The sequence below is a fragment of the Streptomyces sp. NPDC085937 genome (assembly GCF_044540535.1).
GTDB lineage: Bacteria > Actinomycetota > Actinomycetes > Streptomycetales > Streptomycetaceae > Streptomyces.
Map to the genome: position 1 here is coordinate 119,574 of NZ_JBITSH010000004.1, position 56,551 is coordinate 176,124.

52 protein-coding genes (1 of these 52 running past the window's edge) are annotated in these 56,551 nt (G+C 73.0%); 18 read left to right on the plus strand and 34 right to left on the minus strand.

The window, feature by feature from the left end; genetic code table 11:
• Positions 1–721: 721 nt before the first annotated feature.
• Entirely contained in the window at positions 722–1,828 is a 1,107-nt protein-coding gene (locus tag ACIF8S_RS10655) for an adenylate/guanylate cyclase domain-containing protein (RefSeq protein ID WP_399998643.1), read from the plus strand.
• 9 nt (positions 1,829–1,837) lie between these two features.
• On the opposite strand, the gene ACIF8S_RS10660 is transcribed toward ACIF8S_RS10655, so the two are convergent.
• Positions 1,838–2,362 carry a hypothetical protein gene (locus tag ACIF8S_RS10660; RefSeq protein ID WP_399998645.1) on the minus strand — a complete coding sequence of 175 codons (525 nt, stop codon included), beginning with the start codon at positions 2,360–2,362 and terminating at the stop codon, positions 1,838–1,840.
• 182 nt (positions 2,363–2,544) lie between these two features.
• On the opposite strand from ACIF8S_RS10660, the gene ACIF8S_RS10665 reads away from it, so the two are divergent.
• The 3 genes from ACIF8S_RS10665 (at position 2,545) to hutH (ending at position 6,204) form a co-directional block, all read left to right on the plus strand.
• Positions 2,545–3,345 (plus strand): enoyl-CoA hydratase/isomerase family protein, encoded by an 801-nt coding sequence (locus tag ACIF8S_RS10665; protein ID WP_399998647.1) that lies wholly within the window; start codon positions 2,545–2,547, stop codon positions 3,343–3,345.
• A 55-nt stretch (positions 3,346–3,400) separates the two neighbouring features.
• Positions 3,401–4,549 carry a diguanylate cyclase domain-containing protein gene (locus ACIF8S_RS10670; protein ID WP_399998649.1) on the plus strand — a complete coding sequence of 383 codons (1,149 nt, stop codon included), beginning with the start codon at positions 3,401–3,403 and terminating at the stop codon, positions 4,547–4,549.
• 116 nt (positions 4,550–4,665) lie between these two features.
• Complete coding sequence (gene hutH / locus ACIF8S_RS10675; protein ID WP_399999012.1) at positions 4,666–6,204, plus strand: histidine ammonia-lyase; 1,539 nt, start codon at positions 4,666–4,668, stop codon at positions 6,202–6,204.
• 57 nt (positions 6,205–6,261) lie between these two features.
• On the opposite strand, the gene ACIF8S_RS10680 is transcribed toward hutH, so the two are convergent.
• A complete protein-coding gene (locus ACIF8S_RS10680) occupies positions 6,262–6,588 on the minus strand; it encodes an LAETG motif-containing sortase-dependent surface protein (RefSeq protein ID WP_399998651.1) in 327 nt (108 codons plus the stop codon).
• Positions 6,589–6,697: 109 nt separating this feature from the next.
• Here ACIF8S_RS10680 and ACIF8S_RS10685 point away from each other — a divergent pair, with 109 nt between their 5' ends.
• From ACIF8S_RS10685 to ACIF8S_RS10695, 3 genes are all read left to right on the plus strand, one after another.
• Entirely contained in the window at positions 6,698–7,066 is a 369-nt protein-coding gene (locus tag ACIF8S_RS10685; protein ID WP_399998653.1) for a hypothetical protein, read from the plus strand.
• Between the two features lie 259 nt (positions 7,067–7,325).
• On the plus strand, positions 7,326–8,579 hold the full coding sequence (locus ACIF8S_RS10690) for an Ig-like domain-containing protein (protein ID WP_399998654.1): 1,254 nt from the start codon (positions 7,326–7,328) through the stop codon (positions 8,577–8,579).
• 323 nt (positions 8,580–8,902) lie between these two features.
• Positions 8,903–12,217: a S8 family peptidase gene (locus tag ACIF8S_RS10695; RefSeq protein WP_399998655.1), complete on the plus strand. Its 3,315-nt coding sequence runs from the start codon at positions 8,903–8,905 to the stop codon at positions 12,215–12,217.
• A 112-nt stretch (positions 12,218–12,329) separates the two neighbouring features.
• Here the strand turns inward: ACIF8S_RS10695 and ACIF8S_RS10700 are convergent, their stop codons facing one another.
• Entirely contained in the window at positions 12,330–13,244 is a 915-nt protein-coding gene (locus ACIF8S_RS10700; protein WP_399998656.1) for a helix-turn-helix domain-containing protein, read from the minus strand.
• Positions 13,245–13,420: 176 nt separating this feature from the next.
• Between ACIF8S_RS10700 and ACIF8S_RS10705 the strand changes: the two genes are divergently transcribed.
• Positions 13,421–14,461, plus strand: a complete 1,041-nt coding sequence (locus ACIF8S_RS10705) for an NAD(P)-dependent alcohol dehydrogenase (protein ID WP_399998658.1) — start codon at positions 13,421–13,423, stop codon at positions 14,459–14,461.
• A gap of 350 nt (positions 14,462–14,811) precedes the next feature.
• On the opposite strand, the gene ACIF8S_RS10710 is transcribed toward ACIF8S_RS10705, so the two are convergent.
• The 3 genes from ACIF8S_RS10710 to ACIF8S_RS10720 form a co-directional block, all read right to left on the minus strand.
• Complete coding sequence (locus tag ACIF8S_RS10710; RefSeq protein ID WP_399998659.1) at positions 14,812–15,498, minus strand: SAVMC3_10250 family protein; 687 nt, start codon at positions 15,496–15,498, stop codon at positions 14,812–14,814.
• A 121-nt stretch (positions 15,499–15,619) separates the two neighbouring features.
• Complete coding sequence (locus ACIF8S_RS10715; RefSeq protein WP_399998660.1) at positions 15,620–16,783, minus strand: translation initiation factor IF-2 N-terminal domain-containing protein; 1,164 nt, start codon at positions 16,781–16,783, stop codon at positions 15,620–15,622.
• Positions 16,784–16,891: 108 nt separating this feature from the next.
• On the minus strand, positions 16,892–18,010 hold the full coding sequence (locus ACIF8S_RS10720) for a hypothetical protein (RefSeq protein ID WP_399998661.1): 1,119 nt from the start codon (positions 18,008–18,010) through the stop codon (positions 16,892–16,894).
• Positions 18,011–18,161: 151 nt separating this feature from the next.
• Between ACIF8S_RS10720 and ACIF8S_RS10725 the strand changes: the two genes are divergently transcribed.
• Positions 18,162–19,319, plus strand: a complete 1,158-nt coding sequence (locus tag ACIF8S_RS10725) for a cystathionine gamma-synthase (RefSeq protein ID WP_145827101.1) — start codon at positions 18,162–18,164, stop codon at positions 19,317–19,319.
• A gap of 34 nt (positions 19,320–19,353) precedes the next feature.
• Here ACIF8S_RS10725 and ACIF8S_RS10730 read toward each other — a convergent pair whose 3' ends face one another.
• The 3 genes from ACIF8S_RS10730 to ACIF8S_RS10740 form a co-directional block, all read right to left on the minus strand.
• Complete coding sequence (locus ACIF8S_RS10730; protein ID WP_399998662.1) at positions 19,354–19,602, minus strand: hypothetical protein; 249 nt, start codon at positions 19,600–19,602, stop codon at positions 19,354–19,356.
• A 13-nt stretch (positions 19,603–19,615) separates the two neighbouring features.
• Positions 19,616–20,113: a sigma factor-like helix-turn-helix DNA-binding protein gene (locus tag ACIF8S_RS10735; RefSeq protein ID WP_399998663.1), complete on the minus strand. Its 498-nt coding sequence runs from the start codon at positions 20,111–20,113 to the stop codon at positions 19,616–19,618.
• A 183-nt stretch (positions 20,114–20,296) separates the two neighbouring features.
• Positions 20,297–20,785, minus strand: coding sequence for a MarR family winged helix-turn-helix transcriptional regulator (locus ACIF8S_RS10740; RefSeq protein WP_399998664.1), 489 nt, complete (start codon positions 20,783–20,785; stop codon positions 20,297–20,299).
• Between the two features lie 175 nt (positions 20,786–20,960).
• Between ACIF8S_RS10740 and ilvA the strand changes: the two genes are divergently transcribed.
• From ilvA to ACIF8S_RS10755, 3 genes are all read left to right on the plus strand, one after another.
• Entirely contained in the window at positions 20,961–22,190 is a 1,230-nt protein-coding gene (ilvA, locus tag ACIF8S_RS10745) for a threonine ammonia-lyase (RefSeq protein WP_399998665.1), read from the plus strand.
• Positions 22,191–22,374: 184 nt separating this feature from the next.
• Entirely contained in the window at positions 22,375–23,463 is a 1,089-nt protein-coding gene (locus ACIF8S_RS10750; RefSeq protein WP_399998666.1) for an ATP-binding cassette domain-containing protein, read from the plus strand.
• Positions 23,460–24,305 carry an ABC transporter permease gene (locus ACIF8S_RS10755; RefSeq protein WP_145827106.1) on the plus strand — a complete coding sequence of 282 codons (846 nt, stop codon included), beginning with the start codon at positions 23,460–23,462 and terminating at the stop codon, positions 24,303–24,305. Before ACIF8S_RS10750 ends, ACIF8S_RS10755 begins: the two co-directional genes overlap by 4 nt.
• Before the next feature lie 56 nt (positions 24,306–24,361).
• Here ACIF8S_RS10755 and greA read toward each other — a convergent pair whose 3' ends face one another.
• Both greA and ACIF8S_RS10765 read right to left on the minus strand, forming a co-directional pair.
• Positions 24,362–24,859 carry a transcription elongation factor GreA gene (gene greA / locus ACIF8S_RS10760; protein ID WP_349797977.1) on the minus strand — a complete coding sequence of 166 codons (498 nt, stop codon included), beginning with the start codon at positions 24,857–24,859 and terminating at the stop codon, positions 24,362–24,364.
• Positions 24,860–25,027: 168 nt separating this feature from the next.
• Entirely contained in the window at positions 25,028–25,426 is a 399-nt protein-coding gene (locus ACIF8S_RS10765; protein WP_399998668.1) for a DUF4307 domain-containing protein, read from the minus strand.
• Between the two features lie 148 nt (positions 25,427–25,574).
• On the opposite strand from ACIF8S_RS10765, the gene mca reads away from it, so the two are divergent.
• Entirely contained in the window at positions 25,575–26,456 is an 882-nt protein-coding gene (mca, locus tag ACIF8S_RS10770; RefSeq protein ID WP_399998669.1) for a mycothiol conjugate amidase Mca, read from the plus strand.
• The gene (locus ACIF8S_RS10775) at positions 26,449–26,685 is read left to right on the plus strand and encodes a hypothetical protein (protein ID WP_399998670.1); all 237 of its coding nucleotides are present in this window, start codon (positions 26,449–26,451) and stop codon (positions 26,683–26,685) included. The genes mca and ACIF8S_RS10775 overlap by 8 nt, the downstream gene beginning before the upstream one ends.
• 161 nt (positions 26,686–26,846) lie before the next feature.
• On the opposite strand, the gene ACIF8S_RS10780 is transcribed toward ACIF8S_RS10775, so the two are convergent.
• Positions 26,847–30,047: a tetratricopeptide repeat protein gene (locus tag ACIF8S_RS10780; RefSeq protein WP_399998671.1), complete on the minus strand. Its 3,201-nt coding sequence runs from the start codon at positions 30,045–30,047 to the stop codon at positions 26,847–26,849.
• Positions 30,048–30,272: 225 nt separating this feature from the next.
• On the opposite strand from ACIF8S_RS10780, the gene ACIF8S_RS10785 reads away from it, so the two are divergent.
• Complete coding sequence (locus tag ACIF8S_RS10785) at positions 30,273–32,360, plus strand: thioredoxin domain-containing protein (protein ID WP_399998672.1); 2,088 nt, start codon at positions 30,273–30,275, stop codon at positions 32,358–32,360.
• A gap of 134 nt (positions 32,361–32,494) precedes the next feature.
• Here the strand turns inward: ACIF8S_RS10785 and ACIF8S_RS10790 are convergent, their stop codons facing one another.
• The 16 genes from ACIF8S_RS10790 to lxmK form a co-directional block, all read right to left on the minus strand.
• The gene (locus ACIF8S_RS10790) at positions 32,495–34,342 is read right to left on the minus strand and encodes an ABC transporter ATP-binding protein (protein ID WP_399998674.1); all 1,848 of its coding nucleotides are present in this window, start codon (positions 34,340–34,342) and stop codon (positions 32,495–32,497) included.
• 88 nt (positions 34,343–34,430) lie between these two features.
• Positions 34,431–34,628 carry an LxmA leader domain family RiPP gene (locus ACIF8S_RS10795; RefSeq protein ID WP_215214908.1) on the minus strand — a complete coding sequence of 66 codons (198 nt, stop codon included), beginning with the start codon at positions 34,626–34,628 and terminating at the stop codon, positions 34,431–34,433.
• Between the two features lie 289 nt (positions 34,629–34,917).
• Positions 34,918–36,204: a M16 family metallopeptidase gene (locus tag ACIF8S_RS10800; RefSeq protein ID WP_399998675.1), complete on the minus strand. Its 1,287-nt coding sequence runs from the start codon at positions 36,202–36,204 to the stop codon at positions 34,918–34,920.
• Complete coding sequence (locus tag ACIF8S_RS10805) at positions 36,201–37,475, minus strand: M16 family metallopeptidase (RefSeq protein WP_399998676.1); 1,275 nt, start codon at positions 37,473–37,475, stop codon at positions 36,201–36,203. Before ACIF8S_RS10805 ends, ACIF8S_RS10800 begins: the two co-directional genes overlap by 4 nt.
• A gap of 167 nt (positions 37,476–37,642) precedes the next feature.
• Positions 37,643–37,840, minus strand: a complete 198-nt coding sequence (locus tag ACIF8S_RS10810) for an LxmA leader domain family RiPP (protein WP_136239709.1) — start codon at positions 37,838–37,840, stop codon at positions 37,643–37,645.
• 136 nt (positions 37,841–37,976) lie between these two features.
• Positions 37,977–38,174 (minus strand): LxmA leader domain family RiPP, encoded by a 198-nt coding sequence (locus ACIF8S_RS10815; RefSeq protein WP_215048017.1) that lies wholly within the window; start codon positions 38,172–38,174, stop codon positions 37,977–37,979.
• A gap of 241 nt (positions 38,175–38,415) precedes the next feature.
• On the minus strand, positions 38,416–38,685 hold the full coding sequence (locus tag ACIF8S_RS10820; protein WP_215214903.1) for a hypothetical protein: 270 nt from the start codon (positions 38,683–38,685) through the stop codon (positions 38,416–38,418).
• 45 nt (positions 38,686–38,730) lie between these two features.
• Positions 38,731–39,474, minus strand: a complete 744-nt coding sequence (locus tag ACIF8S_RS10825; RefSeq protein WP_399998678.1) for a class I SAM-dependent methyltransferase — start codon at positions 39,472–39,474, stop codon at positions 38,731–38,733.
• A complete protein-coding gene (locus ACIF8S_RS10830; RefSeq protein WP_399998680.1) occupies positions 39,471–40,574 on the minus strand; it encodes a hypothetical protein in 1,104 nt (367 codons plus the stop codon). Before ACIF8S_RS10830 ends, ACIF8S_RS10825 begins: the two co-directional genes overlap by 4 nt.
• Positions 40,571–41,185 (minus strand): flavoprotein, encoded by a 615-nt coding sequence (locus ACIF8S_RS10835; protein WP_399998681.1) that lies wholly within the window; start codon positions 41,183–41,185, stop codon positions 40,571–40,573. Before ACIF8S_RS10835 ends, ACIF8S_RS10830 begins: the two co-directional genes overlap by 4 nt.
• Positions 41,178–42,161, minus strand: coding sequence for an LLM class flavin-dependent oxidoreductase (locus tag ACIF8S_RS10840; RefSeq protein ID WP_399998683.1), 984 nt, complete (start codon positions 42,159–42,161; stop codon positions 41,178–41,180). The genes ACIF8S_RS10835 and ACIF8S_RS10840 overlap by 8 nt, the downstream gene beginning before the upstream one ends.
• Complete coding sequence (locus ACIF8S_RS10845) at positions 42,158–43,033, minus strand: ABC transporter permease (RefSeq protein WP_399998685.1); 876 nt, start codon at positions 43,031–43,033, stop codon at positions 42,158–42,160. Before ACIF8S_RS10845 ends, ACIF8S_RS10840 begins: the two co-directional genes overlap by 4 nt.
• A 2-nt stretch (positions 43,034–43,035) precedes the next feature.
• The gene (locus ACIF8S_RS10850) at positions 43,036–43,848 is read right to left on the minus strand and encodes an ABC transporter ATP-binding protein (RefSeq protein WP_399998686.1); all 813 of its coding nucleotides are present in this window, start codon (positions 43,846–43,848) and stop codon (positions 43,036–43,038) included.
• A 150-nt stretch (positions 43,849–43,998) separates the two neighbouring features.
• On the minus strand, positions 43,999–44,337 hold the full coding sequence (locus ACIF8S_RS10855) for a helix-turn-helix domain-containing protein (protein WP_215212207.1): 339 nt from the start codon (positions 44,335–44,337) through the stop codon (positions 43,999–44,001).
• A 2-nt stretch (positions 44,338–44,339) separates the two neighbouring features.
• Positions 44,340–45,359 (minus strand): T3SS effector HopA1 family protein, encoded by a 1,020-nt coding sequence (locus ACIF8S_RS10860; protein WP_399998687.1) that lies wholly within the window; start codon positions 45,357–45,359, stop codon positions 44,340–44,342.
• The gene (gene lxmK, locus ACIF8S_RS10865) at positions 45,356–46,480 is read right to left on the minus strand and encodes a class V lanthionine synthetase subunit LxmK (RefSeq protein ID WP_399998689.1); all 1,125 of its coding nucleotides are present in this window, start codon (positions 46,478–46,480) and stop codon (positions 45,356–45,358) included. Before lxmK ends, ACIF8S_RS10860 begins: the two co-directional genes overlap by 4 nt.
• A 718-nt stretch (positions 46,481–47,198) precedes the next feature.
• Here lxmK and ACIF8S_RS10870 point away from each other — a divergent pair.
• On the plus strand, positions 47,199–47,495 hold the full coding sequence (locus ACIF8S_RS10870) for a LuxR C-terminal-related transcriptional regulator (RefSeq protein WP_399998690.1): 297 nt from the start codon (positions 47,199–47,201) through the stop codon (positions 47,493–47,495).
• Positions 47,496–47,556: 61 nt separating this feature from the next.
• On the opposite strand, the gene ACIF8S_RS10875 is transcribed toward ACIF8S_RS10870, so the two are convergent.
• From ACIF8S_RS10875 to ACIF8S_RS10885, 3 genes are all read right to left on the minus strand, one after another.
• Positions 47,557–48,288 carry a Mut7-C RNAse domain-containing protein gene (locus ACIF8S_RS10875; RefSeq protein ID WP_399998691.1) on the minus strand — a complete coding sequence of 244 codons (732 nt, stop codon included), beginning with the start codon at positions 48,286–48,288 and terminating at the stop codon, positions 47,557–47,559.
• Positions 48,289–48,321: 33 nt separating this feature from the next.
• On the minus strand, positions 48,322–48,954 hold the full coding sequence (locus tag ACIF8S_RS10880) for a TetR/AcrR family transcriptional regulator (protein WP_399998693.1): 633 nt from the start codon (positions 48,952–48,954) through the stop codon (positions 48,322–48,324).
• A gap of 232 nt (positions 48,955–49,186) precedes the next feature.
• Positions 49,187–49,900, minus strand: a complete 714-nt coding sequence (locus tag ACIF8S_RS10885; protein WP_399998694.1) for a hemolysin III family protein — start codon at positions 49,898–49,900, stop codon at positions 49,187–49,189.
• Positions 49,901–50,223: 323 nt separating this feature from the next.
• On the opposite strand from ACIF8S_RS10885, the gene ACIF8S_RS10890 reads away from it, so the two are divergent.
• On the plus strand, positions 50,224–52,044 hold the full coding sequence (locus tag ACIF8S_RS10890; RefSeq protein WP_399998695.1) for a phosphoenolpyruvate carboxykinase (GTP): 1,821 nt from the start codon (positions 50,224–50,226) through the stop codon (positions 52,042–52,044).
• Between the two features lie 285 nt (positions 52,045–52,329).
• Here ACIF8S_RS10890 and ACIF8S_RS10895 read toward each other — a convergent pair whose 3' ends face one another.
• The 3 genes from ACIF8S_RS10895 to ACIF8S_RS10905 form a co-directional block, all read right to left on the minus strand.
• Positions 52,330–53,955: a VWA domain-containing protein gene (locus ACIF8S_RS10895; protein ID WP_399998697.1), complete on the minus strand. Its 1,626-nt coding sequence runs from the start codon at positions 53,953–53,955 to the stop codon at positions 52,330–52,332.
• A gap of 11 nt (positions 53,956–53,966) precedes the next feature.
• The gene (locus ACIF8S_RS10900) at positions 53,967–55,166 is read right to left on the minus strand and encodes an AAA family ATPase (RefSeq protein WP_399998699.1); all 1,200 of its coding nucleotides are present in this window, start codon (positions 55,164–55,166) and stop codon (positions 53,967–53,969) included.
• Between the two features lie 61 nt (positions 55,167–55,227).
• The gene (locus ACIF8S_RS10905) at positions 55,228–55,833 is read right to left on the minus strand and encodes a DUF6058 family natural product biosynthesis protein (protein ID WP_399998700.1); all 606 of its coding nucleotides are present in this window, start codon (positions 55,831–55,833) and stop codon (positions 55,228–55,230) included.
• A gap of 370 nt (positions 55,834–56,203) precedes the next feature.
• On the opposite strand from ACIF8S_RS10905, the gene ACIF8S_RS10910 reads away from it, so the two are divergent.
• Positions 56,204–56,551 carry the 5' portion of an MOSC domain-containing protein gene (locus ACIF8S_RS10910; protein ID WP_399998701.1) on the plus strand. 195 nt of this gene lie beyond the right edge of the window, so the window shows 348 of its 543 coding nt (coding positions 1–348); its start codon is at positions 56,204–56,206; its stop codon lies off the right edge, out of view.

The following is a 56,551-nucleotide window of genomic DNA, read 5'->3' on the forward strand; positions in this document are numbered from 1 at the left end:
GGCGCCCCCGGGGGGGGGGGGGGCGGGGGGGGGGCCCGGGCGGGGCGGGGGGGGGGGGGGGGGGGGGGGGGGGGGGTGGCCCCCCGGGGGGGGGGGGGGGGGGGGGCGGGGGGGGGGGCGGTCGTCCTCGGTCTGGCGCGATCGGGTCGCCTGGAGAAGTGCGGGGCGCGGACGCGCCAGCCGCTGCGGGCGCCCACCCCCACCCCGTCCCCTCCCGACGGTGGGCGGCTACTTGAACGCCGTGGCGGGCCATCGCCTTCCACCCGCTGCGGCGCGTCGCCGCTGTCCGCGGGCAGTCGTGCCTCCCCCAGTGCCTTAAGGGCCTGGGAGGTGCCCCCAGGGCGATGGGGGTCCCCCCGCTCGGGCGGAGCCGAGAGTGGGGGAGGGTGGGTGCGGCGGCACCCCGTCAGCGCCGGGCCGCTCGGACTCCCGTCGGCCCTCACCGGCATCGAGTACCGGCATGAGTACCGGGTGCGCAGCATCCCAGGGCCGCTCCCGCGCCGGTTCGTGTGAGGGCACCGGGTGTGTGCACCCCGCTTGGCCGCCGTTGCCGCGCCATGGCTGAAAAGGGATCCCTGGGGCGGACCCAGGTACGTGGGTCCGGTGAGCATGTCCCGGTCCTCACCCACGGCCCAACCTGACGGAGTGAGCTGGCGCACACCTGCCGTAGAGTTGAGCCCGGTCGAGACATGGCCGTGGCAGATCGGAAGGGCAGCAACGCGTGAGCGTCGACGACTCGGGTTCCGGTGCGGACGCGCAGGGCGACGGCGAGGATCCGCTTGCTCTGCGCCTCGAGCAGCTCATCCTGGGCGCCGAGCGCCGGTACACGCCGTTCCAGGCGGCCCGCAGCGCCGGCGTCACGATGGAACTGGCCACCCGCTTCTGGCGTGCCATGGGCTTCGCCGACGTGGGACAGGCGAAGGCCCTCACGGAGGCGGACGTTCTCGCTCTGCGGCGCCTCGCCGGTCTCGTGGAGGCGGGGCTGCTGAGCGAGGCGATGGCCGTGCAGGTGGCCCGGTCCACCGGGCAGACCACCGCGCGTTTGGCCGAATGGCAGATCGATTCCTTCCTCGAGGGGCTGACCGAGCCGCCCGAGCCCGGCATGACCCGCACCGAGGTCACGTATCCGATCGTCGAGCTGCTCCTGCCCGAGCTGGAGGAGTTCCTGGTCTACGTCTGGCGGCGGCAGCTGGCCGCCTCGGCCGGGCGGGTCGTGCAGGGCGCCGACGACGAGGAGATGGTGGACCGGCGTCTCGCCGTCGCCTTCGCCGACCTCGTGGGGTTCACCCGGCTGACCCGCCGGATGGAGGAGGAGGAGCTCGGCGAGCTGGTCGAGGCGTTCGAGACCACCGCGGCCGACCTGGTCGCGGCGCGGGGCGGGCGGCTCATCAAGACGCTGGGCGACGAGGTGCTCTACGCGGCCGACGACGCCGGGACCGCCGCGGAGATCGCCATGCGGCTGATCGAGACCATGGCCAACGACAACACCATGCCGGAGCTCCGGGTCGGCATGGCCTTCGGCACGGTCACCACCCGGATGGGCGATGTGTTCGGTACGACCGTCAATCTCGCGTCCCGGCTCACCTCCATGGCGCCCCGCGACGCCGTGCTCGTGGACACCGCCTTCGCCGAGGAACTGATCCGCACCGGTGACGCACCGGCCAGCGAGGCCGCGGCGGCCGAAGCGGTGGCCGCGGCGGAGAAGGAGGGCGAGGAGCCGCCCTCGTACCGGTTCGCGCTCCAGCCGATGTGGCAGCGGCCCGTGCGTGGCCTCGGTGTGGTGGAGCCCTGGCTGCTCACCCGCCGGAACGGCTCCGAGCCCGAGTGACGCGGCGGCTCAGCCGCCCAGGCAGAGGTTGAGCAGGGGCAGGCAGAGGGACGGGGCGTCGTCGTCCTCCGGTTCCGGCTCCGGCTCCTGTGGGGGCGGGGTGGACGACGTCTGCGGCGGTGGTGGCGGCTCGGTCGTCGGCTGGGGTGGTGGCGGCTTCGGCGAGGGCGGGGGCTGGAAGGCCGGCTCCTCGGTCGGTTCGCGTGACGGGAGCGGGGTGGTGCTGCCTTCAGGGGGTGTGAGGGGGGCTGACGCCTTGCCGCCCAGGGGTTTGGGGGAGGACGGGCTCGGCTGCGGGGGTGCCGGGGTTCCCGTGCGGGTGGCCTGTGGTGGCTGGTGGGGCGAGGCGCTGGTGGGAGCGAGGGGGCGGGGGCCCGCGTACGTGCCTGCGTCCGGCGCGTCCGGCATGGCCACGCGGATGAGGGTGGCGGCGCCCGCGGCCAGGGTCAGGACGGCCGTGGCCAGCATGGCCCGGCGCCGGCGTGGCTTGCGGTGGCGTCCTCGTAGGGCGGTGCGGGTCTCGTCCGGTGTCATCGCTCTGCCTCCCCCTGCGTGCGCCCCCTACGCGCCGCGGTGTGCGCACGCTACGCGCCTCCCGGGGCCGGCGGACCTCAGTCGCGCGTATGTCACTCGAACGGGTGGACCCTTTTCCTCGGCGGCTCCTGGCTGTCATGATCGGGGCGAGCGAAGTTAACCCGCGTTAACCGGAGGGTGTCATGAGTGAGGAACGGTTCGGGGAGTTCGTGCTGGTGCGCCGGCACGAGCGGGGGCATGTCGCGGAGCTCGTCCTCGACCGGCCGAAGGCCATGAACGCCGTGTCCACGGAGATGGCCCGCTCGATCGCCGTGGCCTGTGCCGCGCTGGGCGAGGACCGGGACGTACGGGCGGTGGTGCTGACCTCGTCGCACGAGCGGGCGTTCTGCGTGGGCGCCGACCTGAAGGAGCGGAACGCGTTCAGCGACGCCGATCTCGTGCGGCAGCGGCCTGTGGCGCGGGCTGCTTATACCGGGGTGCTGCAGTTGCCTGTGCCTGCCATCGCCGCTGTGCACGGCTTCGCACTGGGGGGCGGGTGCGAGCTGGCGCTGTCGTGCGACGTGATCGTGGCCGACCGTACGGCCGTCATGGGGCTGCCCGAGGTGTCCGTCGGGGTCATTCCGGGCGGGGGCGGCACGCAGCTGCTGCCCCGGCGGGTGGGAGCGGCCCGGGCGGCCGAGCTCATCTTCACCGCGCGGCGGCTGGAGGCCGCGGAGGCGCGGGAGATCGGGCTCGTGGACGAGCTGGTCGAGGAGGGCCGGGACCGGGAGGAGGCGCTCGCCATGGCCTCGCGGATCGCCGGGAACTCGCCGGTGGGACTGCGGGCGGCCAAGCGGGCGCTGCGGCTCGGGCACGGGCTCGACCTGCCGGCCGGGCTGGAGGTCGAGGACGCCGCCTGGCGGTCGGTGGCGTTCTCCGGGGACCGGGCGGAGGGCGTCGCCGCCTTCAACGAGAAGCGGCGGCCGGAATGGCCGGGGGAGTGACGCTCGCGTCGTCCTCGATGTCTCGATAAGCAGGAAATCTCCCTAATCTGGGGGAATGGGTGAGGAGAGCCGGCTGGCGGCCGTGGTGGCGCTGGCTCAGGGCATGGCCGCCGCGCACAGTTCGCGGGAGGCGTGGCGGGCCGCCGCCGGCGGGGCCCGCCGGGCGCTGGCCGGGAGCTTCGCCGCGCTGTCCGTGTGGGAGCGGGAGCTCGGGCGGCTGCGGGTGCTGGTGAACGTCGGGGAGCTGGCCGAAGGGGAGGAGGAGTTCCCCGAGGACGAGTCGTACCCGGTGCACCAGTTCGCCGAGATCACCGAGTTCCTGCACGAGCAGTGGGCGGGCGGGGGTGAGCCCGACGCCTGGGTGGAGACCGCGCAGGGTCCCGAGGAGGGCAGCGCCGGATACTGCCACCAGCGGGTCGCGGCACTGAGGCGGCGCGGGCGCGGCTGCTGCGTGGTCGCGCCGATCGTGCTGCACGGGCGGGCGTGGGGCGAGCTGTACGTGGCCCGGCCGGTCGGCGAGCCGGTCTTCGGGCGTGGCGACGCCGACTTCGCGACGGTCCTGGCCTCCGTGGTGGCGGCGGGCATCGCGCAGACCGAGCGGCTGGAGGAGGCGCGGCGGCTGGCGTTCACGGACTCGCTGACCGGGCTGGCCAACCGGCGTGCCGTGGACTCCCGGCTGGACGAGGCGGTGGAGCGGCACCGGCGGGACGGGGCCGTCGTCAGCCTGGTGGTGTGCGACGTGAACGGGCTGAAGCGGGTCAACGACACGCTCGGGCACTCCGTGGGCGACCGGCTGCTGGAGCGGTTCGGGACCGTGCTCTCGCTGTGCGGGGCGATGCTGCCGGGGGCGCTGGCGGCGCGGCTCGGCGGGGACGAGTTCTGCCTGCTGGCGGTGGGTCCGTCGGCCGACGAGGTCGTCAAGGCGGCCGACGAGGTGTGCCGGCGGGCGGTGGAGCTGGGGATCGGGGACGGCGTCGCGTGCGGGGTGGCGTCCACGGAGGACCCCATCGGGCCGGTGCGCTCCGCCCGGCGGCTGTTCCGGCTGGCCGACGCCGCCCAGTACCGGGCGAAGGCCGAGCGGGCCGCGCACCCCGTGGTGGCCGGGCGGGAGGGGCCGGACGATCCCGTGGTGCGGCTCGCGGACGCGCCGTCGCGGGAGACGGACGGGGAGCGCCGCCGGTTCCGCGGGAGGCACGCGCCGTAGCGGTACGGGTGCGTGCCTCTCCCGAACCGGTGGGCACGCGCCGTAGCGGTAAGGGGCGCGGCCCCGATCCGGTGGTGACAGCGCGGAATTCACTGCGTAGGCTCCTGAATATGGATATGCACACTGTGGTGGTGGGGACGGCGGACGTGACCGCGTCCGACGTGCTGGCCGTGGCGCGCGACGACGCACGCGTCGACCTGTCCGCCGAGGCGGTGGCCGCCCTCGCCGCGGCCCGCGAGATCGTGGACGCCCTGGCCGCCAAGCCGGACCCCGTCTACGGGGTGAGCACCGGCTTCGGCGCCCTGGCGACCCGGCACATCAGCCCGGAACTCCGCGCTCAGCTGCAGCGCAACATCGTCCGCTCGCACGCCGCCGGCATGGGGCCGCGGGTGGAGCGCGAAGTCGTCCGCGCCCTGATGTTCCTGCGTCTGAAGACCCTCTGCTCGGGCCGCACCGGCGTCCGCCCCGAGGTCGCGCAGGCCATGGCCGACGTGCTCAACGCCGGGATCACCCCGGTGGTGCACGAGTACGGTTCCCTCGGCTGCTCCGGTGACCTCGCCCCGCTCTCGCACTGCGCGCTCACCCTGATGGGCGAGGGGGAGGCCGAGGGGCCCGACGGCGTGGTGCGGCCGGCCGGCGAACTGCTCGCCGCCCACGGCATCCGCCCCGTCGTCCTGCGGGAGAAGGAAGGGCTCGCCCTCCTCAACGGCACCGACGGCATGCTCGGCATGCTGGTCCTGGCCCTCGCCGACCTCGACCTCCTCTACAAGTCCGCCGACGTCACCGCCGCCCTCAGCATGGAGGCGCTGCTCGGCACCGACAAGGTGCTCGCCCCCGAACTGCACGCCATCCGCCCCCACCCGGGGCAGGCCGCCAGCGCCGCCAACATGCTGGCCGTGCTGGACGGTTCGGGCCTGACGGGACATCACCAGGACGACGCGCCCCGCGTCCAGGACGCCTACTCGGTGCGCTGCGCCCCGCAGGTCGCCGGCGCCGGACGGGACACCCTGGCGCACGCCCGGCTGGTCGCCGAACGCGAACTCGCCGCCGCCGTCGACAATCCGGTCGTCCTGCCCGATGGGCGGGTGGAATCCAACGGCAACTTCCACGGCGCGCCGGTCGCCTACGTCCTGGACTTCCTCGCCATCGCCGTCGCCGACCTCGCCTCCATCGCCGAGCGCCGCACCGACCGGCTGCTGGACAAGAACCGCAGCCACGGACTGCCGCCCTTCCTCGCCGACGACGCCGGTGTCGACTCCGGGCTGATGATCGCGCAGTACACGCAGGCCGCGCTGGTCGGCGAGTTGAAGCGGCTGGCCGTACCGGCGTCCGCGGACTCCATCCCGTCCTCCGCGATGCAGGAGGACCACGTCTCCATGGGCTGGTCGGCGGCGCGCAAGCTGCGCACGGCCGTCGACAACCTGACCCGGGTCGTCGCCGTCGAGCTGTACGCCGCCGCCCGGGCCGTGGAGCTGCGCGAGGGGCTCACCCCCGCCCCGGCGACGCGGGAGGTGCTGAAGGCGCTGCGGGAGGCGGGCGTGGGCGGCCCCGGCCCCGACCGGTATCTGGCCCCCGACCTCGCCGCCGCGGAGACGTTCGTACGGGACGGGCGGCTGGTGGCGGCCGTGGAGCGGGTCACCGGACCGCTGCGCTGAAACGGCGGGGCCCCGCGGACGCGTCCGCGGGGCCCCGGTACGCCGTGGGGAAGACCCTCAGAACTCCAGGCACTCCCGGCGGACGGAGTAGACGACGAAGCCGGCGCCCATGGCCAGGAAGGCCGTGCCGCCGACGATGTACGGGGTGCTGTCGAAGCTGCCCGTGTCCGCGAGGCGGACCTCCTGGGCGGTGCTCTCCAGTGACGCCGACGTGGCCGCCGACACCCCTCTCGCCTGCTCGGTGACCTGCGGGGACGGGCTCGCCGACGGAGCGTTGTCCGCCGGGGTGTCCGAGGTGGCGTTCGCGGACGGGACGAACCACAGGGCGCACAGCAGCGTGCCCGCGGCGGTGGCGGTCAGCAACGGACGGAGCGCGGATGACACGGAATATCGATCCCCTTGTGGCGCTGGCGAATTGGCCGTGTGGGGTGATGGTAGTGAACGGCGCGGGTCACGGGAAAGTCACGGGCGCCGGTCCCCGTACGCTCCGGGCATGAGCACTCCAGAGACATCACGGTTTGTCCGGCTTCGCGTGGAGCTGGTCCTCGAGATCGACGACGCGGAGGCGGTCACCGGCGCCGCGCTGCGGGGAATCGCGGACGACGAGGACCTGCCGGACGCGGAACGGGCGCACGCGGAAAGGACTGTGACAGAGGACACAGCGGAAGCCCTGGCTCATCTCGTGGACCCGTTCGGGCTGGTCGAAGGGATGGCCGGGGTGGAACTGCACCAGGCCTCCTGGAGCAGTGAGCGGATCGACTACGACCCGGACTCGCCGGAATGGGACGTCGACGACGAGGATGAGGACGAGTTCCACGACGAGTCCTACGACGACGAGGACCGGGCGGGCCGAAGCGGCTGACGCGACTTGGGGAAATACTGACGCGACTTGGCGAAATGTTGACCCCGGGAGGCAACCGCCACCCGGGATCGGCACGTCTCAATCGGCGCACTGACCGGCGTTCCCGCCGTCCGCACCGGCGGACGTGGTGAGTCCCACACGCGTGGGCTTCGGGGAACCGGATCACCCGGTCGTAGCGTTGAAGTTTGTGGACGAGGCGCCTCGGCTCCCGCCGGGGCCTCGTGGGGTTGGGATTCTGGCAACGATGGAGAAGCGTGTGATGACGGACGGTAAGCGGCGGCGCAGGGGTCTGGCGGCCGCGTCCGCTCTGCTCGGCGGAGTGCTGGTGCTCTCGGCGTGTTCCGGAGGGGACGACAAGGCCTCGGGCGCCGACGGCAAGGACACCTCGCAGGCCCAGGTCGACGAGGCGGCGGCCCAGAAGTCCTCCGAGGCGCAGATCAAGATCACGCCGAAGGACGGCTCGGCCAACGCCTCCATCAACAACTCGGCCACCGTGACCGTCGACAAGGGCACGCTCACCGAGGTCACGATGACCACCGCCGACGGCACCGCCGTCTCCGGTGAGATATCGGCCGACAAGAAGAGCTGGAAGCCCAGCGGCCAGCTCGAGCGCGCCACCACCTACAAGCTGACCGCCACCGCCCAGGACGCCGAGGGCCTCGTCGCCCACGAGAACGCCTCCTTCACCACGGTCTCCCAGGCCAACAGCTTCATCGGCAACTTCACCCCGGACGACGGCACCACGGTCGGCGTCGGCATGCCCGTGTCGATCAACTTCGACAAGGCGATCACCAACAAGGCCGCCGTGCAGAAGGGGATCACCGTCTCCTCCACCAGCGGCCAGGAGGTCGCCTGCCACTGGTTCAACGCCAACCGCATGGACTGCCGTCCCGAGCAGTACTGGCAGGAGGGCTCCACCGTCACCCTGAAGCTGGCGCTCGACGGGGTCGAGGGCGCCGAGGGCGTCTACGGCGTCCAGCAGAAGACGGTCACCTTCAAGATCGGCCGTAACCAGGTCTCCTACGTCGACGCCAAGACCAAGCAGATGAAGGTCACGCAGAACGGCAAGGTCGTCCGCACCATCCCGATCTCCGCCGGCGCGCCCGAGAACACGACGTACGAGGGCCAGATGGTGATCTCCGAGAAGTTCAAGGAGACCCGGATGAACGGCGCCACGGTCGGCTTCACCGACGACGACGGCAAGGGCGAGTACGACATCAAGGACGTGCCGCACGCCATGCGTCTGTCGACCTCCGGCACCTTCATCCACGGCAACTACTGGGGCGCCAAGTCCATCTTCGGCAGCGTCAACACCAGCCACGGCTGCGTGGGTCTGGCCGACGCCAAGGGAGCGAACGACCCGAGCACCCCGGGCGCCTGGTTCTACAACAACTCGATCGTCGGTGACGTGGTCGTCGTGCAGAACACCGGCGACAAGACCATCGCCCCGGACAACGGCCTCAACGGCTGGAACATGAGCTGGGAGCAGTGGAAGGCGGGCTCCGAGGCCTGATCCACCCTCCCTCGGCGGAACACCCCACACCACGACGGCCGATGCCCTCGTCCCCTCCTCCGGGAGCGGCGACGGGGGCATCGGCCGTTCTCGCGACACCCGTCCCGATGTCCCCAACCACGCGATCGCGTAACGGAGTTCCGGCGGTGACATCACAGTCGCCCGGCGACTTCGCGACCTCCGCCGATCGCCCTTGAGCCGCTTGATCACCCCTCGGCATACTCCGAGCACCGGGGGGTGCGCGCAGGCGTACGAGACCACCCCCGGCCGGGTGATGCTTCCGCCACCCGGCGACTTCGCTAGGGGGAACCTTGCGCAGACAAGTGAAAAGGGCGTGCGCCGCCACGATCGCCACGGCGACCGCCGTCGCGCTCGCGGCGGGCATGGCCGGCCCGGCGTCGGCCCACGGGGAGGGCACGGCCGGCTCGTCGACGAGTGCGGCCGCGCCGAAGGGCAAGCACCGGATCACCCTCGTCACGGGTGACCGGGTCGCGGTGGACGCCAAGGGCCGCGTGGTGGGCCTGGAACGGGCCGAGGGCCGGGAGCACATACCCGTCCAGGTGCGCCGTACCGACGGCCACACGCTGGTGATCCCGGCGGACGCCGCCCGGCTGGTCGCCACCGGCAAGCTGGACCAAAGGCTGTTCGACGTCACCGAGTTGAACAAGGCGGCGACCCGCGACGCGCACAAGCGCGGTCTGAAGGTCATCGTCGGCTACCAGGGCGGCGCGCGGGCCGCCAAGGCCGAGGTCCGCGACGCGGGCACGGTCCGCCGGAGCCTCACGTCGCTGAACGCCGACGCGGTGCAGGCGCCGCACGAGGACACCACCGAACTGTGGGACGCGGTCACCGACGGGGACCGTACCGCCTCCGGGATCGCCCACGTCTGGCTCGACGGGGTCCGTAAGGCGTCCCTGGACACGTCGGTCGGACAGATCGGCACCCCGAAGGCGTGGGCGGCCGGCTTCGACGGCAAGGGCGTCAAGATCGCCGTCCTGGACACCGGCGTGGACGCCGATCATCCGGACCTCAAGGGCCAGGTGACCGCGGCCAAGAACTTCACCACCGCCCCGACCGCCGGGGACGTGGTCGGCCACGGCACCCATGTCGCGTCCATCGCGGCGGGCACGGGCGCCCGGTCCAAGGGCCTGTACAAGGGGGTCGCGCCCGGCGCGAAGATCCTCAACGGCAAGGTCCTCGACGACGGCGGCTTCGGTGACGACTCCGAGATCCTCGCCGGCATGGAGTGGGCGGCCGCGCAGGGCGCCGACATCGTCAACATGAGCCTCGGCGGCATGGACACCCCGGAGGTCGACCCGCTGGAGGCCGCGGTCGACAAGCTGTCCGCCGAGAAGGGCATCCTGTTCGCCGTCGCGGCCGGCAACGAGGGCCCGCAGTCGATCGGTTCGCCCGGCAGCGCGGACGCCGCCCTCACCGTCGGCGCCGTCGACGACAAGGACAAGCTCGCCGAGTTCTCCTCCACCGGCCCGCGTGTCGGCGACGGAGCCGTCAAGCCGGACGTCACCGCCCCGGGCGTGGACATCACGGCCGCCTCGGCGAAGGGCAACGAGATCGCCAAGGAGGTCGGCGAGAAGCCGGCCGGGTACATGACCATCTCCGGCACGTCGATGGCCACCCCGCACGTCGCGGGCGCCGCGGCGATCCTGAAGCAGCAGCACCCCGAGTGGACCTCGGCGGAGCTGAAGGGCGCGCTCACCGGCTCCACCAAGGGCGGCACGTACACCCCCTTCGAGCAGGGTTCGGGCCGCATCCAGGTGGACAAGGCGATCACGCAGACCGTCATCGCCGAGCCGGTGTCGCTGAGCTTCGGTGTGCAGCAGTGGCCGCACACCGACGACAAGCCGGTCACCCGTCAGGTCACCTACCGCAACCTCGGCACCGAGGACGTCACGCTGAAGCTGACGTCCACCGCCACCGACCCCAGGGGCAAGGCCGCGCCGGCCGGGTTCTTCACCCTCGGCGCCACCACCGTGACCGTCCCGGCGGGCGGCACGGCCTCCGTCGACGTCATCGCCGACACCCGGCTCGGCGGCACCGTCGACGGCGCCTACTCGGCGTACGTCGTGGCCACCGGCGGCGGCCAGAGCGTGCGCACCGCGGCCGCGGTGGAGCGCGAGGTCGAGTCCTACGACCTCACGCTGAAGTTCCTCGACCGCGCGGGCAAGCCGGCCTCGAACTACACGACCTTCCTGGCGGGCCTGTCCGGTCCGGCCGAGGGCCGCGGCTACATGCCGTACGAGGCGGACGGCGCGGTCACCGTCCGCGTGCCCCGGGGCGGTTACGTCCTGGACGCCAGCGTGCTCGTCGGTTCCGACCCGGAGAAGTGGCGGGGCGCCGACTGGATCGCGCAGCCGAAGCTGGACGTCACGAAGAACACCACCGTCACGGTGGACGCCCGCAAGGCCAAGCCGGTCGACGTCACCCTGCCGGTCAAGGGCGCCCGGCCCGAGTTCGCCTCGGCCGACTACACCCTGGAGACCGAGGACGGCTCGTCCGGGTTCGGCTGGTGGCTGGACTCGTTCGCCGGCTTCCGCTCCGCCCACCTCGGCCCGCAGGTCACCGACGGCACGCTGCTCCAGCAGTGGGACGCCCACTACAGCAAGGGCGGCAAGGAGCAGTACAGCACCGTCACCGGCGGCAAGGTGAAGAAGCTGGCCACCGGCTTCACCAGGAACTACCGGGCGAAGGACTTCGCCACGGTCAAGGTCGCCATGGGCGCGGCGGCGAAGGGCAAGGAGGGCTCCGTCAGCGCGTTCGGCCGGCTGCCCGGCAGCGAGGGCGCGTCCGGCTTCGGACAGGCGCAGAAGCTGCCCGCCACCCGCACCCTGCACCTGTCCACGGTGAACGGCGTCAAGTGGGACCTCGACTTCGAGCAGCAGGGCGGCCACGACGCGGACGGCTGGCCCCTTCACGAGGCCGGCTACCTGATCGGCGCGAGCAAGGCCTACAAGGGAGGCAAAACCTACAAGGAGACCGTCAACACGGCCGTCTTCGGTCCCCGTCTCGCCGCGGGCTACGGCGTCTTCCGCGAGGGCGACACCCTCTACGGCATGATCCCGCTGTTCGCCGACGGCAAGGGCCACGCGGGTTCGACGGACTTCACGTCCGCCGTCACGACCCTCCACCGCAACGGCAAGAAGGTCGGCTCGCTCAAGGACCCGCTGTCCGGATACGAGAGCTTCAAGGTCCCCTCCGGTGACGCCGCGTACCGGCTGACCGCCTCGGTGAAGCGCAGCGCCAAGCTCGCCGCCGTGTCCACCCGCGTCGACGCGAGCTGGACCTTCCGCTCCAAGAAGGTCTCCGGCACCAGGCAGCTGCCCGTCTCCTCGGCCCGGTTCGTCGCGGCCACGGGGCTGGACAGCAAGGTCGCGGCCGGCAAGAAGGCCACCTTCCCGGTCGTCGTGGAGGGCGCCGCCAAGGGCAAGAACCTCAAGTCCCTCGCGGTGTACGTCTCCTACAACGGCGGCAAGACCTGGAAGAAGACCACGGTCGCGAAGGGGAGGATCACCGTCAAGAACCCCTCGAAGGGCAAGGCGATCTCCTTCCGCGCCAGGATCACGGACAAGAAGGGCAACGCGTCCACGATCACGGTCCACAACGCCTACTTCGGCAAGTAGGCCTGACCCCGGCGCCGTCACGGCGCACGGGTCACGGACGGCCCGCGGGAAGCGAGGTGGTCCCGGACGGCCCGCGGGAAGCGACACGCTTCCCGCGGGCCGTTCCCGTCCCTCAGCCGGCCGCCGTCCGCCTCTCCGACGGCAGCGCGTCCGCGTTCCAGCTGCCCAGCAGGCGCAGCGCCTCGGCCGACGCCGACCCCGCCTCCGCGAAGTACGTGACCAGCGACTGTTCCGCCTCGCCGGCCGGGCGGAACGACTCCCACAGCAGCGTCAGTTCACCGACCAGAGGGTGCCGCAGGCGCTTGACGCCGTGGCTCTTCTCCTTGACGTCGTGCCGGGCCCACAGTCTGCGGAACTCCTCGCTCTTCACCGACAGTTCGCCGACCAGCGAGGCCAGCAAGGGGTCGTCGGGCCGCCGGCCCGCGTCCATGCGCAGGTAGGCGACCATGTCGCAGGCCTTCTGGTCCCACTCCACGAACAGGTCCCGGTAGCCCGGGTCGAGGAAGACCAGCCGGGCCCAGTTCCGCTCCTGCGCCGGCAGCCGGCTCCAGTCCCCGAAGAGCGCGGCGGCCATCGGGTTCCAGGCGAGGATCTCCGAGCGCCGCCCCACCACGTACGCCGGAACCGTCTCCATGGCGTCCAGCAGCTGCCGCAACGCCGGGCGGGCCTGCCGGCTGCGGGGCGCCGGCCGCCTGCGGTGCCGGCCGGGCCACGCGAGGTTCGCCAGGTGCGCCTGCTCGGCGTCGTTCAGCCGCAGCGCGCGGGCGATCGCGTCCAGCACCTCCACCGAGACGTTCCGCCCGTTGCCTTGCTCCAGGCGCGTGTAGTACGCCACGGACACCCCGGCGAGCTGGGCCAGCTCCTCCCGGCGCAGGCCCGGCACCCTGCGGTGCCGCCCGACGTCCGGCAGGCCCACGTCCTCCGGCTTCAGGCGGGCCCGGCGGGTGCGCAGGAACTCGCTCAGCTCGGCACGGGGGTCCAGGCCGCCGCCCGGGGCGGCGGCCGGTTCGCCGGTCTGCTCGTCCATGTGTCCATGGTGCCCGTTCGTACGCACGCCAGCCTGTCCCCGCCAGTGGTACGCACAGCGTGCGTACACAACCAGGAAGTCTGGGTACGCGCCGTCCGTTGTCGCAGGCTGGACCCTGTGCGGACCCGGACGGAGCAGGAACCGGGCGCACACCCCTCGAGGAGGAGAAACTTCGTATGACCACTGTCGCCGCCTACGCCGCGCCCGCCGCGAAGGCGCCCCTGGAGCGCACGACCATCGAACGGCGCGCGGTGCGCGAGCACGACGTGCTGATCGACATCAAGTTCGCCGGGATCTGCCACTCGGACATCCACCAGGTCCGCGAGGGCTGGGGCGAGGCGATCTTCCCGATGGTGCCCGGCCATGAGATAGCGGGCGTCGTGTCCGAGGTCGGCCCCGGCGTGACCCGGTTCAAGGTCGGCGACCGGGTGGGCGTCGGCTGCATGGTCGACTCCTGCCGCGAGTGCGAGATGTGCCTGGCCGGCAAGGAGCAGTACTGCCTCCAGGGCCAGACCCCGACGTACAACGGTGTCGGCCGGGACGGCGAGCCCACCTACGGCGGCTACTCCGAGAAGGTCGTCGTCGACGAGAACTTCGTCGTGCGCATCCCGGACGGCCTCTCCCTCGACGTCGCCGCGCCGCTGCTGTGCGCCGGGATCACCCTGTACTCCCCGCTGAAGCGCTTCGGCGCCGGACCGGGCCGCAAGGTCGCGATCGTCGGCATGGGCGGCCTCGGCCACATGGGCGTCAAGCTCGCGCACGCGATGGGCGCCGAGGTGACGGTGCTGTCGCAGTCCCTGCGCAAGAAGGACGACGGGCTGCGGCTGGGCGCCGACCACTACCACGCCACCAGCGACCCGAAGACCTTCGAGGAACTGCGGGGTTCCTTCGACCTGATCGTGTCGACCGTGTCCGCCCCGCTGGACTTCGGCGCGTACCTGTCGCTGCTCAAGCCCGAGGGCACCCTGGCGAACGTCGGCGCCCCCGAGGAGCCGGTGTCCCTCAACCTGTTCTCGCTGATCGGCGGCGGCCGGTCGCTGGCCGGCTCGATGATCGGCGGCATCCCCGAGACCCAGGAGACGCTGGACTTCTGCGCCGAGCACGGCATCGGCGCGGAGATCGAACTGATCGCCGCGTCCGAGATCAACGAGGCCTACGAGCGCGTCGAGAACAGCGACGTCCGCTACCGCTTCGTGATCGACACGGCGACGATCTGAGCGGCGCGCCGCCGCGAGGCGGCCCGACGCGGCGGTCCGCCCCACGCTCGACGCGCGGGCCGGACCGCCGCCGAAGTTCCCCTCGTCGCCGGCGAACCGCGTGACGGCACTGCGCGGCCGTCCCGCGCCACGGACGACGGGGGCGGCCGGCATCCCCGGCCTCCCTGGGCGCCGGGTGGACGTCGCCCGGGCAGGGCGTGCGCCGATGTGACGGCGCGGCTCACCGGCCTGGCGTCGCGTGTGCGGTGTCGGCGGGAGGTGTACGTCCGTGGCCCGGCGTCGTGGGGTACGGGGCCCGCGGGCCCGGGCGGGCGAGGCGCCCAGGGACACCTCGCCCGGCCCCCCGGGGGTCAGGCGGGGTCGTCGTACTCGACGTAGAGGGGGCTGGCGACGAGCAGGCCCGCGCCGTCGGTGGCGGTGAACCCGGTGGTGACGCGGGCGTAACCCCGCATCGACGCCGCCATCTCCGGATGCGTCTGCGCGTCGATGCGGGCCATCAGGCCGCGCAGCGCGGTGACGAGCGAGGGGCGCCGTCCGTCCGGTCCGGCGCCGAGGTCGTCGGAGAGGGCGGCGAGCAGCGCCCCGGGCGCGCTGGCGTCGGAGCCGAGGAGGTCGCGCACCAGGGCGCCGGACTCCATGGTCTTGTCGGTGACGCGCGGCAGCGGTCCCGCGATCAGGTGCTCGCGGGAGCCGTGCAGCAGCAGCCGGACGGGCCGGTTCGCCGCGGGGGCGTCCGCGAAGAACACCATGGACGGGTCCGCGCCCTCGAGCACGAAGTAGTTCAGCGGGGCCTCGAAGGCGATCCACTGCCCCGGCCGAGTCCCCGACTCCGTGTACCAGCGCGCCGACTCCTGCACCCGGCGCACCACCCGCTGCAGATGCCTGCCCCACAGGTCGGACGCGGGACCGGGCGACGGGTCGACCTCCATCCCGCCGAACGGCGTGGAGACGCTGACCCGCTGCCGGGGCCAGGCGGACCGCAGTCCGGGCAGAAACTGCGAGAGTTTCCGGTCGGACAGGTAGATGACTTCCTGCACTCTTGCTCCGTTCGTCGGAAGCCGACGGGGGGTGTCACGTCGTGGGGCGTCGCGGCGGGGGTGCCGCCACGGGGAGGTCACGGCGGGCCGGTCACACGTCCCGCATTCACACGTCCCGCATTCACACGTCCTGCAGGCCGAGGAACTCGAAGGCCGCCGGCGGCAGCAGCTCCGACGGCCGGTACATCCCGTCCGGGCCCGGTTCCATGTCCCGCGCGAGACGGTCCAGCAGCTCGTCCAGCTCCGGGCGCCCGGCGGGGTCCCGGCGCAGGCACGGCGCCACGACGTCCACGAACGCCTCCGGTACGCCGCTGAGGTCGGGCGCCTCGGTCTGCATGCGGATCATCGTGCGGACGGGATCACCGCCCGGGTAGGGGCTGTGCCCGGACGCGGCGAAGACCAGCACGGCGCCCAGCGCGTACACGTCGCTGGCCGGCGTCACCTTCCGGGCGTCCATGGCCTGCTCGGGCGACATGTAGGCGGGGGTGCCGAGGGTGGCGTGGGCGACCGTCAGCTTGCTGGCCGCGGCGGCGGCCGCCAGGGCCAGCCCGAAGTCGATCACGCGCAGGCCGTCGACGCCCACCAGCACGTTGGACGGTTTGAGGTCCCGGTGCACGATCGCCGCGGCGTGCACCGACCGGAGCGCCTCGACCAGCTGGGCGGCCGCCCAGCGCAGCGCCTTCAGGGGCAGCGGCCCGCACGCGTCCACGAGGTCCCTCAGGGAGGGCGCCGAGACGTACGCCGTGGCCAGCCAGGGGATGTCCCCGCCGGTGTCCGCGTCCACGACGGGGGGCGCGTAGAAACCGTTCACGCCCCGCGCCGCGGCGACCTCCCGCTGGAAGCGCCTGCGGAACTCCAGGTCGTCGGCCAGCTCCTCCTTGACGACCTTGACGGCGAGCAGCCGGCCGGCAGGGGACTGGCCGAGGAACACCCGGCCCATCGACCCGCTGCCGATCCGCCGCAGCACGGTGTACGGCCCCACCCGGCGCGGGTCGAAGGGCTGCAGCGGCTTCCAGCGGGACGTGGGGTCCCACTCGTGGTGCTGCGGGCGCAGCACCGAACCGGCCGGCGGCGGTCCCGGACATGACCGGGGCTCCGACGCGCGCTGCTCCGGCATGCGCTCGTGCACGGCACCGAGCGCGTCGATCAGCTCCCGCACCAGAGGCGCCTCGATCGTGGCCGACGCCGACCGCACGAAGTGGCCCAGTTCGGTCATCTTGTCCAGGACGACCTTGCTGTCGACCCCGACCTTCTTGGCCAGTTCGTAGACCCGTACGTTCGCCACATCCGACTCCTCGACCCGAGGCCGGCGCCGACCTCGCAGGGGTCAAGAATATGGGTGCGGACGGGGCAAAATACGGACAAACGCCGGGGCGTCGCGCGGGTGTTGACGTCAGTGCGGCAGCGTGGCCGGGCTGCCGCCGTTCGCCTCGTAGCCGGCGACGGCCAGCGCGCGGTGGACCGCGAACTCGGCCGCCGGGTCGGCGGAGAGGGTCCAGGGCAGGGCGCCCACATGGCCGTCGACGTGTATGAGCTGGTTCATCGCCTCGGCCCAGCGCTCGGCGCGAACCAGGAAGAACACCAGCATGTGGCGCACGTGCGCCAGCATCGGGTCGTCGGGGCGGGCCGAGTGCACCGCGTGCAGCGCGCCGTGGATCGCCCGGGTGACGACCTCGCTCTGGTAGAAGCCGGAGACCAGATTCACCTCCGGGAGGTGCTCGAACACCGCGAACAGCGGCATCGCGGCCAGCAGGGATCCCTGCGGCGCCCGCGCCGCCGCGGCCTCCGCGAACGCGTACGCCTCAGCCCGGGAGCCGTGCCACTTCTCGCACCAATAGTGCAGCGCGGCCAGGTGCGCGCCCATGTGCGCCGGGGCGCGGTCCAGGATCTTCAGCCAGACCTGCTCGAACTCCTGCCGCGGATAACCGAGCCCGCGGGCCACCGACAGCTCCACGATGTACGGCACCGGGTCACCGGGGGCCAGCAGCGCCGCCTCGCCGCACGCCGCCTTCGCCTCCTCCATGATGATCCGGAACTCGTCCGTGCCGGGCGCTGCCGTGCGCCACGCCTGCTGCACCAGGAACTCGGCGTGCACCGCGGCGCCGCCCGCGTCCTTCGGGGCCTCCGTGCGCCACACCCGCAGCCACTGGCCGCCGGGCGCCTCGGAGACACCGCCGGGCCGCTGCGCCAGCTCCAGGGACGCGGCACCCGCGAAGGCCTGGATCCGCTGCCAGCGCGCCTCGCCGTCCGCCGCCGTGCCGGCCAGCAGCTGCTGCGCCGCGCGGTGGTCCTGGGTGCGCTGCACCACGTCCAGCACGTCCAGCAGGTCCTGGTCGGGTCCGGGCATGCGGACGTCCAGCTCCTCCTGGAGCGCGAAGCCGTAGTTCGCCGGGTCGGCCGCGTCCGGGTGGCCGGGCGGGACCAGGCCCACCGCGCCGCGCCGACGCCTGAGGAACGGCGTCACCACGACGAACAGCATGACGAGCGCGATCAGCACCCACAGAATCTCCATGCCACAAGCGAACCAGACCACGCCACCCGATGGCCAACCCGGTGCCCGAACCTGTGGAAAAACCCTGGCATCCGCCCTCCGGGGCGCCCCTCCGCCCCGTCCGGCAGGCCGCGGACGTCATGACCCCGCCGCGCGCACTACCCTCGGGCCCATGAGCGACAGGCACATCAGTCAGCACTTCGAGACGCTCGCGATCCACGCGGGCAACACCGCCGACCCCCTGACGGGCGCGGTCGTCCCGCCGATCTACCAGGTGTCCACCTACAAGCAGGACGGCGTCGGCGGCCTGCGCGGCGGCTACGAGTACAGCCGCAGCGCCAACCCGACCAGGACCGCGCTGGAGGAGAACCTGGCCGCCCTCGAGGGCGGACGCCGCGGGCTCGCGTTCGCGTCCGGGCTGGCGGCCGAGGACTGCCTGCTGCGCACGCTGCTCGCCCCCGGCGACCACGTGGTCATCCCGAACGACGCCTACGGCGGCACGTTCCGCCTGTTCGCCAAGGTCGTCGCCCGCTGGGGCGTGGAGTGGTCGGTCGCCGACACCTCCGACCCGGCAGCCGTGCGGGCCGCGATCACCCCCAAGACCAAGGTCATCTGGGTGGAGACCCCCTCCAACCCGCTGCTCGGCATCACCGACATCGCCGCCGTCGCCCAGGTGGCCCGGGACGCCGGCGTGCGGCTGGTCGTCGACAACACCTTCGCCACGCCGTACCTGCAGCAGCCGCTCGCGCTCGGCGCGGACGTCGTCGTGCACTCCCTGACCAAGTACATGGGCGGCCACTCGGACGTCGTCGGCGGCGCCCTGATCACCGCCGACGCGGAGCTGGGCGAGGAGCTGGCGTTCCACCAGAACGCGATGGGCGCGGTCGCCGGCCCCTTCGACTCGTGGCTGGTGCTGCGCGGCACCAAGACGCTCTCGGTGCGCATGGACCGGCACAGCGAGAACGCCACGCGCGTGGCCGACATGCTCAGCCGTCACGCGCGCGTGACGAGCGTGCTGTACCCGGGCCTGCCCGAGCACCCCGGTCATGAGGTCGCCGCCAAGCAGATGCGCGCCTTCGGCGGCATGATCTCCTTCCGCGTCGAGGGCGGCGAGGAGGCGGCGGTCGAGGTCTGCAACCGCGCCAAGGTCTTCACCCTCGGTGAGTCGCTGGGCGGCGTCGAGTCGCTGATCGAGCACCCCGGGCGGATGACGCACGCGTCCGTCGCCGGTTCGCAGCTCGAGGTGCCGGCCGACCTGGTGCGCCTGTCCGTCGGCATCGAGAACGTCGACGACCTCCTGGAGGACCTCCAGCAGGCGCTGGGCCGCTAGCCGGTCCCACCAGCCGGTCAGCCGCTGGTCGGTCTCACCAGCCGGTCAGGGGTGGGGTCGTCTCGGACGGCGGCTCCACCCACGGCCGGACCGTGAGCGCCCACACCACGAACGCCACCGTCGCCGCGCACAGCAGCAGCCACAGGGCGCGGCGGGCGAGGGTGCGGCGCCGCTCCCTGCGGGCGCCGCGCCGCACGGCGTCCACGGCGAGGTCGGGCGGCACGACCGGCGGTACCCGCTCCATCAGCCGCCGTACGCGCGCCTCGCGTTCCGACCGGTTCATCCGGCCTCCCCGGTCATGACGGCACCGTGTCGACGCGTACCGGTGCCGGGGCGGGGCGGGGCGGCGGACGCAGCACGGCCGCCATCGCGCGGTCGTGCACGGCCCGTACGCGATCGAGGGGCAGCCCCAGCATCGCCGCGGTCTGCTCCTCGGCGATGCCCTCGTGCAGCCGCAGCACCAGGACCAGACGCTGCTGCGCGGTCAGCACGGCCAGCGGGCCGCCGGCGCGGGGCCGCGGACGGAGCGCGCCGTGCCGGTGCCAGGCACTCAGCGCGAACCGCGTCACCAGATACCGGCGGGTGTGGTCGTACGGATCCTCGCCGTGCAGCCCGTCCCAGCAGGCGTACGTACGGGCCAGGGCCAGGGTCAGCAGGCGCCGCGCCCGCGGGTTGGCGTCCGGGGGCTCGGCGGTGAGCAGGGTCGCGGTCTGCAGCAGCCGCCCGCCCGCGCCCGCGACGTACGCCCGGAACTCCTGGGCGCGGACGTCGTCGAGCGCATTCCGTGGTCGCACCCGCACCTCCCGTAGCCCCGGAGAGAGCCGGTCCCCCACCGCGCCGCGGACAGGGACCCCCTCCACATATCAGGCCAGGGCGTGCCTCCCGGTCAAGGGGCGCGCAGGGGCCAAGGCGGGCCCTCCGCCACGGCCGGCGCGCCTCCGGGCGGCCGGGGAGGTCCGGTCACCGCTTTCGGTGGATCAGGAGTCGCCCCGGTCCTGGGCGGACATCCGGGAGGACAGCGCGCCGTTGAACCGGGTGAGGAGCGTGCAGAACGCCTCGCGCTCCTCGGGCGCCCAGTCGCCGGTCAGCTCGGCCATCAGCTGGCGTCGTGACGCGCGCACCTCCTCCAGGCGGGCCTGTCCGCCCGGGGACAGCTGGAGCACGACCGCGCGCCCGTCCTCCGGGTGCGAGGTGCGCGTGACCAGGCCGGTGTCGACGAGCGGCGCCACCTGCCGGGTGACCGTGGAGGAGTCGATCCCCATGCTGGCCGCGAGCGCCTTGACACCCATCGGCCCTTCCTTGTCGAGACGGTTGAGCAGCAGGTAGGCGGCGCGGTCCATGGAGTTGCGCACCTGGCCGACCCCGCCGAGCCGGGTCTGTTCCGCGCGGCGGGCGAAGAGCGCCACCTCGTGCTGCAGAGTGTCGAGAAGACCGGTGTCACCGACCGCCGTCAGATCGGTCGTCATGTCCATCGACATTTCAGGTGTTGTGGGCATGGCGGGGGGCTCACTTCGTGATGGGCTGCTGATGGGACGACAGGGTACGCGGCCGGGGCGCGGACCGTACCGGGGCTGTGCAAAGCGGTCGTCCGCGGGTTGGTCACACCGGCCGTCGCGCCCGGCGAACTGCGATGCTGGAGGCATGAGCTACAGCACGGCCGGCCGGCTGCGCACCGTCACTCTCGACGACGTGCGCGGCGCTCACAAGATGCTCTCCGGGGTGGCCCGCACGACCGCGCTGGAAGGCAGCCGGCACCTCTCCCGGCAGGTGGGCGCCCCGGTGCTGCTGAAGTGCGAGAACCTCCAGCGGACCGGGTCGTTCAAGCTGCGCGGCGCGTACGTGCGGATCGCCGGGCTGCTCCCCGAGGAGCGGGCCGCGGGCGTCGTCGCGGCGAGCGCCGGCAACCACGCGCAGGGCGTGGCCCTGGCGTCGTCGCTGCTCGGGGTGCGCTCCACGGTGTTCATGCCCAAGGGCGCCCCGCTGCCGAAGATCAGCGCGACCCGGGAGTACGGCGCCGAGGTGCGCCTGCACGGCCAGGTGGTCGACGAGTCGCTGGCCGCGGCCCAGGAGTACGCGCATGAGACGGGCGCGGTGTTCATCCACCCCTTCGACCACCCGGACGTCATCGCCGGCCAGGGCACGGTGGGACTGGAGATCCTGGAGCAGTGCCCCGAGGTGCGGACGATCGTCGTCGGAGTCGGCGGGGGAGGGCTGGCCGCCGGGATCGCGGTCGCGGTGAAGTCGCTGCGGCCCGACGTGCGGATCGTGGGGGTGCAGGCGGCGGGCGCGGCCGCCTATCCGCCGTCGCTGGCCGCCGGGCGTCCGGTGACCCTCGGCCACCCGGTGACGATGGCCGACGGGATCAAGGTGGGGCGGCCGGGCGACGTGCCGTTCGAGCTGGTCGGCGAGCTGGTGGACGAGGTCCGCACGGTCACCGAGGACGAGCTGTCGGCCGCGCTGCTGCTGTGTCTGGAGCGGGCCAAGATGGTCGTCGAACCGGCCGGGGCGAGCCCGGTCGCGGCGCTGCTGAGCCGTCCGGACGCCTTCGAGGGCCCGGTCGTCGCGGTGCTGTCCGGCGGCAACGTGGACCCGGTGCTGATGGAGCGGGTGCTGCGGCACGGCATGGCGGCGCAGGGCCGCTACCTGGCCGTACGGCTGCGGCTGACCGACCGGCCGGGTGCCCTCGCCTCGCTGCTCGGGTCGCTGTCAGTGGTCGACGTCAACGTCCTCGACGTGAGTCACGTACGGACCGATCCGCGGCTCGGGCTCACGGAGGCGGAGGTCGAGCTGCACCTGGAGACGAAGGGCCCGGCGCACTGCGCCGAGGTCGAACAGGCCCTGCGCGAGGCGGGTTACACGGTGACGGGCTGACGCCGGAAGCGGCTTCACCCCTTCGGGTAATCCCATTGAGAGACGCGATACATCGCGTTATGGTGTGTCGCGTGTCGCGGCCCGGCCGCTGACGCCCCACTGCCGTGCCGGGCGGAAAACTCCAGCGGACACCGGCGCACCAACCTAGGCTTTCCCGAAGTATCACGATGACGTGGAGATTCATATGCCAGGCGCCATTTATGCCGAAGGCCTGGTGAAGACCTTCGGCGACGTTAGGGCACTGGACGGGGTGGACCTCGAGGTCCCGGAGGGCACCGTCCTGGGGCTGCTCGGGCCGAACGGCGCGGGCAAGACCACCACCGTCCGCTGTCTCACCACCCTCCTGCGGCCCGACAGCGGAAAGGCCGTCGTCGCCGGCCTCGACGTGCTGAAGCAGCCCGACGCCGTACGCCGCTCGATCGGCCTGTCCGGCCAGTTCGCCGCCGTCGACGAGTACCTGACCGGCCGGGAGAACCTCCAGATGGTCGGGCAGCTCTACCAGATGAAGGCGAAGGCGGCCCGGGCCCGCGCGGACGAACTGCTGGAGCAGTTCCACCTCGCGGACGCGGCCGACCGCACCGCGAAGACCTACTCCGGCGGCATGCGCCGCCGCCTCGACCTCGCCGCCGCCCTGGTCGTCTCCCCGCCCGTGATGTTCATGGACGAACCGACGACCGGCCTCGACCCGCGCAACCGCCAGCAGCTGTGGGAGGTGATCAAGCAGCTCGTCTCCGGCGGGACGACCCTGCTGCTCACCACGCAGTACCTGGAGGAGGCCGACCACCTCGCGCACGACATCGCGGTCGTCGACCACGGCCGGGTCATCGCCCAGGGCACCTCCGACCAGCTCAAGGCCCGCACCGGCGGCGAGCGCGTCGAGGTCGTGGTGCACGAACGCGAGCACATCCGCGCCGCGGCCGCCCTGCTCGACAAGTACAGCCTGCGCGGGCTCGGTCAGGGAGACACCACCGTCGAGGAGCACATGCGCAAGATCACCACGCCGGTCTCCGGCGGCGCGAAGCTCCTCGCCGAGATCATCCGCGAGCTCGACGCCGACGGCATCGAGATCGACGACATCGGACTGCGCCGCCCCACCCTCGACGACGTCTTCCTCTCGCTCACCGGTCACGTCGCCGAGAGCGGGGACGGCGAGGGCGGCGACGCGCCGCGCACCGGCGCGGGCTCCACCGAGGCCGAGGGAGCCGGAGGGGCCGAGGGACGCAAAGGACGCAAGGGACGCGGACAGCGCCAGGACGAGGAGGCCGCGAAGTGAGTGCCGTCACCGACGCCGTGCGGGTCGCGGCGCCCGGCAACGCCATCGGTCAGTCGATCCGCGACTCGCTGGTCGTCGCCAAGCGCAACCTGATCCGCATGATGCGCATCCCCGAGGTGGTCATCTTCGGGCTGATCCAGCCGATCATGTTCGTGGTGCTCTTCTCGTACGTGTTCGGCGGTTCCATGGACATCGGCGGCAGCACCAGCCCGCAGGTCTACCGCGAGTTCCTGATGGCCGGCATCTTCGCCCAGACCGTCACCTTCGCCACCGCGGGGGCCGGCGCGGGCATCGCCGAGGACATGCACAAGGGGCTCATCGACCGTTTCCGCTCCCTGCCGATGGCGCGGGGCGCGGTGCTCACCGGCCGCACCCTCGCCGACATGGTGCAGACGGCGCTCACCCTGCTCGTGCTCGCCGTCGTCGCCCTGCTGGTCGGGTGGCGCACCCACACCAGCATCGGCGAGGTCATCGGCGCGTTCGGACTGCTGCTCCTCACCGGGTACGCGTTCACGTGGATCGGCGCGGTCATCGGCCTGTCGGTCCGCACCCCCGAGGCGGCCACCTCCGGCGGACTGGTCTGGCTCTTCCCGGTCACGTTCGTGTCGAACGCGTTCGTGGACTCCAGCAACATGACGCCCTGGCTGCGGCACATCGCGGACTGGAACCCGTTCAGCGCCACCGTCCAGGCCTGCCGCGAACTGTTCGGCAACCCGGGCGTCTCCACCTCGGACGCCTGGCCCATGCAGCACCCGGTGTGGGCGTCGGTGATCTACTCGATCCTGATCATCGCCGTCTTCCGCACGCTGGCCGTCCGTAAGTACCGCTCGGCCGCCGCATGACGAAAGCCCCCGGCGCCGAGGGCGCCGGGGGCTCGTGGGGACTCGCGTGAGGCGGGTCAGCCGCTGTAGGGCTCGGCCTTCAGGATCTTCACCGAGGCCTTCTTGCCGTTGGGCAGCTCGTACTCCGCGTCCTCACCGACCTTGTGGCCCATCACACCGGAGCCCAGCGGGGACTGCGGCGAGTAGGTCTCGATGTCGGAGCTCGCGTACTCGCGGGAGGCGAGCAGGAAGGTCAGCGTGTCGTCCTCGTCACCGTCGAAGGCGATCGTCACGACCATGCCCGGCGCCACCGCGCCGTCGGCCGCGGGGGCCTCGCCGACCTTGGCGTTCTCGAGGAGCTGGGTGAGCTGGCGCACACGGAGCTCCTGCTTGCCCTGCTCCTCCTTGGCCGCGTGGTACCCGCCGTTCTCACGCAGGTCGCCCTCCTCGCGCGCGGCGGCGATCTTGGCGGCGATCTCCGAGCGCGCGGGACCAGTAAGGTACTCAAGCTCGTCCTTGAGCTTGTTGTACGCCTCCTGGGTCAGCCAGGTGACGTTCTCGCTGGTCTGGGTCACAGGTGCTCCTCGTAGGTACTGGGAATACAAAGCATCGCCCTACCCGGAAGAATGGACCCCCGGGGACGGGCGAAACCACGAGCCTAACAATTCAGTGCCCGCAGGGGGAGGACATAAGCGCACGAATTCCCGTCGGCGCAGGTCAATGACTGGGTATTCCCCGCCACGTCACTCGGCGTGACAGCCGACGAGCTCGGCGCTGGTGCCGCGGGAGGTCGTGCGCAGGGTGACGACCTGGTCGACGCGGGTGGCGTCCTCGCCGAAGCGGAAGTCGGCGCGGCCGACCTCGGCGCCGTCCTCGGCCTGGGAGCGCACGGTGCAGTAGCCGACGACGCCCGCGTCCTTGTGCACCTCCAGGTGCACCTTGACCGCGTCCTCGCCGACCTCGAAGCCGATCAGCTCGCCGCTGATCTCGTTCTGGGCGACGTAGTGGTAGCCGAACCAGCCGATCAGCGCGACGAAGAGGACGGCGAGCACCCCGCCGACGACCTTGAGGGTGCGGTCGGCACGCTGGTCCGAGGAGCGGCCGTAACGGCCCTCGGGCAGCCGCGTGCTCGACGTACTCATGATCGTCTCCTCGGCAGGAAGGGACCGGCGTCCCCGGACCGTCCCCGGGAGCGGCGCTCCGGAATTTTTCGCCCCCCGGTTCCGTCACTATAGAAGCCTGCGACTGCGCCGCCGTACCCAGGGCGGCCCACGACTTGAGGATTGAGTCTTGACTGACCAGCTGCGACTGATGGCCGTGCACGCCCACCCCGACGACGAGTCGAGCAAGGGCGCGGCCACCATGGCGAAGTACGTGTCCGAGGGGGTGGACGTGCTGGTCGTGACCTGCACGGGCGGGGAGCGCGGCTCCATCCTCAACCCCAAGCTCCAGGGGGACCCGTACATCGAGGAGCACATCCACGAAGTGCGCAAGAAGGAGATGGACGAGGCCCGCGAGATCCTCGGTGTGAAGCAGGAGTGGCTGGGCTTCGTCGACTCGGGTCTGCCCGAGGGCGACCCGCTGCCGCCGCTGCCGGAGGGCTGCTTCGCCCTGGAGGACGTCGACAAGGCGGCGGGTGAGCTGGTCCGCAAGATCCGCTCCTTCCGGCCGCAGGTGATCACCACCTACGACGAGAACGGCGGCTACCCGCACCCCGACCACATCATGACCCACAAGATCACGATGGTGGCGTTCGAGGGGGCGGCGGACACCGAGAAGTACCCGGAGGACGAGTTCGGCCCGGCCTTCCAGCCGCTGAAGGTCTACTACAACCAGGGCTTCAACCGTCCCCGCACCGAGGCGCTGCACCAGGCCATGCTGGACCGCGGTCTGGAGTCGCCGTACGGGGACTGGCTGAAGCGGTGGGACGAGTTCGAGCGCAAGGAGCGCACGCTCACCACGCACGTGCCGTGCGCCGACTTCTTCGAGATCCGGGACAAGGCGCTGATCGCGCACGCCACGCAGATCGACCCCGACGGGGGCTGGTTCCGGGTGCCGCTGGACCTCCAGAAGCAGGTCTGGCCCACCGAGGAGTACGAGCTCGCGAAGTCGCTCGTGGACACCTCCCTCCCCGAGGACGACCTCTTCGCGGGCATCCGGGACAATGGCTGACATGAGCGCAAGCGCAAGCCTGGCAATGACCCACCTGGTCCCCCTCGCCGCGGAGTTCGACGAGGACAAGGTCACCCCCGGTGTCCTCGGCTTCATCGTGTTCGCGGTGATGGCCCTGGCGGTCTGGGGGCTGATGAAGTCGATGAGCCGGCACATGGGGCGGGTCAACTTCGCGGAGCCCGACGACAAGGACGGCGCCCTCTCCGACGGCACCAAGTCCACGGCCTGAGGCCCCGCACGCCCACGGCACCCGGCACCCGCGCCGGGTGCCGCTTCGGGCATGCCTCGCGCCGCTTCCGGGCCGCGGCGACGCCGACGGCGTGCAGCGCGCCGCACCGGGTGCGGCGGAAAGCCCCGTAAGCCCGGGCCCGGGCCCGGGCGCGGCGCGGGTCACGCGTCCACGGGGACCGGGACGCCCATGACTTCGTGGGCGCGGCGGGTGGGGACCAGGCCGAGGTTCCAGGCCTGCCAGCCGGCCTCCAGGGCGACGCCTCGCTCCAGCAGGAGCTGGTACGCCTCGACGCAGTCGGTGAGCTTGGGGTCGCGGGCCGGGTGGCCGGCGCGGCCCAGCTCCGTGAGCTCCTGCTGCGCCACCGCCGTACCGACCTCCGTGCCGCCCGGTGCCGCGTACGGCAGCAGCGTGCAGCGCAGGAAGCGTGCCCAGTCCTCGCCCCGCCGGTCGCCGTAGGAGGCGAACAGCGTCACCGCCTCGTCGCACAGCGCCAGCGCCTGCGGGGTGCGCGCGTTGCCCGCGTCGACGACCGCCAGTTCCAGGCACGTCCACCCCTCGCCGTGCGCCACCCCGATCCGCTGGAAGTCGGCGCGCGCGTCGACCAGCAGCTGACGGGCGAAGCCGGAGTTGCGCAGGCTGCCCGTCTGCGCCGCCCGCTGGTCCCGGGTCACCCGCGCAGAGTGGTGCCGGGCACAGGCCAGGCCGTAGACGTCCCGCATGCGGGAGAACATCGTGCGGGCGCGTTCCAGCTCGCGCACCGCCCGGTCCAGGTCACCGGTCTCCTCCAGGGCCTGGCCCAGGTAGTACAGCGTCCACGCCTCACCGCGCGCGTCCTCGTTCTCCCGGTGCCGTCCGGCGGCCCGGCGCAGCTCCTCCACCGCGGGACCCGCGTCCCCGTCCACCAGCCGGGCCCGTGCCAGCTCGGTCAGCGCCCACGCCTCACCACGCGCGTCACGGGTGCGGCCGTACAGGTCGAGGGCGGTGCGCAGCTCGCCCTCCGCGCGCGGCACGTCGCCCCGGCGCAGATGCAGCTGACCCAGCTGGAAGTGCGCCCACGCCTGCCCGTGCACGGACTCGCCCGCCCGGTGCAACACCAGCGACTCCGTCAGCAGCTGGAGCGCCTCGGCCAGCCGGGCCCGGTCCCGCTCCACCGCCGCCAGCGCGTGCATCGTCCAGGCGCGGTCCGTGGCCAGCGCGTTCGACGCCTGGAGCTCCAGCGCCTCCCGCAGCCGCGCCGACGCCTCCGTCAGGTTGCCCTGGTGGTGCAGCGTGATGCCGAGCGAGGTGAGCGCCCGCGCCGCCCCCGCCTCGTGCTGCGCCTCCCGGTACAGGTCCACCACCGACGTGAGGGTGGTCCGCGCCTTGTCCAGCTCGCCCAGTTGACGTGCCGCGATGCCGGTGCGCCACTGCACCGAGCGGACCAGCAGCCCCTCGTCCACGGCCTGCGCCAGCTCGTTGATCTCGCCCAGCCGGTAGAGGTCGCCGCGCAGCAGGCAGTAGTCGCACAGGGCGCCGAGCAGGTTCAGCACCGCGCCTTGGTCCACGCCTTCCGCGTGCCGCAGCGCCGCCGTGATGAAGCTGGACTCGTCGTCCAGCCAGTGCAGCGCCTCGTCCAGCGAGGTGAAGCCGTACGAGCCGAACCGGTCGGACCGGGTCGACACGTTCCCGTCGACCAGCCGCAGCACCGAGTCGGCGAGCTCGGCGTAGTTCACGATCAGCCGCTCCTGCGCGGCCGCGCGCTCGTCCGGGTTCTCCTCGTCCAGCAGCCGGGCCAGCGCGAACGCGCGCACCAGGTCGTGCAGCCGGTACCGGCTGTGCCGTACCCGGTCGACGAGTCCGGCCCGGTGCAGCGCGGCCAGGTGCCGGGTCGCCTCCGCCTCGTCGGTGGAGAGCAGCGCGGCGGCAGCGGCGGCGCCGAGCGAGGCGCGTCCGGCGAGGGCCAGCCGGCGCAGCAGCCGCCGTACGGTCTCCGGCTGGTCGGTGTAGCGCAGCCACAGGGCGCGCTCGACCGGCTCGACGGGACCGTAGGCGCCGAGGTCGGTGGCGAGCGCGAGGGGCGAACGCGGCCCCAGGGCGGCACCGGCCAGCCGCAGCGCCAGCGGCAGCCCCCCGCACAGCTCCCGCACCCGTTCGGTGGCCTCGGCGTCGTACGGGCCGGCGTCGTCCTGCGCGGCGGCGGCCAGCAGCTCCTCCGCGCCCGCCGGGTCCAGCGGCTCCACCGGCAGCTGGTGCACCGTCGCGGGCAGGTCCTCCGGCAGCCCCAGTGGGGCGCGGGAGGTGACCAGGACCAGGCTGTCGGAACGCTCCGGTATCAGCGTGCGGACCTGCTGCGGGTCGGAGGCGTCGTCCAGCACGATCGTGACCGGCGTCCCGGTCAGATGCTGGTGGTACAGCTCGCTCAGCCGCTTGACCTGCTGGTCCGTGGAGGACCGCTCCCGGAACAGCAGCTGCTCACGCGGCGCCCCGAGCCGGTTCAGCAGGTGCAGCAGCGCGTCCCGGGTGGACAGCGGGGGCTCGCCGGAGCCGGCGCCGCGCAGGTCGACGACGCAGGCCCCTCGGAAGTGGTCCCTCAGGTCGTGCGCCGCCCGCACCGCCAGCGTCGTCCGGCCGCTCCCGGACACCCCGTGCAGCACCACCACCGTGGGCCGGGTCTCCGTGCTCGCGCGGGCCGCCCGCACCCACTGCCGGATCCGCGCCATCTCCTGCCGCCGGCCCGCGAACGCGCCGAGCGGCTCCGGCAGCTGCCCGAACGACTGCTCCAGGACGCTGCGCCCCCGGGCCGCGGCGCTCTTGTCGGCGCCGCGCAGCCGCGGTCCGGTCGTCTTCGGCGCCGTGGACGCGGTCAGGACCCGCTGCTGGTCCAGGAACGGCCGGATGCCGCGCACCTCCAGCGCCGTCAGCCACTGCAGGCGCAGCTGGTCCGGCCCGCCCGGCTGGCCGGCCGCACCGGCCCGGTGGTGGGCGGCGGGCACATGCGCCCCGGCCACCTTCACCACCGTCGCCGCCGCGCCGACCACGCCGACGGCCACCCCCGCGCCGAGCGCGGTCCCCGTGCCCGTCCCCAGCGCCATGTCGGCGACCACGGCCGCGAGGCCCGCCACCCCGGCCACCAGCAGCGGCGTCCCGGCGCCCTCGCGCGCGTAGCGCTGCCGGAAGGTGAGCCGGCCGGCCTCCGTCTCGTCCAGGGCGCGGGTGTACGCCTCGTACTCCTCGGCCGCCGTGTGCGCCATCGCGTCCAGCGCCCCGCGCGCCCGTGAGAGCAGCACCTTCCCGTCGGTGCGCCCGCCCGTCCGGCGCACCTCCTCCTCCACGGCCCGTGCCAACAGCCGCTCGGCTTCCGCCCGATGGCCGTCCCGCATGTCTCGTCCCCCTCCGGCGGCGACTTCGTCGCCTACGAGTGTGCTGCGGCCGGGCCTCCGGCGCGAGGGTGCGACGATCAACGGCCGTGCCGTCACGATCCCTTCACACGGCCCGGGGGCCCGCTCCCGCCATGCCGCCGTGTGACCCGGGACCCTCCGGGTGCGCGACGGGCCGGGGCGGCGTCCGTCCCGCGGCGGGCGGCCGGCGTGCGCGAGGATGGAGACATGGCGAACCGACTTGCGCAGGCCACGTCCCCCTACCTCCTCCAGCACGCCGACAACCCCGTGGACTGGTGGACCTGGTCCGAGGAGGCCTTCGCCGAGGCGCGGCGGCGCGATGTGCCGGTGCTGCTGAGCGTCGGCTACTCCAGCTGTCACTGGTGCCACGTGATGGCCCACGAGTCCTTCGAGGACCAGGCCACCGCCGACGACATGAACGCGCACTTCGTCAGCATCAAGGTGGACCGCGAGGAGCGCCCGGACGTCGACGCCGTGTACATGGAGGCGGTGCAGGCGGCCACCGGGCACGGCGGCTGGCCGATGACGGTGTTCCTCACGCCGGACGCCGAGCCGTTCTACTTCGGTACGTACTTCCCGCCCGCCCCCCGGCACGGCATGCCGTCGTTCCGGCAGGTGCTGGAGGGGGTCAGGCAGGCCTGGGAGGAGCGGCGGGACGAGGTCGGCGACGTCGCGGGGAAGATCACCCGGGACCTGGCCGGCCGGGAGCTGGCCTACGGCGACGACCAGGTGCCCGGCGAGCAGGAGCTGGCGCAGGCGCTGCTCGGGCTGACCCGGGAGTACGACCCGCAGCGCGGCGGGTTCGGCGGGGCACCGAAGTTCCCGCCGTCCATGGTGATCGAGTTCCTGCTGCGCCACCACGCCCGCACGGGCGCGGAGGGCGCCCTGCAGATGGCGGCGGACACCTGCGAGCGGATGGCGCGCGGCGGCATCTACGACCAGCTCGGCGGCGGCTTCGCCCGCTACTCCGTGGACCGCGACTGGGTGGTGCCGCACTTCGAGAAGATGCTCTACGACAACGCCCTGCTCTGCCGGGTCTACGCCCACCTGTGGCGGGCCACCGGCTCCGAGCTGGCGCGCCGGGTGGCGCTGGAGACGGCCGACTTCATGGTCCGTGAACTGCGCACCCCCGAGGGCGGGTTCGCGTCCGCGCTGGACGCGGACAGCGAAGAGGTGGTGCCGCCCGAGGGGCGTCATGAGAAGGGTGAGGGCGGGCGACGGGAGGGCGGCACCGGACGGCACGTCGAGGGCGCCTACTACGTGTGGACGCCCGCGCAACTGCGCGCGGTGCTCGGCGACGACGACGCGGAGCTGGCCGCCCGGTACTTCGGGGTGACCGAGGAAGGCACCTTCGAGGAGGGCGCGTCGGTGCTGCAACTGCCGCAGCGCGACGAGGTGTTCGACGCCGCCCGGATCGGCGGCGTCCGGGAGCGGCTGCTCGCGGCGCGCGACCGGCGCCCCGCGCCCGGCCGGGACGACAAGGTGGTCGCCGCCTGGAACGGCCTGGCGATCGCCGCGCTCGCCGAGACGGGCGCCTACTTCGACCGGCCGGACCTGGTCGAGGCCGCGGTCGCCGCCGGTGACCTGCTGGTGCGGGTGCACCTGGACGAGCACGCCCGTATCGCCCGGACCAGCAAGGACGGCCAGGTGGGCGCCAACGCGGGCGTGCTGGAGGACTACGCCGACGTCGCCGAGGGCTTCCTGGCGCTGGCGTCGGTGACCGGCGAGGGCGTGTGGCTGGACTTCACCGGCCTGCTCGTCGACCACGTCCTGACCCGCTTCCTGGACACGGAGTCCGGCGCCCTCTACGACACGGCGTCGGACGCGGAGCGGCTGATCCGGCGCCCGCAGGACCCCACCGACAACGCCACCCCGTCCGGCTGGACCGCCGCCGCCGGCGCCCTGCTGGGCTATGCGGCGCACACCGGCTCCGAGCCGCACCGCACCGCGGCCGAGCGGGCCCTGGGCGTGGTGAAGGCGCTCGGCCCTCGCGTCCCCCGCTTCATCGGCTGGGGCCTCGCGGTCGCCGAGGCCGTCCTGGACGGTCCCCGGGAGATCGCGGTGGTCGGACAGGGCCCGGACGACCCGGCGACGACGACTCTGCACCGCACGGCGCTCCTGGGCACCGCGCCCGGCGCGGTGGTCGCCGTGGGGACCCAGGGAAGCGACGAGTTCCCGCTGCTCGCCGACCGCCCCCTCGTCGACGGCGCCCCGGCCGCCTACGTCTGCCGCAACTTCACCTGCGACGCCCCGACGACCGACCCGGACCGCCTGCGGACGGCGCTCGGAGGCTGAGCGGGGCGGGGGCCGCCCCTCCGGGGGGCGGGGAGCGGCCCCGTGCGGTGCGGGGGAGCGGCCCCCTGCGGTGCGGGAGCGACCCTCGGAGTGCGGTCGTTGCCCGGGAGCGCCGGCCGCACCGTCCGTAGGGGTCAGCCCGCGGCGCCGGCGGGCTCCAGGGGGGCCCAGCGCTGGTTCTCCACCAGGTTCCGGTAGTACTCGCTGTCCTCCATGAGCTCGGCGTGCGTGCCGGCCGCGACCACCCGGCCCTCCTTGAGGGCCACGACGTGTTCGGCGTGCATCACGGTGGACATCCTGTGCGCGATGACGATCACCGACCGGTCGCGGGCCAGTTCGTCGACGACGTCCCGCAGCCTCAGCTCGTTCACCGCGTCCATCTGGGAGGTCGGCTCGTCGAGCAGCAGGACCTCGGCGGGGCTCAGCAGGGCGCGGGCGAGGGCGAGACGCTGCCGCTGACCGCCCGAGAGGTCGGTGGCGCGACCCAGTTCGGTGTCCAGGCCGTGCGGCAGGGCCTGCACGGCGTCGTGGAGATCCACCGACCTCAGCACCGTGGAGAGCCGCTCGTCGAGCTCCGCCGTGCTCTGTCCTGGCGGGGTGTCGAGTCCCAGGAGCAGGTTCTCCCGTACCGTGCCCTCCAGCAGCGTGAACGACTGGTCGACGTAGCCGAGCCGGGAGCGCAGGTCGTGCAGCGTCCAGCGGGTGACGTCGCGGTCCAGGACGCTCACCGTGCCCCGGTCGCTGTGGAGGAACCGCTCGACCAGGTGGAAGAGGGTGGACTTGCCCGCCCCGGAGTGGCCCACGACGGCGGTCAGGCCCCGCCGCGGCGCGCTGAACGACACGTCGTGCAGCACCGGCTGGCCGTCGTAGGAGAAGGACACCCCGTCGAAGCGGACCGCGGTGGCGGCGTGCGCCGGAGCCGGCCGGCCGGTCGCGGGGGTGCCGGCGGCGTCGGGCGGGACGGGGGAGGCCGTGCCGTCGGCCGCGGCGGGTTCCTCGCTCGGTTCCGTCGGCAGGGACAGCAGGTCCTCGAAGCGCGCCTTGGCGGCCAGGCCGGTCTGCAGCCGTCCGAACCCCATCACGATGATCGTGACCGGGCTGACCAGCTGGAGCAGGTACAGGATGAAGGCGATGAAGTCGGCCAGCGTCAGGGCGCCGTGCGCGATCCGGGCGCTGCCCGCGATCACGATGCCGGCGAGGGCCACCTCCTGTCCCAGGGACATCAGCGGCAGGACCACCGACTGGAGACGGGACGCGCGCAGCATCTCCGTGGTGAGTGCGTCGGCGTCCGCGGTCAGGGCCCGCGCGGTACGGCGTTCGGCCCGGTGCGCCTTGATGGTGAGCAGGGAGGCCAGCGACGTGGTGAACCGCTGCGCGAGCATGCCGGTGGCGATCTGGATGGACTCGTAGCGCTTGCGTACCCGCCGCAGGACGAACCAGATCGCGCACCCGGCCGCGGCGAAGGACGCGAAGGCGAGGAGGACGAGCAGCAGGTCCAGGAAGGCCATCAGCACGATCGTGCCGAGGGCGGTGACGACGGCCACCGGCACCTGCACCACGCCCGCGTCCACCACCGAGCGCAGGAGCATCGCGTCCGAGGTGATGCGGGCGACGAGGTTGCCCGGGCCCGTGGCGCGCACCCCGGACAGCGGCAGCCGCAGGGAGTGCTCCATGACGCGGGAGCGCAGGCGGAGCACGAGCCGTTCGCCGGTGCGGGCCAGCAGGTAGCCGGAGAGCGAGGAGGCCGCCGCCGCGCCGAGCGCCAGCGGCACCATCCAGACCAGGACGCCGACGACCGACTCCCGCCGGCCGAGGACCTCGATGAGGTCTCTGACCAGCCAGGGAATGGCGAGTGTCGCGGCGGTCGCGGCCAGGCTCAGCACCAGGGCGGCGCAGACCGAGGCGGTGTTCTCCCGCAGCAGGTCACGAAGGACCCGCACGCCGGGCCGAGCGGGTGGCGAAGAGGTGGGGCCGGTCCTCATGGCGGGGTTCCTTCCGGGGAGGGACGGGCGGAAGCGCCCGGCCGGCCTCTCGGACGCGGGGTGTACCGAGGGCCGGCCGGGCACCGGGTCAGCAGCCGGACGAGATGGTGTAACCGGCGCTGAAGCTGGCGGCACCGCCGATGGAGGCCAGGACGCTCTCGACGGAGACGATCGTGACCGTGGTGGTCGGGCTGATCGCCGGGGCCTCGGCCGTGGCGTCGGCGGCGATCTCGGCCGAGTCCGTGTAGGCGGTGTAGCCGGCGATGAGCTGGTCCGCGGTGTTCATGCTTCCTCCGTTGGGAAAGGGATGTGACGGGTGCATTTCTCTCACGGGGTCCGAGGCGCTTCCACCCCCTTTCTTTGGGGTGAATGCCGGACGTGCTGGGGAATCGGGCCGGGAAGAATCTTTACTGGCCCACTTCTCCCGGCGGGAAAGTTGGGTTCCCTTTTGTGGAAAGGGTGGGGGATTCTCCGGACGAAAAGGGTCCGCAGGTGCGCGGAAAGGGCCGGTGACGCCATTCTCGGTGGCGGCTCCGATGGTGGTTCCGCCGAGAATGCCGATGCCGGCCCCTGGGTCATCCGCGCAGGAACGCGTCCGTCCACGCCCCGGGCGCCCCGAGGGCGACTCCGGTGAAGCGTTCCGGGCGGTAGAGGCGCCGGGCGCACTCCACCACCTGGTCCACCGTCACCTCCTGGAGCAGGGCGGGAAAGGCGGACAGCCACCCGGGATCCAGTCCGCTGCCGAGCACTCCGATCAGCGCCGTGGCGAGTCCCGACTGCGAGGTCTGGCCGATGGAGGTGATTCCGGTCATGTGCTCCCGGGCGGCGTCGATCTCCCGCCGGTCCGGTGGATCGGACACGAGGGCGCGCAGTTCCCGCCCGGTCGCCCGCAGGGAATCAGGAACCGTCGTGGGGTCCGTCGCATAGGTGATGAGGACGGAGGTGTGCGGCAAAGAATCGTCGATGGTTGATTCAACGCTGTAGACGAATCCGTTGTCCTCGCGCAGTCGCCGCATGAGACGTGAGGAGAAATAACCGCCGAACAGGCAATTGACGATGCTCAGCGCGGGAAAAACGGGGTCGGTCCGGGCGGGAACGGGGGCCGCGAGCATCACCTGAGCGTGCCCCGCCGGGCCGGGACGGGGCACTCCGGCCGGTCCGCTCACCGACCAGGGCGGCGGGGGCGCCGGCGGAGGTGGTCCGGTGTCCGGCCAGCCCGCGAAGGCTTCGACGGCGGCCCGGGTGTCACAGGGGGCGACGACCACCAGGTGGGAGCCCCGGGGCCGTACGGCCGACGCGTGCAGCGCGGTGACGTGTTCCGCGGTGACGGCCCGCAGGGCGGCGGCGTCCGGGTGCCGCGCGGAGCCGGGGAAGAGGTGTGCGTGCAGCGCGGCGTGCGCCGCGGTGAGGGGATGGGCGTGCCGGTCGTCCGCGCGCGCGGCGAGCACGCCGGCCACCTGCTCGCAGTCCTCGCTGGTGACGTCGGGGCGGGTGACGGAGCGGACGAGCACGCCGAGGGCCCAGTCGACGGCCTCCACCGGGACGGAGGCGCTCGCCGCGAGCCGGCGTCCCGTCCAGGAGACGGAGACGACCGAGCCCTCCCGGTGCGGGTCCTTGTCGATCCCCGCGCCGGCGCGGCGCGCGCAGTCCCGGGCCGTCAGCGCCGCCAGGACCTCGGCGGTCGCGGGGTCGACGGCGTGGGCGGGCATCGGCACGAACAGACGGATCTCCGCCAGGGGGGCCGAGCCCGTGCGCACGGTGACCGCCCGCAGGCCGTTGGCCAGGACGTCGTCGCTGTGGGGCGGGAGCGGGAACGGACGGAACGAGCCCAACGGGGGCAGCGCCGCGGGGGAGGTCGTCATGCGGGAGCCGCCTCCCGGGTGGAGCGCAGGCCCAGTACGGCACGGGGGGTGCTCAGCAGGCTCCTGGCGGCGGTGGCCACGTCGTCCGGGCCGGTCGCGGCCACCAGCCCGGGCAGGTCGTCGGCCAGCTCGGCCCGGTCGTGCAGCAGGGTGAACGCGCCGGTGTGGCGGGTCCGTTGGAGCAGGCTGTCGTAGCCGCGGGCGAGCGAGACACGGATCTGCGCCCGCGTGCGCTCCAGTGCGCCGGGGGTGGGACCCTGCCGCGCCAGGAGGCGCAGGACGTCGTCGGTCTCCGCCAGGACGTCCTCCGGGGCGGCTTCGGGACGCCGGGTGACCACCACGTGGAAGGTGTCCGGGTCGCGCGCCTGCAGGGGGCCGAAGAACCCGCACGCCGACCGGACGGCGGCGGCCAGTCCGGTCGTTGCGACCAGACGGCGGGTCAGCAGACCCCGGGCGGTGCCGGTCAGCAGTGCCGACAGCACCATGTGGGCCACGTAGGCGGGCAGCCGGCGGGCCGGATCGGGCATCCGGTGCCCCAGGGCGAGCGCGGGCAGCGGGGCGTGACCGTCCTCGCGGGTACCGGTGCGCGTGCCGGCCGGCGGCGGCTCCGCCAGGGACACGGGCCCGGCCGCCGGGCGGGGCGGAAGCGGCCCGAAGTGCCGGCGCACCAGCTCGGCGGCCTCCGTCTCGTCGAAACCGCCGCAGACGGTGAGGACGGCCCGGGAGGGGGCGTAGTGGGTGTCGTGGAAGGCGGCGCACTCCTCGGGCGTCACGTCGTGCAGGCCCTCGACGTCCCCGTATCCGTTGTGGCCGTTGGCGTACGACGTGTAGAGCACCCCGGGCAGCACGGTCCACGGGAAACCGCCGTAGGGACGTCCGGTGACCTGGGTCCTGATCTCCTCGCGGATCACGCGGAGCTGGGCGCGCAGGCCCTCCTCGGTCAGACGCAGGCCCGCCATCCGGTCGGCCTCCAGGAACAGCAGCCGTTCCAGCGCCGCGGTGGGTGCGACCTGGTAGAAGTCCGTGTGGTCCTGGTGGGTCGAGCCGCCGGCGGTGCCCCCGGACCCCTGGACGACGGAGAAGTGCTCGCCGGGCGTGACGCGGCCGCTGCCCTGGAACATCAGGTGCTCGAAGAGATGGGCGAAGCCGCTGCGCCCCACGGGGTCGCCACGGAACCCGGTGCCGTAGTGCACGGCGACGCCGACGGCCGGGGCGTCGCCGCGGGCGTCGAGCACCACCCGCAGGCCGTTGTCGAGCGTCAACTGCCGCACAGGACGTGCCCCTTTCGTGTACGTGGTGGACGGGTGCCGGCGCGCCGCGCCGGGACCCGGACGACCGCCGCGCCGGGACCCGGACGACCGCCGCGCCGGGACCCGGACGACCGCCGGTCCGGCGCCCGTGCGGGGCGCCGGACCGGCCGGCCGGAGATGACGGCGGGTCAGCAGCCGTTGCCGACCGTGACGCCGACGCTCATGCTGATGCCCGCGCTGCAGGCGTACGACGACTCGGCGATGGAGACGGCGATGGAGAGGGAGACGGGGCTGATCTCCGGTGCGCCGCCGTCCTGGCCCGCGGCGATCTCGTCGGCCGAGGTGTAAGCGGCGTATCCGGCCATCAGGGCGTCGGTGGTGTTCACTGTGACTCCTCTTTGGAGAAATGCGGCGGAAGTTTTCCACCGTCGGTCGGGAATGTGCTCCGGGGGGCCTGTCCGCCCTCCGGTAATCCGAATCCGTGTCGGTCCGGAAAAAGCTTCCGGTCCGGTGGCGGACTTGTCAGCAGCCGTTGCCGACGGTGTAACCGACGCTCAGGCTGACGCCCGCGCTGCAGACGTACGACGACTCCGTGATGGAGACGGCGATGGAGAGGGAGACGGGGCTGATCTCCGGGGCGCCGCCGTCCTGGCCCGCGGCGATCTCGTCGGCCGAGGTGTACGCGGCGTATCCGGCCATCAGGGCGTCGGTGGTGTTCACTGTGACTCCTCGCAGGAGAATCGAATCGGCGGAACCTTTCCGCCGGCCGATGACTTTTCTATCCGCTTCCCGTGGCCGAAATCCAGCGCGAATTCAGAAGTGGCTCACCGAATTCGAGGGGAAAGTTTGGCTCCGCTTTTTCGCGCCGGCGCGCCCGGAAAAAGGGCATGCGAAAGCCCGGGAAGGCCGCCCGCTGTCGTTCTCCGAGGGCGAGCCGCCCGCCCGGGCCGGGCGAGGGGCGTCAGACAGCCGGCAGCTGCTCCACGTAGCGCTTCGCCAGGCGCAGCGACACCGCCGGGTGCGCGTCCCGGACGGCCTTGATCGCCGCCACGTCACCCCGGGTCCTGCGGACCTCCTGGACGTGCGCCTCGTCCACCTGCTGCCGGAATCCCTCGTACGAGCCGTACTGCCGGGTGAACGCCTGCGCGCGCTTCTTCGACGTACGGTCGCTGGCCACCCCCAGCACCGTGGTGATGCCGACGGCGACGGCGCCCGCGACTCCTTCAACCATGGGTTCCTCCTTCACTTCCGGTACCGCGGCCCTCGCGGCTTCCGGTTACTCCGCCCGCTCGTAGACCGACACGTGGCGGGGGCTGGTCGCGGTGAACGGCTCCTTGTGCCATCCCGCCCAGCGCTCCACCAGCCTCAGGCCGGCCAGCTCGGCGAGCAGGTCGATCTCCAGGGGGAACGCGTACCGCAGCACGTGCTGGGTGGTCTCGGGCGCTCCGCCGTCCAGGATGGTGTGCGTGGCGACCATGATCTGCTGCGACCGGTCGACCATCAGCGTGTCGAGCATGACGGCGTTCGGGCCGAGGAACCGCATGGAGAAGTCGGGCTTGGTCAGCACATGGTAGGGCGACGGGTCGAAGGCCTCCAGCACGAACCGGCCGCCCTCGGCCAGCTGGTCCCGCACGTTGCGCAGGCAGTTGAGCTGCGCCTCGCGTGATACGGCCACGAAGAACGTGTTCAGGACCAGGGTCACGAGAGGGAAGTCGCCGCCCAGGTCGAGCCCGGGCCGGGTGAAGTCCCCGAGCCGGGCCGTGACCTGACCCTTCTCGTCCCGCTCGGCGAGCTTGGCGAGCATCGCCTCGGAGGCGTCGACCCCGTGCAGCCGGAAGCCGCGTTCGGCCATCGGCACCGCGATCCGTCCGGTGCCGATGCCCAGTTCGAGCACTCTCGACCCGGGGTCCACGAGACCGGAGAGGAACTCCACCGCCGCGTCGGTGTCGAACCCGATCGGGTACATCTGCTCGTAGACGCTCGCCATCTTCTCGTTGTAGTGGGCGTTCTGTGCGATCACTGTTCCTCCGTTCCAGGGCCCGTGCGCCGCCCCGCGGGGGCGCCCGGAGGTCCTTCGATGGTCCCCATGGGGTGGTCGAGAAGCCCGGCGACGACGTCCAGGTAGTCGGTCAGCTGGTCGCGCCAGCCGACGAACGCCGCGTAGTCGACGCCGTGGGCGAGAATGCGGAGCACCGCGGACCGGGCCACCGCGTCGAGATCGGGCTCCGGATCCGCCGGGCCGGGTCGCGTGTCCGCCGGGCCGTGCCGTGGGCCGTCCGGGGCCGTCGCCGTGGCGTAGCCGCTCAGCAGCGCCCGCGCCGCCGACGCGCAGTGCTCGGCCGCGGCCCCGTCGCCCGGGCCGGTGAAGTGCAGGAGCCGGAACTCGGCGAGTTCCCCCACCGTCCAGCCCAGGTCGAACGCCGCACGCCCGGTGGCGAGTTCCTCACCGGCCAGCACGGCGCACGCGTCCCCGCCCGGCGAGGGGATCACCGAGCCGAGCGACACGCCCCCGAGCAGCAGGACCGGCCGTTCGCCCGTCCCGCCGGCGGCCAGGTCCGCGCACCACTCACCGGCGCGCCGCATGCGGGCACCGCCGAGCCGGGCCAGCGCCTCCTGCCGGAGCCGCCCGGCGGCCGGCGTGACCGGGGTGCCCGCCAGCCAGCCCGCGACCCGGGCGGCGCCGGCGGGCCCGCCGGGGGCCGGGGAGTCGGCGAACGCCGTGTGCACCCGACGCAGGACCGACCCCACCTGGTGCAGCAGTCGCGGGAGGGCCGCCCACGGCAGCGGTGCCGCCGCGTGGTTGCCCAGCACGTGCCCCAGCGAGTACGGGGCAGGGACCCGGTAGTGGCGCTCGGTCTCCGCGCCGTCCCGCGTGCGGTCCGGCCGCCGGTCGTCCGGGTACGGCGACCCGGGCGAGCCCAGCACCACCCGGGTGCCGTGCGCGGTCCACGCGCGGGACGCCTCGGCCACCGCGTCCGGAACGGGTGTGAACGGGCGGGGGCGTGCGGGTCCTGGCCCGCGGCACCAGAGGTAGCCGCGCTCCGCCGCCAGGACCCGGGTGGCCAGGTAGCCGGTGCCGAACTCGGCGACGACCCCGCCCGGCACGGCCGGCGCGGTCACGACGGTGCCTCCCGCCCGGCCCGCAGCCTCTCCGCCGCCGCGATCACCGAGGGCATCGGCGCGTTGAGCGCGGCGTCCCGGCGGCCCGTCGTGGTGCTCAGACCGGGGACCGGCGGAACCACGGTGACGTGCGGCATCTCCTCCAGCGCCGCACACGCCCTGCGGTACGCCCAGGAGGTGAGGCCCCCGGGCGGCAGCGAGGGCGCGACCGCCACCGGCGCCGTGGTGCACTGCAGGGCGAGCACGGCGGGACTGTCCGCGAGGCCGCCGGCCAGGCGGGAGCAGAAGTTGAGGGTCGCCGGGGCGACGACGAACGTGTCGGCCCACTCCGCCAGTCCGACGTGCGGGGCGTGCGCGGCCGGTTCCTCCGGCCACTCGTCGGACTCGGCCACGGTGCCGCTGATCGACGTCAGCGCCTGCCGGGTGACGAACCGTCCGGCCGACCGGGTGGTCAGCACGCGCAGGCTCGTCTCCGGGTATCCGGTGCGCAGCCAGTTCAGCCAGAACGGGGTGTGCGCCGCGCTGAGCGCACCGGTCACCACCAGGACGAGCCGGCGCCCCGTGAACACCGGGATCTCGCCCAGCTCGGGATGGGACCGCAGGTCAGTCATCGGCGGCGACCGCTTCCAGGATCTCGCCCAGGTCCTCCAGCGCCGCCCGGGACCCCTCGGTGAGGTAGACACCGCAGACGTTCAGCACGATCTCGTCCACGCCCGCGTCCCGGTGGGCCCGGACCACCTTCGCGACGTCCTGGGCGGTGCCGGTCGCGAACACCTGCTGCTCGATCAGCGCCTCGGCGCCCTTCACCGGCTCCCGGGCGTCCACCGCCACTCCGGCCCGCCGCAGCATGTCCGTGTAGTGCTCCGACGCCAGGTGGGGGCCGGTCGCCGTGAAGACGGTGCGGCGCATGTTGCGGCCCGGCCGGTCCACCGCGGCGTGCAGGATCGACACCACCCGCGGCGTCCGGGTGCGCCCGGCCTGCTCGGCCCCCTCGGTCATGGCGGGCACCAGGGTGTCCCCGATGTACCAGTGCGGGGTGAGCCAGGTGATGGCCGCGTCGCCGACCTCGCCGACGGTCCGCGCCATGCCGGCCCGCAGCACGCCGAGTCCGACCTCGACGGCCGGCGCGGGCACGTGCATGAAGGGGGCGCCGGAGGTGAAGTACTCGCCCTCGTGCGCCACCTTCTCGCTGTCCAGGAGGCGCCGTACGACCGACACGTACTCCTTCATGGCGCGCAGCGGCTTCGGGTACCGCTCGCCGCGCAGCTGCTGCTGGAAACCGACCGGTCCGGGACCGAAGCCCGCGACGTACGGGGCGCCCGAGAGGGCGCTGATCGAGCGGGCCTCGACCGCGGCCTGGTAGGGATGGCGCAGAACGGTCAGCGCCACGCTGGTGCCGAGGGCCACTCCCGGCACCCGGGCGGCGAACGCCGCCAGCGCGAGGTGCGTCTCGACCCGCAGCGACTGGCCGAGCCACATCCGGCGGACTCCGGCGTCGCGGGCGAACGTGCCGATCTCCACCATCGGTTCCAGCGCGTCCGGCTGGATCGGGAAGATCGCGGAGATGTGCTTCAGGGTTCGGCTCATGCCGGGGCCTCGGTTCTCTGGGGTCGGGTACCGGTCGCGCGACGGGTCATCCGGCGCAGGACGCGCGGGGCGACGAGGAAGCCCATCAGGGCCCAGGCGCCGTTGATCGCGTAGACCTTGGACAGCTCCCACGTGGCGGACGTCTCCGCGCTGAGCGCCGAGTCCGGCAGGAGCGCGGCCCGCACGCCCTGCGCGGTCCACTTCAGGGGGAAGGCCTGGACGGCGTCCTGGACGGCGCCGGGCAGCGCGGTGACCGGGAAGTAGATGCCCGAGAACACCATCAGGGCCAGCATCGGGATCATCAGGAAGCCGAGCGCCTCGCGGGCGTTGGGCAGGACGGCGCCGAGCACCGCGCCGAAGGGCACGAGGGCGAGCAGTCCGACGGCCGGCACGGACAGCAGGATCAGCCAGTGGCGCGCGTCGGCCGGCGCCGACGAGCCGACCACCAGGACGCCCGCCGTCAGGGTGAGGGCGCCGCCGCCCACCGCGGTCACGGCCACGACCACGGTCTTCGCCACCAGGTAGACGGGGATCCCGTGCGGCACGGCCCGCATGCGCAGCAGCGTGCCGTCCTCCCGCTCCACCGCCAGGGTCTGGGTGAGCGAGAGCAGCCCTGCCTGGACGACCATGGTGGTGACGCCGCCCGCCACCAGCAGTTCCGCCATCGGCACGTCCGAGCCGGGGATGTCGCCGTCCAGGAGGGTGCTCAGCACGACGAACAGCAACGGCGTGCTCAGCAGGCTGAACGCCTCGCGCGGGGTGCGCAGCATCTGACGCATCTCCAGCAGCCCGCGCCGCACCCCGACGGCCAGGACCCGCCGCAGCGGGAAGGAGCCGGCTCCGGGCCGGGTGGTGGTCGGTGTCCCGGTCATGATCAGGCCCCCGCTTCCGCGACCATGCGCAGGTAGATGTCCTCCAGAGTGGGCCGGTGCACCTCGAGTCCCGGGACCGGCCCGTCGAACTTCCGGTGCAGCTCCCACACGAGCCGGGAGGGGTCCTCGGCGGTCTCCTCGCGCCGCTCGCCGTTCTCCTGCCACACCACCCGGGCCTGCGCCCGGGCGTCCTGAGCGAGCTGCGCGTTGGTGCCGAAGGCGGCGATACGGCCGTCGATCAGGACCGCGGTGCGGTCGGACAGGCGCTCCGCCTCGTGCAGGTCGTGGGTGGTCAGCACGATGGTCATGCCGCCCTCCTTCAGCCGTTCGATCAGCTCGTGGAACTCGCGCCGGGCCACCGGGTCGAAACCGGCCGTCGGCTCGTCGAGGAAGAGCAGGAGGGGGTCGCCGATGATGCCGAGCGCGACGTCCAGCCGTCGCCGCTGCCCGCCGGACAGGCGCCCGCAGGTCTGGCCCGCCTGCTCCGTCAGACCGAGGGTGTCCAGGGTCCCGGCCACCGAGCGGGGCGCGGGATGGCAGGAGGCCACGTGTTCCAGCAGCTCGCCCACCCGCCAGCGGGCGTGGTCGCGCCACGACTGCAGCACCACGCCGATCCCGGCACGCCATCCCTCGTCCGCGTGCGCGGGATCCTCGCCCAGCACCTCCACATGGCCGCCCGTCGGTGTCCGGAAGCCCTCGAGGATCTCCACGGTGGTGGTCTTGCCCGCCCCGTTGGGGCCGAGCAGGGCCAGCACCTCGCCGTGCCGGACCGTCAGGTCGATGCCGCGCAGGACCTCCCGCCGTCCGTACCGCATGGTCAGTCCTCGTACGGTGATCGCCGGTGTCCCGGCATCACTCGGACCGCGCATTGTTCTGCCCCTCCTGGGCTCTGTGCCTCTGCAAGTGCCGGGTGTAGGTCCGGCGCGGGATCCCGAAGATCACGCAGAACCTCGAAACCGGGATCCCTAGTTCCGTTCGTATTGCTTCGAGGACCTCGAAGGGACCTGCCGGTGGTCCCCGGTGCGGCGCCAGGCCATGACCTCGACGTACGCCTCGCCGAGCGCCTGCTTCAGCTTGTGCACCTCGGCGACGAGGGCGGCCTCGCGCTGTTCCGTGGAGGACGGCGCGGACCGGCCGGCCAGCGCGGCGCTCCCTCCTTCGAGGAACTGGCGGCGCCAGTTGGCGATGGACTGCTCCGAGACCCGGGCGGCGCGGGCCGCCTCGGAGACCGTGCACTCCTTCGCGAGCACGGACAGCACCAGACGCGTCTTCTCCCTGGCGGGCAGGGCCGGCGGACGGGGCATCCCTACACCTCCCCGGGCGCGCCGGCGTACGGCTGCCGCAGGCTCCGCGCCGGGTGGGCGGGGTCGACGCCCGCGTCGCGGAGCGCGGCGGCCACGGCCGCGGCGGCCGTCGGGTGCCCGGGGGCCAGTCGGTGGCCGATCAGGCCTTCGGCCACCGCCGCGGAACGGTGCTCGCCGAAGCTCAGGTGACGGCGGCCCGGCCGCTCGTCGTCCGGCTCCCACGCCACGGCGAACCCGGGGGCGAGCCGGTGGGTGAACGGTGACGTCTCGTCGCCCAGCCCCGGCACGTCCACGACCGCCTCGCGGACCGTGTCCACGGCGTGCAGCGCCTCCGCGCCCAGGTACACCACCAGGGCGTCGCGCCGCGGGTACAGCAGCGGCGACGAGCTGATCTTGGCGCGGTAGGGGACACCGGCCGCCTCCAGCGCGCCCAGGACCTTCCCCCACACGGCCGGGGCGTACGAGCAGTGCGTGACGTGGGTGTACAGACGCAGCACCGCCCCGCCGGCCGGACGGCCGTGCGATCCGTCGGCCAGGAAGAATCCGGGCGACAGCGCGGGCCGTACCGCGGGGACGACGATGTCGGCCCACTCCTCGGCCCCGGCCGCGGCGCGTCCGGCCGCCGCCCGCAGCGCGCCGGACGGATCGGCCGCCGTGTCCGGCAGCCGGACCCGCACCCCGTCCAGCACGACCACCGGCAGGCCGTCCTCCAGACCGCACAGGCGGGCCCGGCACGGAGTCGTCGCGTGCGGTGTCGCGTCGTGCAGGAGCCGCTCGAACTCCGGGTCGCGCAGGGTCCGCGGCATCTTCTCGTCCCGCTCGGGACGGCCGGCGTGCAGGTTCTCGTAGATCAGCACCGCCAGCCGGTCCTTGAGCCCCCGCCGGCTGTCCACCGTGATCTCGTTGTCCCCGATGCGGGCGGACAGCCCGTCGGGAGCGACGTGCACGGCGGTGAGGGCCTCGGCCAGTCGCGGGTCGAGCCCGCCGGCCGCCGGGCGGGGGTCCGTCCGAAGCGCCGTCATCTGTTCTCCTCCAGTCCCAGCGCGCCCACGAAGTTCTGCGGGGCGAGCAGCGCCGTGCGTCCGATGCCCATGGCCGCGCGGGTGACGGCCGGGAGCCTGCTGCCGCGTGCCGCCGTGGCCATCGCGCGGTCGATCATGTGCCAGCCGGCGAACGCGGTCGCGCGGGCGGCCAGTCCGGGATCGTCGGTGGTGCGTACGGAGCGGTAGGCGGACCAGAACGCACGGATGAGGGGGCGCACCCGGTCCATCTCGCGGACCCCGCGCGCCACGATCTCCTCGTGGGTCGGCTCGTGCACGGTCAGCACGTCGGGCTCGTCCCCGGAGCCGCGGCCCACGATGCCGGTGACGGCCCGGTACAGCCACTCGCCGGCGAGGGAGCCGATGTCCCGTGCCGCGTCGGAGGCGCGGAACTCCTCCCCGTCGGTGAGGTGGAGGACGCCGTCAACCAGCAGGAACTGGTCGAACCGCAGGTCGCAGTGGGCGGGCACCCGGGGCGCGGCCTCCTCCGCGGCGCGTAGCCGGGCCAGGGCGGCGGCGAGCTCCGCGTCGCCGTGCAGGATGCCCCAGAGGGTGACCTCGGCGAAGGTCAGTCCGAGGAAGCCGGCCATGGGCAGCGCGCGCAGCAGACCGAGGTTCGGGAACGGGAACGGCGCGTCGTCCAGCGGGGGGTGCGCCTTTCCGGCGTCGAGCCGGTGCAGCAGTCCGGTCGCGCGGCCGGCCCGGGCGGCCAGACCGGCGTCCAGGTCGTCGTCGGCGGCCAGTTCCGCGAACGTGCGGGCGCCTTCCAGCAGGCGGAAGACGAGGACCCGTGACTCCTCGTCGTACCCGATGAGTTCCGGCGTCGCGAGGTCGGGCGAGGCGAGGCCGGTCACGAGGGCGGCGAAGGACCGGGAGCGGGCCATGCGCAGCGCCGCGTCCTCGGGACCGCCGTCGAGGGAGACCCGCTTGACGAACACGCCCGCTCCGGTCGACGTGGTCCCCGCCCAGTTCTCGTTGCGCCCGAAGAGCGACTCGACCTCCTCGGTCTCCAGCCGGCCGACACCGAGCTGCCCGAGGAGTGCGTTCACGGCGGGCACCACCTCGAGGTCGGACGGTGTGAACGTCGTTCGCTGAGCCTGCACGTGATCCCCCTGGTTATGGCCGTTCCGTGACGTCGCCGAGCGATCATGCACAGGGACGGCCGGGACTCACATCGGCCGGGCGGCGGTAGTGGGACCCGCCGAACGGCGGGGGTGCGCCCGCGGGCGCGCAGGGAGCCGGTACCGGGGCGTGGCGGAACATCAGATTGCTGTGCGTGCTGGGCATTTGTACGCAGCGCACCGGCTGACGGACCTCAGATCCAGCTCAACTTCGCGGCCCGCACGTGCAAATGCATGTACTCGTCATTCAGTATGGAAGGCGCAGTTCCACGACCCAGCGGATCAGCTACGAGCGGGGAGCAGTACGTGATCGGTGTACTGGTGTCGCACGACGATCGCTTGGCCAGGGCAGGTCTGGCAGCGATCCTGGACGAGGCGTCGGACCTGGACGTCATGGATGTGTGCGGTGGTGACGAGGTCACCGCCGCGGTGCGCCGGTGGGCCCCCGAGGTCCTCGTCGCGGCCCTTCCCGCCTCCTCCGACCGGGTCACCCTGATGATGGCCGCCTTACAGAACCTGGGACGCCCGCCGAAGACGGTGCTGCTCATCCCCGACACCGAGGGACACGTCGCGTGCGAGGCCCTGCGCGGCGGGGCCGCGGCCGTCCTGTGTCCCGAAGGAGACCCCGAGACGCTGCGGAACACGATCAGCGCGGTCGCGGCGGGCAAGCGTCTTCACCTCGACCGCCATCGCCTCCCTGGTGGGCGCGCTGGACCGCGCGGCGCTCCCGCCGGACGTCCACGCCCGGGCCAAGGCGCTGACCGCGCGGGAGGCGGAGGTCTGCACCATGCTCGCGGCCGGCCTGTCCAACGCCGAGATCGGCCGCTCACTGCTGCTGAGCCCGGCCACGATCAAGGACCACCTCAGTGTCATCTACGGCAAACTCGGCACCCGCAACCGGGTGGAGACCGCGGTCCTCGCCGACCGCCTCGGCCTGAGCGGGTACGTCACCGCCGTGGGCACGGCCGAGCGGTACCGGCAGGCCGCCGCCTCCTGACCCGGCGGACGTGAGGCCCGGGGGACCCGGAAGGACCTGGGAGTCCTGGGCGAGCCGTGGGTCAGCGGCGGCCGGAGCGGTCCGCGACCGCGCGCTCGACGATCGCCTCCAGCTGTTCGTGGTGCGCGCCCTTCCAGTAGGCGCGTCCGCAGTCCGCGCACTGGGCGAACACGTCGTACGTGCGGTGCGTGCCCTCCTCGAGCTGGTCGGCGACGTCCTCCTTGCCGGCCGCGCGGAGCAGGCCGTTGCAGGCGGTGCACCGGGTCCACGGCCGCAGCTCGGGGGCGAAGCGGTCGAGGACGTACGTCAGCTGCTCCTCGGGCCGGGTGCTGTAGACGAAGGCGCCCGCCCAGAGCTCGCGGCGCCGCAGCAGGCCCCGGTCGCGGCTGAGCATGACCCGCTTCTCGGCGGCCGAGCGGGCCGCCAGGGCGGGGTCGCCGATGTCGGTCGACTCGTACGCGGTGTCCACGCCCAGCAGCCGCAGCCGGCGGGCCAGGGTCCCGAGGTGCACGTCGAGCAGGAACCGCAGGGGGGCGCCGGGCACCCGCTGCGGGTGCGGGTGCGGGCGGACGGTCACCGACTCGCCGGCGGCCGGGACGTGTCCGACGGGCACCTCGCGGCCGTCCACCAGCAGTGCGCCCACCTCGGTCAGCGGGACGCCGAGGGACTCGACGACGTGGCCGAGGCCGGCGACGCCGTCGGTGGCGGTCCGGACGGTGCCCGTGGCGCGGGCCTGCGCCACGAAGACCAGCAGCTCGGGGGCGAACTCGACGTGGATCTCGGGACCGTTCACCCGGTCAGGATGACATGACCGGGGTGCGCGGCCTCAGGATTTCCCGGCGGGCGGGCCCTGCAGGAGCACGTCGAGGGCGCGGTCGGCGAGGTCGGCGTAGTCGTCCCGGTGGTCGTGCTCGGCCCAGTACGCGGTGGCCTCCAGCAGTCCGCTCACCAGCGACATGGCGTGCACCCGCACCTCCAGGCCGTCCGGGTCGAGTCCGGTGCGGCCGGCGATCGCCTCGGTGAGCAGCCGTCCGGTCCCCGACAGGCTCTCCGCCATCCGTGAGCGCACCGCCGGCACCTCCAGCATCAGGCGGGAGCGCAGCACGGTGACGTCCGGCTGCTCGGCCACGGCGAGCTGGACCGCCTTGCGGATCACGTGCCGGACGGACTCCGCCCAGGGTTCGTCGGCGGGCCGTGCGGCGAGTTCGGCGAGCAGCGGCTCGTCGTACCCGTCGGTGACGACGATGTCCTCCTTGGTGGGGAAGTAGCGCGAGACGGTCGACGGGGACACCTCGGCCCGCTCGGCGATCTGCTCGATCGTCGTCGCGTCGTACCCCTGCCGCTCGACCAACGCGTAGGTGGCCGTGCGGATGGCCTCCCTCGTCTTGATCTTCTTCCGTTCGCGCAGTCCGGGGCGGGGCGGGGCGTCGGGAGCGAGGGGGGATCGTGCGGCCGTCATGGTGGTCATTGTCGTGCACCGGCCTCCGTGGCGGCCATGTCCCGATCACCGGCCTCTGCGGCGGGCGCGGTCCCGCCGTCGGGCGGGAACGCCGTCACCGGCAGGGCGGTGACAGCGCGGAGTCGCGGCGCGGACCGCCGGCATCGGCGCCCGGCGCGGACACGAAGAAGGCCGCGGCGTCGAAGCCGCGGCCTGTACCGGGTGGCGGGGTGCGGGTGCCCCCGGGCGCCTCCTAGGCGTGCTGGTACGCGACCAGCGAGATGCCCACGTAGTGGGCGATGAAGGCGGCCAGGGTGAGGGTGTGGAACACCTCGTGGAAGCCGAACCAGCGGGGGGAGGGGTTGGGCTTCTTGATGCCGTAGACGATGCCGCCGGCGCTGTAGAGCACGCCGCCCACGACGACCAGGACGAGCACGGCGACGCCGCCGGTGTGCAGGAAGTCCGGGAGGAAGAACACCGCGGCCCAGCCCATCGCGATGTAGCAGGGCGTGTAGAGCCAGCGCGGGGCGCCGACCCAGAAGACGCGGAAGATTATCCCGGCGGCCGCCGCCGCCCAGATGCCCCACAGCAGCCAGCGTCCCTGGGAGTGCGGCAGCAGCAGGATCGTCAGCGGGGTGTAGGTGCCCGCGATGATCAGGAAGATGTTGGCGTGGTCGAGGCGGCGCAGGACGCCGTCCATGCGCGGGCTCCAGTTGCCCCGGTGGTACAGCGCGCTCACGCCGAACAGCAGGCAGGCGGTCAGCGCGTAGACGCCGCAGGCGAGGCGGCCGCGGGGGGAGTCGGCGAAGGCGGTGAGCGCCAGTCCGGCGACCAGGGCGGCGGGGAACATGCCGAGGTGGAGCCAGCCGCGGAGCTTGGGTTTGACGGGGTGGGGCAGAGAGGTCGCCACCGGGCCCCGGCCTTCGGCCTGCGGGTCCTTGGGCGTGTCGGGGGCGAACGCAGTCATGCCTCGCATCGTACCTACGGAACCGTAAGTTACACCTGACGGCCATCTGTTGAGTGCCCGAAGTGGTCATCGTCTCACGTCGGCGCCCCGGGTCGTCACGCAAAGAATTGGTTTAGTTCACTCAACGTGCGTGTAAAGCCGCACGGCAACCGTGGTCAGCGTCACGTTGCTCACCTGTGCGGCCCTCTGGACAGATGGGCGCGTGCGTCGGATGATCAAATGAGTGCGGTCGACACCGGATGAGCGCCAAAGTCACCACTTCCAGCATCCGGGTCGCAGCCCCCACGGGGCCTCCAACCAAAAACCCTCACTTAGGAGCACACGTGGCGCGCGACATCGCGGAACCCGGCGTCCCCACCACCCACCAGGGACTGATCTCCTGGGTCAACGAGATCGCAGAGCTGACGCAGCCGGACAACGTGGTCTGGTGCGACGGCTCGGAAGCCGAGTACGAGCGCCTGTGCGAGGAGCTCGTCGCCAAGGGCACGTTCAAAAAGCTCGACCCGGTCAAGCGCCCCAACTCCTACTACGCCGCCTCCGACCCGACCGACGTCGCCCGGGTCGAGGACCGGACCTTCATCTGCTCCGAGAAGGAGGAGGACGCCGGCCCGACCAACCACTGGAAGGCCCCCGCCGAGATGCGGGACATCTTCCAGGGCGAGAAGGGTGTCTTCCGCGGCTCCATGCGCGGCCGCACCATGTACGTCGTGCCCTTCTGCATGGGCCCCCTCGGTTCGCCGCTGTCCGCCCTCGGCGTGGAGATCACCGACTCCGCGTACGTCGCCGTGTCCATGCGCACCATGACCCGCATGGGACAGCCCGTCCTCGACGAGCTCGGCGACGACGGCTTCTTCGTCAAGGCCGTGCACTCCGTCGGCGCCCCGCTGGAGACCGGCCAGGCGGACGTCCCCTGGCCCTGCAACTCCACCAAGTACATCTCGCACTTCCCCGAGGACCGCGAGATCTGGTCGTACGGCTCCGGCTACGGCGGCAACGCCCTGCTCGGCAAGAAGTGCTACGCCCTGCGCATCGCCTCCGTCATGGCCCGCGACGAGGGCTGGCTCGCCGAGCACATGCTGATCCTCAAGCTCACCCCGCCGCAGGGCGAGTCCAAGTACGTAGCCGCCGCCTTCCCGTCCGCCTGCGGCAAGACCAACCTCGCCATGCTGGAGCCGACCATCTCCGGCTGGACGGTCGAGACGATCGGCGACGACATCGCCTGGATGCGCTTCGGCGAGGACGGCCGCCTCTACGCCATCAACCCCGAGGCCGGCTTCTTCGGTGTCGCCCCGGGCACCGGCGAGCACACCAACGCCAACGCCATGAAGACCCTGTGGGGCAACTCCGTCTTCACCAACGTCGCCCTCACCGACGACGGCGACGTGTGGTGGGAGGGCATGACCGAGGAGACCCCGGCCCACCTCACCGACTGGAAGGGCAACGACTGGACGCCCGAGTCCGGTACGCCCGCCGCCCACCCCAACGCCCGCTTCACCACGCCGGCGTCCCAGTGCCCGATCATCGCGCCCGAGTGGGAGGACCCCAAGGGCGTGCCGATCTCCGCGATCCTCTTCGGCGGGCGCCGCGCCAGCGCCGTACCGCTGGTGACGGAGTCCTTCGACTGGAACCACGGCGTCTTCCTCGGCGCCAACGTGGCCTCCGAGAAGACCGCCGCAGCCGAGGGCAAGGTCGGCGAACTGCGCCGCGATCCGTTCGCCATGCTGCCGTTCTGCGGCTACAACATGGGCGACTACATGGCGCACTGGATCGACGTGGCGAAGGACAAGGACCAGTCCAAGCTGCCGACGATCTACTACGTCAACTGGTTCCGCAAGGACGACGACGGCCGCTTCGTCTGGCCCGGCTTCGGTGAGAACAGCCGCGTCCTGAAGTGGATCGTAGAGCGCCTGGAGGGCAAGGCCGAGGGCGTCGAGACGCCGATCGGCGTGCTGCCGGCCAAGGGCGCCCTCGACACCGACGGGCTCGACCTCTCCGACGGCGACCTGGAGTTCCTGCTCACCGTGGACAAGGAGGTGTGGCGCGAGGAGGCCTCCCTGGTCCCCGAGCACCTCAACACCTTCGGCGACCACACGCCCAAGGAGCTGTGGGACCAGTACCACGCGCTGGTCAAGCGCCTGGGCTGACGCCCGCACAGACCCCGCGGCCGGCCGGTATGAGGATGCCCTGACCAGCGATCGTCACGCCACGGCCGGCCGCGGAACACACCGGCGGGGCCCCGCACAACGGAGTGCGGGGTACCGGTCCCGGAGCCGCCCCACCCGTCCGCCCCGACGGGAACCGGCGGCACCGGGCCCACGCCCGCCCCCTTCGGCACGGCCCTGCCCAGGGGCTCACGAACGTGCCGAGACCCGACGGACGCCCCGGCCTTCTTCGAACCGGGGCGTCCGGCTGTGTGCACTCGTGCGCGGTCAGATCACACGGAACAGGTCCGCCGTCGTGTGGACGTCCGTCAGGTCGTCGACCGTGCGGAGGTTGTCGCAGAGGGACTCCAGGACCGAGCCGGAGGCGGTGGCCGTGTCGGGGGCGGCGACGGCGACGCCGAAGAGGCGGAAGTCCAGCCGGCGTTTGATCTCGTTCCACAGGCGGGTCCAGTTCTCCGAGACCTCGCAGGCGTCGTCCGTGATCAGGACGATGTCACCGCGCGCGCGGGACGTGGAGTCGAACTCCTCCTCCAGGATCTTGGCGGCCGTGCCCAGCGGGCGCTGGAAGTCCGTGCCGCCGCCGAGGAAGGTCTCCGCGAAGTCCAGGACGTCGGTGACCGGGGCGGGGCGGTCGCCCGGGAAGCGGAAGACCCGCAGCTTGTCGGAGCCGGAGAAGAGAATGCCGACGAAGTCCCGGCCGGCCTCGCGGGCCTGGTCCAGCAGGGCCAGCGCGCACGCCTTCGACCAGGCTTCCCGGGTGATGCCGCCGGGACCTTCGGCGTACATGGAGTGCGAGGTGTCCACGCACGCGATCACCGCGCCCCGGCCGGTGGCCTGCTCACCCCGGCTGTCGTACAGCATCAGCTCCCCGGCGGCGTACCGCGCGGCGAACACCGCCCGCAGTTCCGGCACGCCGAGCACCGCCAGCTCGGAGGGGATGACACGGGAGAGGTCGTCGCCGAGGGTGACGCCGACCAGCTCGCCGGTGGCGTTCTCCACCTTGCGGGCGCGCTCGCCGGCGGCCATCCGCCGGAAACGGCCGATCAGTTCGGCCCATCGCGCGAGCCGTCCGGAGCGCAGCCGTTCCGCGAGCCGGGCGCGCTCGTCGAACGGCATCCGTTCCGTCTCGCCCGCTCCCACGCCCCACGCCCGCATCAGCGCCGCCTCCTGCCGGACGGCCTCGGCCGCCGTCGCGGCCGCGGTCCGGGCGGCGGAGCGGATGCCGGGAACCGCCGCCGCCATCGCCTGCGCGGCGGCGCCGTCCTCCCTCCGGGCGGTCTCCTCGGCCTCGCGGGCAGCCTCGGCCGCCCGGCGCACGGCGGCGGCGGCCGGGGCGGGGACGGTGCCGCCGTCGCCGGCCTCCTCCGCGGCCTGCCACAGCGCCTCGCTCACGGCGGACGCGGCGGTGGCGGCCTCCTGCCGGGCCCGGTCCGCACGCCCGGTCCGGTCCGTGGCGTCGCGGCAGCGGTCCAGGAGCTCCCGCAGCGCGGTGGCCTGGGCGAGGACGGCCATGGCGGCCGCGTAGGCGTCCCCCGCCGTCTCCCGGTGCAGCGAGGCGAAGTCCGGTGACCGCGTCAGCGCGCTGACGACCTGGTGGTGGACCAGATGGGACGGGGCCAGCTCCGCGCGGTCGCGCAGGCGCGGGGTGGCCTGGTACGAGGCCAGGAACACGTCCGCCAGCAGGTCGGGGGCGTGCGCGTGGCGGGTGAGGAGCCGCGCGGCCAGCTCGCGGAGCGCCGCCGACCGCGCGTACACGTCGCGCCACGCGATCCGGTCGTACGGCCCCGCCACCACGGCCGTCGTGTGCCGCTCGGCGGGGGCTGCGGACAGCGCCAGCCAGCGGCCGGCCTCCCCGGTGAGCGTGTCGAGCCGTTCGGGCCTCCCCTCGTCCACGGTGCGCCTCCTCAGAGCTGGGTCTGCACCATGGACGCGTCCATGCCCAGTGCCTCGGTGAGCACCCGGGCGCGGACCGCGCGCTGGCGGCCGGTGACCCGGTCGATGGTGGCGGTGGACCGGCCCGCGCCCGCCGCCTCCGCGCGCAGCCGCTCCAGCCGTTTGCCCGCACCGGCGAGCTTGTGGTGGGCGTTCTTGATGACCCACTCGCTCAGCGCCTCCCGGGACTGCCCGGCCATCGCGTCGAGCTGCGCCTCCAGCTCGTCGATGACGTCGGCCAGGTCGAGCGCCTCCTTGGCGTCCGGGTTCACCAGGTTCAGCACCTCCCGCTCCACGAGGGGGCGTTGGGCGGGGGAGTCCCACAGCACATGGGTGAGCACCGACAGGTCGGTCTCCGCCACCGCCGTACGTCCGTCCAGGTACGCGGACGCCTGGAGCAGCCCGACCGCCTGCCGCCACCGCCGGTCGGAGGCGACGAGTTCCTTGCGGCGCAGGGCGGCCCGCAGCGTCACCACCGCGTCCACGACCGCGTCGGGCACGGCCACGGCCGGGACTCCCTCCGTCACCGCCTGCTGGAGCGCGGCCAGTTCGACGGTCGTGCGGGGCGCCGGTTCCGCAGGGCGCCCGACGGCGGACCGCACCAGCGCGGCGAAGTTCGACGGGTCCTCCAGGTAGCCGACCTCGATGCGCACCAGCAGCCGGTCGTAGATCGCGGCCGAGTCCTCGCCCTCAGGGAGTTCGTTGCTGGCGGTGATGGCCCCGATCAGCGGGCAGTGGATCGGGGCGCCGCCGTTCTCGGGGTGGTAGATCCGCTCGTTGAGGTAGCCGAGCGTCTCGTTCAGCGCGGCCGTGGAGCACTTGAAGATCTCGTCGATGAAGGCGACGTGCGCGGTCGTCGCGCGGCCGTCGTACACCTGCCGGTACTCGCCCCGGGCCAGCGCGGCCACGTCGATCGGCCCGAACATCCGCGTCGGCGCGGTGAACTTCGACAGCAGGATCTCCCAGTACGCGGCCCCGTCGATCCGGCCCGTCAGCTCCCGCGCCAGCTCCGACTTGGCCGTCCCCGGCGGGCCCAGAACCAGCGAGTGCTGCCCGGCCAGCAGCGTCACCACCAGCGTCCGCACGACGTCGTCCCGCTCGAAGAAGCGGTCCGACAGCTCCTCGCAGACCGCCCGCAGCCGCCCGGCCGTGTCGTCGGCGTCCCCCGCCATGCCGTGTCCCTCCCCGTTCCCCCTCGCCCGAGGGCGTCCTCGGTCACCCGTGCGGCCAACGCTACATACGTCCAGGCCGGTCCCGGCGCGGAAAGCGGGCGCGCACGGCGTCGATGCAGGTGTCCCGGGACGTGGGCCCGCCGAACCGCAGCCGGTCGTAGGCCGTGAACGCCGGTTCCAAGGCGTCGAGCTCGTCGACCAGGGCGTGCAACCGCATCGCATCGGCGTCCGGATCGTCGACTGCGGCGCCGATCGCGGCCGTCAGCTGGTCCTTCCGCCGGATGGTGGCCGGGGTCACCGAGTGCAGGCACACGTACTGCCCGCTGAGATACGCGTGCCACTCGGCCTTCCCGGCGACCGGGTCGGCCCAGTGAGCGGTGAACCACGCCTCGAGCAGGTCCACACCGCCGGCCTCGTCGGCGAGCGCGAACAGGTCCGCCGGCACCATCTCGGCGCCGTCGGACCGCAGATAGCCAGGGAGCGGGAGACGTCCGTCCAGCATCAGCCGGCGCACCTCGTCGGGGTCGCGGCCCTGAACCGCGCACAGTTCCTCGAGGACGACGAACTGCGCGCCGACGTACGCGTCGTCCGCGTCGGTCATCGGATGGTCCCCGTTGACCTCTCGGAACCGCTCGGTGAGCTGCTGCTTCAGATCCGTCTCCGGCACGCGGTGCCTCCTGCGTCCTGGGCGCGGGCGTCTCCCGCGCGGGACTCGGCACGCTACGGGCCGGACGGTTCGGCACTCACCGAACCGTGGACGGCCCGAAGTTTTCGGACAGCCGCGCTGTGAGACCCCAGCGCACCGCAGGGGCCACCGCAGCCACGGGACAGGCCTTGCGGCGGCCTGTCGGCCACTGCGTCCACCGCTCGCTTCCTGCCTGAGTGATGAGTGCGGACGGCGGAGGGAGTCTGCCGTGTCATGACTCGAATGGCCGCCACGGCGATCCCGGACGCGGCGGCCGGCGAGATCGCCGAGGCGATGCTCGCCACGGGTTAGGCTCGAGGCGATGACGCCTGCCGACAGGGGGAGTTGGGGTATGAGCGCGACGGTGACGGCGGTCAGCAGCAACGGGGAGTACTCGTTCAGCAAGCCGAACCGGGAGAGCGTACGGCTGCTCGCCGGGCTCGGGGTGGAGGGTGACGTGCACGCCGGTGTGACGGTCAAGCACCGTTCGCGGGTCGCGCAGGACCCCACGCAGCCGAACCTGCGGCAGGTCCACCTCATCCAAGAGGAGCTGTTCGACGAGCTCGCCGAGGAGGGCTTCACCGTGGCGCCCGGCCGGCTCGGGGAGAACATCACCACACGCGGCATCGACCTGCTGGGCCTGCCGGCCGGCACATTGCTGCGTGTCGGGGAGGAGGCGGTCCTGGAGGTCACCGGACTG

Coding starts and splice junctions, on each gene's coding strand:
- ACIF8S_RS10660 (WP_399998645.1), bottom strand. CDS start 2,362: ATGACACCGGACGAGACCCGCACCGCCCTACGAGGACGCCACCGCAAG.
- ACIF8S_RS10665 (WP_399998647.1), top strand. CDS start 2,545: ATGAGTGAGGAACGGTTCGGGGAGTTCGTGCTGGTGCGCCGGCACGAG.
- ACIF8S_RS10670 (WP_399998649.1), top strand. CDS start 3,401: ATGGGTGAGGAGAGCCGGCTGGCGGCCGTGGTGGCGCTGGCTCAGGGC.
- hutH (WP_399999012.1), top strand. CDS start 4,666: ATGCACACTGTGGTGGTGGGGACGGCGGACGTGACCGCGTCCGACGTG.
- ACIF8S_RS10685 (WP_399998653.1), top strand. CDS start 6,698: ATGAGCACTCCAGAGACATCACGGTTTGTCCGGCTTCGCGTGGAGCTG.
- ACIF8S_RS10690 (WP_399998654.1), top strand. CDS start 7,326: ATGACGGACGGTAAGCGGCGGCGCAGGGGTCTGGCGGCCGCGTCCGCT.
- ACIF8S_RS10700 (WP_399998656.1), bottom strand. CDS start 13,244: ATGGACGAGCAGACCGGCGAACCGGCCGCCGCCCCGGGCGGCGGCCTG.
- ACIF8S_RS10705 (WP_399998658.1), top strand. CDS start 13,421: ATGACCACTGTCGCCGCCTACGCCGCGCCCGCCGCGAAGGCGCCCCTG.
- ACIF8S_RS10720 (WP_399998661.1), bottom strand. CDS start 18,010: ATGGAGATTCTGTGGGTGCTGATCGCGCTCGTCATGCTGTTCGTCGTG.
- ACIF8S_RS10725 (WP_145827101.1), top strand. CDS start 18,162: ATGAGCGACAGGCACATCAGTCAGCACTTCGAGACGCTCGCGATCCAC.
- ACIF8S_RS10730 (WP_399998662.1), bottom strand. CDS start 19,602: ATGAACCGGTCGGAACGCGAGGCGCGCGTACGGCGGCTGATGGAGCGG.
- ACIF8S_RS10740 (WP_399998664.1), bottom strand. CDS start 20,785: ATGACGACCGATCTGACGGCGGTCGGTGACACCGGTCTTCTCGACACT.
- ilvA (WP_399998665.1), top strand. CDS start 20,961: ATGAGCTACAGCACGGCCGGCCGGCTGCGCACCGTCACTCTCGACGAC.
- ACIF8S_RS10750 (WP_399998666.1), top strand. CDS start 22,375: ATGCCAGGCGCCATTTATGCCGAAGGCCTGGTGAAGACCTTCGGCGAC.
- ACIF8S_RS10765 (WP_399998668.1), bottom strand. CDS start 25,426: ATGAGTACGTCGAGCACGCGGCTGCCCGAGGGCCGTTACGGCCGCTCC.
- ACIF8S_RS10775 (WP_399998670.1), top strand. CDS start 26,449: ATGGCTGACATGAGCGCAAGCGCAAGCCTGGCAATGACCCACCTGGTC.
- ACIF8S_RS10780 (WP_399998671.1), bottom strand. CDS start 30,047: ATGCGGGACGGCCATCGGGCGGAAGCCGAGCGGCTGTTGGCACGGGCC.
- ACIF8S_RS10785 (WP_399998672.1), top strand. CDS start 30,273: ATGGCGAACCGACTTGCGCAGGCCACGTCCCCCTACCTCCTCCAGCAC.
- ACIF8S_RS10790 (WP_399998674.1), bottom strand. CDS start 34,342: ATGAGGACCGGCCCCACCTCTTCGCCACCCGCTCGGCCCGGCGTGCGG.
- ACIF8S_RS10795 (WP_215214908.1), bottom strand. CDS start 34,628: ATGAACACCGCGGACCAGCTCATCGCCGGCTACACCGCCTACACGGAC.
- ACIF8S_RS10800 (WP_399998675.1), bottom strand. CDS start 36,204: ATGACGACCTCCCCCGCGGCGCTGCCCCCGTTGGGCTCGTTCCGTCCG.
- ACIF8S_RS10820 (WP_215214903.1), bottom strand. CDS start 38,685: ATGGTTGAAGGAGTCGCGGGCGCCGTCGCCGTCGGCATCACCACGGTG.
- ACIF8S_RS10835 (WP_399998681.1), bottom strand. CDS start 41,185: ATGACTGACCTGCGGTCCCATCCCGAGCTGGGCGAGATCCCGGTGTTC.
- ACIF8S_RS10840 (WP_399998683.1), bottom strand. CDS start 42,161: ATGAGCCGAACCCTGAAGCACATCTCCGCGATCTTCCCGATCCAGCCG.
- ACIF8S_RS10845 (WP_399998685.1), bottom strand. CDS start 43,033: ATGACCGGGACACCGACCACCACCCGGCCCGGAGCCGGCTCCTTCCCG.
- ACIF8S_RS10850 (WP_399998686.1), bottom strand. CDS start 43,848: ATGCGGTACGGACGGCGGGAGGTCCTGCGCGGCATCGACCTGACGGTC.
- ACIF8S_RS10855 (WP_215212207.1), bottom strand. CDS start 44,337: ATGCCCCGTCCGCCGGCCCTGCCCGCCAGGGAGAAGACGCGTCTGGTG.
- ACIF8S_RS10860 (WP_399998687.1), bottom strand. CDS start 45,359: ATGACGGCGCTTCGGACGGACCCCCGCCCGGCGGCCGGCGGGCTCGAC.
- ACIF8S_RS10880 (WP_399998693.1), bottom strand. CDS start 48,954: ATGACGGCCGCACGATCCCCCCTCGCTCCCGACGCCCCGCCCCGCCCC.
- ACIF8S_RS10885 (WP_399998694.1), bottom strand. CDS start 49,900: ATGACTGCGTTCGCCCCCGACACGCCCAAGGACCCGCAGGCCGAAGGC.
- ACIF8S_RS10900 (WP_399998699.1), bottom strand. CDS start 55,166: ATGGCGGGGGACGCCGACGACACGGCCGGGCGGCTGCGGGCGGTCTGC.